Genomic DNA, 57671 nt, shown 5'->3' with positions numbered 1-57671 from the left:
GATTTTGACAAAAAGTCCGCTGATTGCAAATACAAAATTACATTACGCATAATGTGAAGGTTTTCATACCCTGCTGGGATGCTAAGTTTTTTAAAACTCGATTTTTTAGTGCCTGAAGCCCGACCACTTACTATTACCTCTGTCTCTGATACTCTGATCGGAATTACGGTAGCGGGTGCCATTGTTTCAAGGGATATAAATGTTGCATCATTAGACTCACGACTCCCAGTGGCATCGGCTATTTCATCAAAACTCATCATTTATTTCCTTTTTTTGCGTAATGACGTTTGCCATATTGAGTATTTTCAAGACTTAATTCGGCTAGTTTGCCTTCTCGTTTATTAAGCAGTGCGTCAAAGTAGATGTATCCAAAGGTGATTTGTTTGTCTGTGTGCCCCATCCACTGTGGTACGTAGACCCAAGGGTCTTTTCCTAATTCTATACACAAAGCAACAGCATTGGTTGCAAAACATTTTCGTCCTTTGTGATAGGTGCTGTCTTTCCAACGCTGACGCTCTTTAGGCGTGACTTCTGGACGGATACAATAACGGTCTGCACATTTACGAAATAATTTGGTGGCGAAGCTCTCGCCTATAAGGCGCTTGCCATTTTTACGACAAATCAAATTCCCATTTTTAATGTGTTTTGCCCGACCCCATAAAAATTTGTAAATTATATCCACTAAACTAACAGGGAAAATAACAGTGCGGTATACACTGCCCTTGCCGTACACGTCGAATTCTAGTGTAGAAGGCAATCGATTTTCAACCTTAGGTAATTTTTCCCTGAGGTTTTCAACATTCATGTTTTCTTCCTGCGTAACCTCAAAGGTGCGAAAGCCTGCCATGTAACCAAGTGCCAGAATTAGTTCATTCCGTTCACGATTAAAGCCACATTTTTCCTTCACCTGACTAACTAACTTGTCTTTGAATTCTTTTTCGGTAAAGTACACGTCGTGCATTTCTGTTGAAATATTACGAAGGTAAGTTGATTTGTCATTTGCCTCTTGATAAGAAAACGAAAAGTCAGGAATACGAGCAGTAAAACCGTGAGCATACGCATAACGATAGAATCCGGATATGGCAGCGATATGCAATTCTATTGAGCTATCCTTGAGTTTTTTTTTCTGTTGTAAATGGCCATAGAGGTAGCCGGACATTTCATTATCGGTTAATGAGTTCCAATCGCTAAAAGAACCATCAGCTCTTTTAGACCTCTCAATCCCAGTGAAAAATTGCTTGATCAGGTTTTGATAAGTGTCAACAGTTGTAAATTTGTTATTTTTCGCAGTATTAAATAGGAATGCAGTTGGCACTACGAGGGGTAATCCGTCTTGCAATAAAACGTATGATGTTAGTGTGCGTAGTCCAAACTCAATTCCTTCGACTTTCTTGCATTCAATCATCTAATTATCCTAACCTGATTTTTCTTGACGTATATTAATGGTATTGTAATATAAATCTATTCCGTCAAGATATTAAGGTAAATAAAACAAGGTTAGATAAGATATGGACTGCTTTTATGCTGCTATTGAAATGCGAGATTTTCCTGAATATCAAAATATCCCATTGGCTGTTGGTGGTGATGGTCCGCGAAGTGTTTTGTGTACTAGTAATTATCAAGCTCGTCAGTTTGGTGTGCGTGCTGCCATGCCAGCGATTAAAGCGAAACAGCTTTGCCCACACCTTAAAATTGTTCATGGCCGCATGGATGTATATAAAGAAACTTCCAAAAATATTAGAGAAATATTTTCTCGGTATACCGATCTCATTGAACCTTTATCTTTAGATGAAGCCTATCTGGATGTCACTGATGCAACAATGTGTCAGGGCAGTGCTACGCTTATTGCTGAGAAAATTAGAGCTGATATCTTTAATGAATTAAACTTAACGGCATCGGCAGGTATTGCACCGAATAAATTTTTAGCAAAAATTGCCAGTGATGAAAATAAACCTAATGGCCAATGCGTTATTACTCCAGATAAAGTCGCTAACTTTGTCGAACAACTTTCACTAAAGAAAATACCTGGTATTGGTCCAAAAACATTTGAAAAATTAAATAGGCATGGTTATGTAACCTGCGCAGATGTGCGTGAAAGTAATATTCGGGCGCTACAAAATATTGTCGGTAAATTTGCTAATAGCTTGTACTTAAAGTCCCATGGTGTCGATAATCGAGAGTTAGAAGTTAGCCGGCAACGTAAGTCTCTCGCCATCGAAACAACATTGGCACACGATATATCTACCCAAGATGAGTGTAAGCTTGTTATCGATTCCTTATATCAAAAATTACTCACTCGACTTGTCCCCCACAGTAATAGAGAAATCATTAGGCAAGGTGTGAAGCTTAAGTTTGCTGATTTTAATCAAACAACCGTAGAAACACAGAGTAACGAATGTCAGGAAGCCCTTTTTCTCAGTTTATTATCAAAGGCATACAGCCGGTCAAATAAACGAGGTGTACGACTTGTCGGTCTAACACTTGGCTTTGCTGATAGTCCAGGCGAAAGTCAGCAGTTGTCTTTTTCGTTATAGCACTTATTATCACAGCCGAGTGGTATTGAAAAAAAGGCATTTCATTGTGCTATGAGTTTATTAGAGCGACGAGAGCATTCGAAACTAGATCTGCTACAAAAACTATCCCTTCGTGATTTTTCGTCAACAGATATTGATGCGGCTATCGAAACCATAGCTAAAAAAGACTATTTGAGTGATGAGCGCTTTGCTGCCTGTCGCTGTCGATATCAATTGAATCGTGGCTATGATTGGCTTTACATAGCCAATGAACTCTAACAAAAAGGCATCTGCACAACAATTATCCAAAAATTGCGTGAAAGTTGTGAAATTGATTGGTATCTTCAAGCTGAGCTTGCGTATAATAAGCGTTTTAGTGCCAAACACTCTGTTGATAAAAATACAGAATGTCAGCTTGATAAGAAAGCAGCACAAAAAGAACAAGCCAAGAAGATTCGTTTTTATAATACCGTGGTTATTCAAGTAATGAAATTTCTGCGATATTAGAATAAAACCAGAATTAAAATAGACCCGAATTAACATAGACCTAAATCGATTTGTTGAGTATCCCATGATTAAAAGCACAGCCGAAGTCCGTCAGGCATTTTTAGATTTTTTTGCAACCAAACAACACCAAATAGTTAAAAGTAGCTCACTAGTTCCTGGTAATGATGCAACGTTATTGTTTACCAATGCGGGCATGGTTCCTTTTAAAGATGTATTTTTAGGTGCTGAGACACGTAGCTATACCCGAGCAACCTCTGCACAACGTTGTGTACGAGCCGGTGGTAAGCATAACGATTTAGAGAATGTTGGCTATACAGCCCGTCATCATACATTTTTTGAAATGATGGGTAACTTCAGCTTTGGTGATTACTTTAAAGAAGAAGCTATTTTCTTTGCTTGGGATTTTTTGACACAAGTTTTACAAATTCCAAAAGAAAAATTGACTATCACTGTTTTCGATGAAGATGATGAAGCAGAGAAAATTTGGATTGAAAAAGTTGGTGTACCAGCTGAGCGTGTTATTCGTATAGGCGCTCAAGATAACTTTTGGTCTATGGGTGATACGGGTCCATGTGGACCATGTTCTGAAATATTTTATGATCACGGAGAAGATGTTTTTGGTGGACCTCCAGGATCACCAGATGAAGATGGCGATCGTTTTATTGAAATATGGAACATAGTGTTCATGCAATTTAATCGTCAAAATGACGGTACTATGGAGCCATTGCCTAACCCATCGATTGACACAGGCATGGGCTTAGAGCGTATTTCTGCAATCATGCAAAACGTGCACAGTAACTATGAAATAGATATTTTCCAAGCATTAATTAAAGATACTGCGGCCTTACTTGGTTGTAATGATCTTGAACATAAATCACTGCGTGTTATTAGTGATCACATTCGTTCATGTAGTTTTTTAATTGTTGATGGTGTGGTGCCATCAAATGAAGGTCGTGGTTATGTACTTCGTCGTATTATTCGTCGTGCTATCCGTCATGGTCATAAATTAGAAGCTAAAGGGAACTTCTTCCATAAACTTGTTGCTTCGTTAATTGAACAAATGGGTGACGCTTACCCTGAGTTGCTTCAGCAGCAAGCGATTATTGAAAAACTTTTACGTATCGAAGAAGAGCAATTTGGTCGAACACTAGATCGCGGCATGATTCTTCTTGAAGATATATTAGACAACTTGTCAGGCGATACCATCAAAGGTGATGATGTATTTAAGCTCTATGATACTTATGGTTTCCCAGCTGATTTAACGGCAGATATTGCTCGTGAACGTCAATTGAAAATTGACCATAATGGTTTTGATGTAGCCATGGGCCAGCAGCGTGAACGCGCACAACAAGCTAGCCAATTTGGTACTGATTATAATCAGCAACTTAAGTCTGATCATAAAACAGAGTTTAAAGGTTACGACAATGATTCATATTCAGCGACTGTAGTTGAGTTATTCAATAGCGAAGATCATGACCCAGTAAATCAATTAAGCTCGGGTGAGCAAGGTATTGTGATATTAGATCACACGCCATTCTACGCTGAATCAGGTGGTCAAGTAGGTGATAGTGGTTTACTACATCTAGATGGTGGAATATTTGAAGTCTCGGATACGATTAAGTTAGGTAATGCTTTTGCCCATAGAGGTACCGCACATACTGATGTTGGTCTAAATCGTCGAGTAAAAGCTGAAATTAATGTTGATCGCAGAGCTGCAATTGTTAAAAACCATACTGCAACACATTTATTGCATGAAGCATTGCGCAAAGTACTAGGTGACCATGTTACTCAGAAAGGTTCATTATGTGATAGTGATAAATTACGTTTTGATTTCTCTCATTTTGAAGGCGTTACAGCCCAAGAATTGCATGATGTTGAACAAATGGTTAACAATGAAATTCGTCGTAACCACGCAAAACAAACCGAATCAATGTATATCGAAGAAGCTAAAGCAAAAGGTGCTATGGCACTCTTTGGTGAGAAGTATGATGATGAAGTTCGTGTAGTCACACTAGGTGATTTTTCAATAGAGCTTTGTGGTGGTGTGCATGTTAATAGAACCGGTGATATCGGTTTCTTAAAAATCGTGTCTGAATCTGGTATTGCAGCAGGTGTTCGTCGTATTGAAGCTGTTACGGGCACAGGTGCACTTGATTTTATTAATCAACAGACCGCTTCTTTAACTAATATTGCAGCGCTGGTTAAAAGTGATGTAACCAATGTTAGTAGTAAAGTAGAGTTACTTGTTAGTCGCTCTAAGCAGCTTGAAAAGGAAATTGGACAACTTAAACAAGAGCTCGCAGCACAAGCAGGGTCTGATTTAGTTAATAACACCATTGAAATTAATGGCGTTAAGGTTCTTATTGCTGATTTAGGTGGCGTAGAAAGTAAAGCCTTACGCGGCATGGTTGATGAACTTAAAAATAAAATGCAGTCAGGCGTTATTATGTTGGCTACAGCAAATGGTCCTAAAGTTGGCTTAATTGCCGGTGTTACTAAAGATTTAGTAGGGCGAGTTAAAGCGGGTGACCTTGTTAATATGGTTGCGCAACAAGTTGGTGGTAAAGGTGGTGGTCGTCCTGATATGGCTCAAGCGGGTGGTAGTCAGCCTGAAAACATAACTTCAGCACTTGAAAGCGTCTCAGCATGGTTATCAGAAAAACTGGCTTAAAGTGGCATTGAATGAGTAAGTGTTAAGTAATCACTTATTGTAGAGACTAAAAAGGAAGCATAATGCTTCCTTTTTGCTTTGTTAAAGCAATATTTTAAACCTGTTAGTTCCGCTGATAATTAGTACTACTTTGTCAGTTTCTAATTAAAATAAATCAGACATTACAAATGATCACAGATTTGGCTGCAAAATTAAGCTATAAAGCTATTCAAAGATATGCAAATATTGCTAAAATATGATCGTTTAGTAGAGTAATAGTCTCTTTTATTACTCATAATCGAAGTTTCATTGAAAACAACCATCGGATATGGTGTTTTTAGTGAATAATGACTTTTTATAATAAATTGACTATTAGTTATAGTGGATGGATTAAAAAAGTAGCTATTCTAATATATTACTAGCTTATATATATTTATTTAGTGATCTCACTTTAAAGGATAAGGAAGAAAATATGCTTATATTAACAAGGCGCGTTGGCGAAACATTAATGATTGGTGACGAAGTTACCGTGACTGTTTTGGGCGTTAAAGGAAATCAGGTTAGAATAGGTGTTAATGCACCAAAAGAAATCTCAGTACATCGTGAAGAAATTTACATGCGCATTCAAGCCGAAAAAGGCGATAATGAAGCTTCTGGTAATAAAGTCTAATAAATCTCTCATCATTTAAGTAGATTATTAGAGTATCTGAGAAATATTGTTATATATAAAGCTTTATATAACGACTAAGAAACACCGCTCAGGCGGTGTTTTTTTATGCTTTACGTTAAGTTAATGATTAAAAAACAGCATATTTGACTGAATTGTCAGCAAATAGAAATTTATACTAAATAAATACTAAAAATTGTTTGACTTATTTTTAGAATCCCTTATTATTCGCACCCATTGAAGAGGAGGCCAATTGGTCTAAGACGCTCACCTGCTAAGGGAGTATCTGGTTTGCAGCCGGATAGAGGGTTCTTAACTAATGTGTGTTTTAATACGTATTAGTACTCAACAATAAAGAAGTAAAAGAAAATGGAGAGCTGGCCGAGTGGCCGAAGGCGCTCCCCTGCTAAGGGAGTAACGGCTTTAAATCCGTTCGAGAGTTCGAATCTCTCGCTCTCCGCCATTTTCTTCTCATGAAGAATATGGTTGTGTAGAACGCAAGTTCGCTATCTTTAGACTAAGATATAAAAAATAGTTCATGAGGGCGTGTAGCTCAGCTGGATAGAGTACCTGGCTACGAACCAGGCGGTCGCAGGTTCGACTCCTGCCACGCCCACCACTTTCTTCAAGTGGTAAAAAAATGAAGGCAGCTATTGTTAAAGCTGGATAAAATTTTAAACTTTGGGCGTGTAGCTCAGCTGGATAGAGTACCTGGCTACGAACCAGGCGGTCGCAGGTTCGACTCCTGCCACGCCCACCACTTTTCTACTTAGGTAGATATAGAATGACCTAGCTTTTGCTAGGTTTTTTTATGCAGAATATTCTAATGCTCTTTCTTTTATTAGTGGGAGTATTAAAATAAAAAGCAGCTTATGTTAAGGCTGGATAAATAAGTTTTCATACCGTGGGCGCGTAGCTCAGCTGGATAGAGTACCTGGCTACGAACCAGGCGGTCGCAGGTTCGACTCCTGCCGCGCCCACCACTTTTCTACTTAAGTAGATATAAATAAACCTAGCTTTTGCTAGGTTTTTTTATGCCTGAAATATACTGAAAGCCTGATTTATTCGTTTGAGGCTGACAAAAGAAGTATTCATATCGTAGGCGCTTGAGTCTGCGAAATTGACTTATATTAAATAGGTATCTTGCTATGACTGAATCGCCTTTTGGTCGAAGATTCGATTCCTGCCGCGCCCACCACTTGTCTTTTTAAGTAGATATAAACAAACCAAGCTTGTGCTAGGTTTATTTGTGCCTGAAATATACTGGAAGCTGGTTTTATTCGCTCGAGCCTAGCTAACTAACGAAAGACGTTTTCATATCATAGACGTATGACTCAGCTCGCTAGCTTATATTAAATAGAGAGCTTACTATGACTTATTCCATTTTCGTCCGAAGTTTAGTCTCCTGTGGTATCTGATAGTACCTAAAGTCCAAGACATATAAGTGTATATTGTTTTTCTGGGGTAGCTATGATTCTATCCAAGGCTATTGTATAAAACTCACTACCAAAATGGTGTCTACTTTATTTCTTGCTGATTTCTTGGTTGTTTTTATTTACGTCGAGATTATCAAAATAATAACGACGATTATCCTAAATCCACATAGTAAATTATGAGGCATAAAAATCAAGGTGATAGTGCTCTATATGGCTCTTAAGTGACGTTATCAACTATGCTTAAACTATTTAGCTTAGTTAAAATTATTTAAATATACTCTGGCATTCAGTGGTGTTTATTAGATATTTTATGATCTAATGGTTACTGAAATGAAGAAGTGTTTAGGCACGAAAGTAGCTATGAAGCGACCAATTACCAACGTTATTCAATTCAACGTATTTAATTTAGGCATGAGTCACTTATTTTATGAAATAAACAGCCTGGTATCAGTTATTTTTGAGAGTTAATTATCCAAATATTTGGGTGTATATTCAGTGTTAATGAATGCAAATACACTTTAGGTATATTGTATAAAATCAGCACTTATCTTTTTCTGATACCCTATATTCATGCTTTTGATAATGTATACAATATTTAAAGTATGCAAAATGGCATGTATATTTCTGTTGATAAGGTGAATATTCGTTGTTTTGGGGGTTGACGGTAAATTATTTTTATGAAACACCATAAAATTGTTTGCATTGTAGGTATTGGAGTGATTATTCTAATTGCAAGATTTTTGAACGAGAATGAAAAATGGACAATATGCAGCAGCAATTTGTAGAAGCTGGAACACTCATGTTAGCGGGAATGGTATTTGTTTTTGCATTTCTAGGTGTATTAATTATCTTTATTAATACTGTTTTGGCAAGACTAGCGGTAAAGTTTCCAGACGCTATTGTAGTGCCACATTCTCGTACTAATAAAAAGAGTAAGAGTAAGAGCAAAACTACGGGTGAAATCTCACCGGCAGTTGTTGCTGCAATCAGCGGGGCGGTTCAACGATATCGGGCTCAACATAGCCAAGATAAATAAGTTTGACCAATATTGAAACTCTTCTTCACCATTATATTTTAAAAGTTAGATAAAAGGGCATTAACATGAGTAAGCCATTAGGTATCACCGAAGTTGTCTTAAGAGATGGACATCAATCAATTTTAGCCACTAGGCTTCGTTTAGCCGATATGCTGCCTATCGCAGCAACACTTGATGACGTTGGTTATTGGTCAATTGAATCTTGGGGTGGTGCAACGTTTGATTCATGTATTCGTTACTTAGGTGAAGATCCGTGGGAACGAATTCGTGCGCTTAAAAAGGCTATGCCTAAGACCAAACAACAAATGTTGTTCCGTGGTCAAAATATACTAGGTTATCGCCATTATGCTGATGATGTAGTAGAAAAGTTTGTAGAACGCGCTCATATCAATGGTATTGATGTTTTTAGAATTTTCGATGCCATGAATGATGTGAGAAACTTGCAAACTTCTATTAAAGCGGCTGTAAGAGTAGGAGCGCATGCTCAAGGTACGTTGAGTTATACCGAAAGCCCTGTGCATACACTTGATGGCTGGTTAACTATGGCTAAGCAGATTGAAGACATGGGTGCTCATTCTCTTTGTATTAAAGACATGTCGGGGTTATTAAAGCCTTATGATGCAGCAGAGTTAATTAGCCGCCTTAAAGAAACAGTTTCTTTACCTATCGCTTTACATTGTCATGCAACAACAGGGTTGAGTGTGGCTACGCAGATGAAAGCGATTGATAGCGATGTTGATGTTATAGACACCTCAATTTCTTCTATGAGTATGACTTACGGTCATTCACCAACAGAAACTATTGCCGCTATTGTTGAAGGTAGTCCACGAGCGACAGGTCTAAATGTTGAGAAAATGGCAGAAGTTGCTGCATATTTTCGTGATGTTAGAGAAAAGTATGCTGAATTTGAAGGCAGCTTAAAAGGTGTTGATGCCCGAATATTAACGGCACAAGTACCTGGTGGCATGTTAACTAACATGGAAAACCAATTAAAAGAACAAGGTGCTGCTGACAAATTTGACGAAGTGTTAACTGAGATACCTAAAGTTCGTAAAGATTTAGGTTATATCCCTCTGGTAACACCGACGTCGCAAATTGTTGGTACTCAAGCTGTACTGAACATATTAACTGGCGAACGTTACAAATCTATTACAAAAGAAACAGCAGGTGTATTAAAAGGTGAATACGGCGCTACCGCAGCTCCGGTTGATGCTGAGTTACAAGCACGTGTTTTAGATGGCAAAGAAGTTATTACCTGTCGTCCTGCAGATTTACTTGACCCTGAAGTTGATAAACTTTCAGCAGAATTGCAAATATTAGCAAAAGAAAAGAATATCAACCTAGCTGATGAAAGTATCGATGATGTATTAACTTATGCATTATTCCCACAGATAGGGTTGAAGTTTTTAGAAAACCGCAACAACCCAAGTGCTTTTGAGCCTATACCAACCAAAGCAAGTGCACAGCCACAAAGTAGCTCAGCGTCAAATCCAGTGTGTTCTCCTGAAAGTTACGCAGTAAGTGTAGATGGTAAGGTTTATGATGTTGTAGTCGCCGCTGGAGGCTGTATTGAGTCTGTTACGCATCCAGCCGGTGATGATGGCATGAAGCAATCAGCGTCTATCACAGCTGAAGAAACGTTAAATGCACCATTAGCGGGTAACATCTTCAAAGTACTTGTCCATGAAGGTGACCACGTAGAAGCTGGTGATGTAGTTATCATCATGGAAGCTATGAAGATGGAAACAGAAATTCGCGCTGTGTCGGCTGGTGAAATAGTCTCTTTGTTCACCAGAGAGGGTGATTCAGTTGCCGTTGGTGACGCCTTGCTTAGCTTTTCATAGGAGATAGCATGGATTCGTTAATTAAATTATGGTTTTCAACTGGCTTAGCTAACTTTGAGTTAGGTCAAGTTGTCATGATGTTAGTAGGTTGTGGCCTACTATATCTTGCCATTGCTCGAAATTTTGAGCCGTTATTGTTATTGCCTATGGGCTTTGGTGCAATATTAACTAATATACCGGTAGCTGGTTTTTCTGAAGTAGGCGGTTTACTACATTATATTTACTACGCAGGTATTGATACGGGGATTTTTCCGCTCATTATCTTTATGGGCGTTGGTGCTATGACTGATTTTGGCGCCCTTATTGCTAATCCTAAAACTTTGCTTTTAGGTGCTGCGGCACAGTTTGGCATATTTGCTACCTTATTTGGCGCGATTGCTTTGAATTATGTTCCTGGCATAGAGTTTACGCTTAAAGATGCCTCAGCTATTGCTATTATTGGTGGCGCGGATGGTCCAACGGCAATTTTTCTTGCTTCAAAGTTAGCACCTGAATTACTAGGCGCTATTGCTGTTGCAGCTTATTCGTATATGGCATTGGTTCCAATTATTCAACCGCCAATAATGAAAGCATTAACTACTGAAGAAGAACGTAAAATTGAAATGAAACAGTTACGACCGGTAACTAAAATTGAAAAAATCATTTTTCCGCTCGGTGTATTAATTATGACAATCTTCTTTTTACCTTCGGCAACACCTTTAGTAGGTATGTTCTGTTTAGGCAACTTAATGAGAGAGTCTGGTGTTGTTGACCGTTTAAGTTCGACAGCACAAAATGAGCTGATCAATATTACTACGATCTTTTTAGGCTTAGGTGTTGGTTCAAAGTTAAGTGCCGAAGCTTTTTTAAATGTGGAAACCTTAGGTATTTTAGCCTTAGGCGCTGTGGCTTTTTCAATTGGTACCGCTTCTGGGGTAATTATGGCTAAAACCATGAATAAGTTTTCAAAAGACCCTATTAATCCATTAATTGGCGCTGCAGGTGTATCTGCAGTACCTATGGCGGCAAGGGTTGCCAACAAAGTTGGTTTGCAAGCAAATCCGCATAACTTCTTGCTGATGCATGCAATGGGCCCTAACGTAGCTGGTGTGCTCGGTTCAGCCGTAGCCGCAGGTGTCTTATTGGCCTTAGTTGGTGGTTAGCGTTTAATAAAATTAGCATTAATATTTAAAAACCGAGCAATGCTCGGTTTTTTTATGCCTATTTTATTGGCTCTTGGTATTGTTATACCAACGAGAAAATACTTACTGGTATATTGATAGTCATCGTCATAAAATACAGTCAATTACAATTTAAGGATTATATAAGTTAATCATGAAACTTTCCCTCATTATGCTTAGCGCGTTAATAGCGCTTACTGCCTGCACAAGTTCGAGTACTGGTCGAAAACAAGTGATGTTATTTTCAGATGCAGAGCTGGATAAAATGGGTGCTGCTTCATTTGAAGACATGAAAAAGAAAACGCCTATAAGTACAGATAAAGCGACTAATGACTTTGTGCAATGCGTTGCTAAGTCGATAACCAAAAATGTCGCTAAATCAGTTCATCAAGGTGACTGGGAAGTTGTTGTCTTTGATTCCGCTCAAGTGAACGCTTTTGCTTTACCTAGTGGTAAAATTGGCGTTTACACTGGTATTTTAAATGTGACTGAAAATCAAGATCAGTTAGGCGCGATTATTGGTCATGAAGTTGGTCATGTTATTGAGCATCACTCAAATGAACGTTTATCAGCTAACAAGTTGCAAAATATGGGTATGGCTGCTGCAACGGCCGCTGTTGGGCTATCAGACGTGGAAAATAAAGGTTTATGGATGGCAGGACTAGGGTTGGGGCTGCAATATGGCGTTATTATGCCTTATAGTCGTGCTCATGAAAGTGAAGCTGATATCGTCGGTCAAGATCTTATGGCGCGTTCTGGTTTCGAACCAAGTGCTAGTATTAAGCTTTGGCAAAATATGGCGAAATTAAGTAAAGGGGCTCCGGCAGAGTTTATGTCGACTCACCCATCAAATAAAACGCGTATTAACCAACTGACAGAACATTTACCTAGTTCAATGACACTGTATCAAGCTGGTAACAGACCTAACTGTCAAAAACCTAAGGTAATCCCTGCACCTAAGGCATAAGCCTTAATTAATAACTTACAGCATTTACCAAAAGTATAACCTTGCTGGTAAATGCTATTTTAAATGCTTATTGCGTAGATAAAATATTGTTATATATTAAGGATTCAACTTGTGATTAAGCCATGTTTCACCGTCTTTTTCAAAGCACAGGCGATCATGTAAGCGGTTAGCTCGTCCTTGCCAAAATTCAATAGCATGAGGTTTGACACGCCATCCTCCCCAAAACTCAGGATGCGGAACTTCGCCTTCAGAAAACTTATCTTGATAATGGTTCATGCGCTCTTTGAGTTCATCATCATATTTAAGCTTTTGACTTTGCTTTGATGCCCAAGCACCAACTTGACTACCTCTATCTCGACTGTGAAAATAGTCAGCAGATTCCTGTATCGATACTTTTTCTACCGTACCTTCAATACGAATTTGTCGTTGTAAGACATTCCAGTGGAATAATAAGGCTATCTTATTATTTTCAGCAAGTTCATGGCTTTTACGGCTCGCGTAGTTGGTGAAAAAAACAAAGCCCTGTTCATCATAGTCTTTAAGTAACACCATGCGAGAGCTAGGTTGTCCGTCACTATTACAACTACTAACAGACATCGCTTCGGGTAGTAATATTCCTGACTTATTAGCATCATCAAACCATTGCTCAAATAATTGATTAGGTGTTGTGTTAGAAGATAGCTCAGGGAGAGGTAAAGCGACGCCTTGACCAAAAGTTAACAGGCAACGAAGTTTTTCAAATAACGTCATAATATTTAAAGTTAATAGGAAATAATAGTATGCAGTTATTCTATGCTTAAATGACGTTATTGCAAAGTTATATCAAAGTAATACCAAGATGAATACAATTTGAAAGGGCCTACCAATCCTCGCTATCATCAAGTAAATCTTTAAGGTGTTTTTTTTCTTTCAATTCGTCAATACGCTTGCGCGCTAACAGGTTTTTTTGCGCTTGTTCTTGAGCGTTCTTTTCAGCTAAAGACGTACCCTTTAGACTATTGTTGTCAGTACTTTCATCTGAACTGCTATCACTTGATTCATCGGGAAAGTTATCGTCAATATCGATTTCCATTTTCTCTACCTTTTTTACTAATTAATAAAATACTTCAAAGTATATTGTTTAACATAGGTAAGATAATGGCTATTTTCAATGCCTCTTTACAAAAAAAAATTAAAAATATGACAAATAATTACTAACTAGTTTTTTTTTAATCTAAGTTGGTATAAAGCTTATACAAATCGATTGTTACCCCTTTGTAACAGGCTGAAGTATGGGCTTGGTTGTATTAGTAATAATACCAATGGCACTACCTAAGTGAGCATTATAAATGCCTTAAATATCCAATCACGTCATTGCTTTCAATCGTAATAGCTAGCTATTTTTCAATCAGGTATCTTGTTTTTATAGCATTATTCACATTGAATTCTGCAACCTAATGAATGTAATTGCTATGCGTTAAAGGTTTCACTATGTGGCTATTAAAGTTCATCTTGCAATAGAGCAACAGGCAATAAAAAACCAGTGACAAGCACTGGTTTTGGTTTACGTTATTCATGTACTATCTTTGAGGCGATTACCAGCCCTCAACACCTTTCATGTCAGGCAGCTGATGAGCAATACCTTTATGACAATCGATACAGGTTTTTTCACCTGAAGCTAAGGCAGTAGAGTGTTGGTAAGATGCTCGCTCACTTTGCTCTGTAAAGTCCATATAATCGAAGTTATGACAGTTACGACACTCTAAAGAGTCATTGGCTTTCAAACGCTCCCATTCATTTTGTGCTAAACGTTTACGATGCACTAAAAACTTCTCTCGAGTATTTATGGTGCCAAAAATAGCGCCCCAAACCTCTTTAGATGCTTTCATTTTACGCGCAATCTTATCAGTCCAGTTATGTGGAACATGACAATCAGGACAAGTAGCTCGAACGCCTGAACGATTGGAAAAATGTATAGTCGTTTTTAATTCTTCATATACATTGTTTTCCATCTCATGACACGAAATACAAAACTTTTCAGTATTGGTAACTTCTAAAGCGGTGTTGAAACCACCCCAAAATATAATACCAGCGATGAATCCGCCTATAACCAAAACGCCTAAGCTATAGTAGCCACTTGGTTTAGTTAGTGTTCTCCAACCAATCATTAATATATTTTTCATGGCGCCTCCTAATGCTCTTTAGCGCTAGTGGTTTTTTGTTTCATCAAGGTATGCATATCAACAAAAGTATTTTCCACTAGTGGTTCAGCATCAAGTTGAGTGACATGACACTGATTACAAAAATAACGACGAGGGGATACTTCTGCTAAAAAGTTACCATCTCTGTCCATGTAATGTGTAACACTCACCATAGGTGCCTGTGATTTTTCCGTACGATGACGAGAATGACAAGACATACACTTGTTATTGTTTTTATTCACCTCATAACTACGCGTAGTATGTGGAATAACAGGTGGCTGCATAGGGTAATTACGACCCTGTTTGATATCCTTGTTTATCACTTTAGGAATGATGTTAGGCTCTTTTTGCACATCAATAGGCGTTGCATCCCTTAGTGTTGCAACAGAGTTAACTGTTTCTTTATCTGCTGCATTAGCGTTTAGAGAGTACATAATTGGCGATACTGCTAGTACCAATAAACTGGCAATTGCTGCTAGGTTTAAATTTTTCATTGTAGACTCCTAAACTTTAACAATTTTAATAGCACACTTTTTATAATCTGTTTCTTTCGATAACGGATCGGTGGCATCTAAAGTGACTTTGTTAACTAAACGACTGGCATCAAACCAAGGCATATACACTAAACCAATAGGTGGCTTATTGCGGCCTCTTGTTTCAACACGTGTTTGTACTTCACCACGTCGAGAAATAAGCTTCACTAAATCGCCGCGGCGCATGTTACGTTTTTTTGCATCATCAGGGTGCATGTAAACTAATGCATCAGGCATCGCTTTATATAACTCAGGTACACGTTGTGTCATTGACCCTGAATGCCAATGCTCTAGTACACGACCGGTAGATAACCATAAGTCATATTCTTCATCTGGAGACTCAGCTGCAGGCTCATAAGGTAGAGCGAAGATAACAGCTCTGCCATCAGGTTTTCCGTAGAAGTCCCAGCCGCTACCAGGTTTACAATACGGATCAGAACCTTCTTTAAAGCGCCATTTAGTTTCTTTACCATTAACAACAGGCCAGCGTAAACCACGCTCTTTATGGTATCTGTCATATGGTGCTAAATCATGGGCATGACCTCGACCAAAGCTGGCATATTCTTCAAATAAGCCTTTTTGGATATAGAAACCAAAGTCACGAGACTCGTCATTTAAACGATCTTCAGGTATTTCCGACAATGGGAACTTACCAACAGAGGCGTCTTTATAAAGCACATCAAATAACGTTTTACCACGAACTTCAGGCTTTTTAGCAATAAGCTCTTCTGGCCAAACATCTTCTACTTTAAAGCGTTTAGAGAATTCTACTACTTGCCACATATCTGATTTAGCGCCTTCTGGAGCTTCAACCATTTGGTACCAAGATTGTGTACGACGCTCAGCATTACCATACATCCCTTCTTTTTCTACCCACATTGCTGTTGGTAAAATTAAATCAGCTGCCTGTGCGGTAACTGTTGGGTAAGGGTCTGATACTACAATAAAGTTTTTCGGGTTACGGTAACCAGGGTAAACTTCTTCATTGATGTTGGCGGCAGCTTGCATGTTGTTATTACACTGCACCCAGTAGAAGTTTAACTTACCGTCTTTAAGCATACGGTTTTGTAAAACGGCATGGTAACCAGGTTTTGCTGGAATAGTGCCTTCAGGCAAGTCCCAAATTTTCTCAGCAATAGCACGATGTTTAGGGTTTTTAACAACCATATCGGCAGGTAAACGATGTGAGAAAGTACCTACTTCACGAGCAGTACCACACGCGGAAGGTTGACCTGTTAATGAAAACGGGCTGTTACCAGGAGTTGAGATTTTACCTGTTAACAAGTGAATGTTATAAACTAGGTTATTGGCCCAAACACCACGAGTATGTTGGTTAAAGCCCATAGTCCAAAATGATGTTACTTTGATTTTTGGATCCGCATACATCTCAGCTAATTCTTTTAGCTTATGCTCAGGAACACCAGAAAGTTTTGATACGGATTCAACCGTATATGTGCTAACAAATTTTGCGTATTCATCAAAATCAATTGGCGTAGAGCTGCCTTTAGTTTTACCGTTGTTTTTAGCTTTTTGTTCTAGCGGATGCTCAGGACGTAAACCGTAACCTATATCTGTTTCGCCTAATCTAAAGTTTGTATGTTTACTTACAAAGTCTTTGTTTACGCGACCAGTTTGAATAATATAGTTAGCAATGTAGTTTAAAATAGCTAAATCAGTTTGTGGCGTGAAGATCATGCCGTTATCGGCTAAATCGAAACTTCTGTGCTCAAAAGTAGATAATACAGCAACTTTTACATGTGGTGCACTTAAACGACGATCAGTTAAACGCGTCCATAAAATAGGATGCATTTCTGCCATGTTTGAGCCCCATAATACAAAGGCATCAGCAGCTTCTAAATCATCGTAACAGCCCATAGGCTCATCAATACCAAAGGTACGCATAAAGCCACCAACAGCAGACGCCATACAGTGACGAGCATTAGGATCAATATTGTTAGTACGAAAGCCTGCTTTCATCAATTTAACTGCAGCATAACCTTCTTGAACAGTCCATTGACCAGAGCCGAACATACCAAGTGCTTCTGGACCATCTTTCTTCAATGCATCATTAGCTTTTTCAGCCATTACATTGAAAGCTTGATCCCAAGAAATAGGAGTGAATTCACCTTCTTTATCGTATTTACCGTTGGTCATACGTAATAAAGGAGTGGTAAGTCTGTCTTTGCCGTACATGATTTTTGAAAGGAAATAACCTTTCACACAACTAAGACCTTTGTTCACAGGTGATTTAATATCGCCATGGGTAGCAACAACTTTGCCATCCATAACGCCTACATTAACACTACAGCCTGTACCACAAAAACGACAAGCAGCTTTATCCCACTTAAGTTTAGTAATATCGGAGCTGGTAATTAAGTTAGAGGCTACTGCAGGTACAGATACCCCAGCAACAGCAGCGGCTGCTGCAATCGCATTTGCTTTTATAAATTCGCGGCGATTAATTGTCATCGTGTCACCTTCCTTTTGCTTTTTGATTCGGTTTTAAACAGGGTTAATTTTATTCTTTATTCTTTATTCTTTTTGATGGCTACTTCACTGTATTGTTCTTCAGCATTGTCATCACCACTCTCGTCTAAAACTTGGTGATAAACTGGTGATACATTAAGTATGCTTTTATGGACTCTTATAATATCTATTTTTTTGTCAAGATCTTTAAAGCCAGTACCTTCAACAGTGAAAACTATTTTACCTTCATCGCTGACTGCGTGAATTTCTGCACCTTCAACAGCAGTAATAACCGCTTTTACTTCATCGAGTTGTGCCAATATTGGCGAGGCAACTAGACTAGCTACGTGGTATTCAGGTGTTCTATGGTATTTTTGTGTCATATATTTCTTAAATTATTTTTTAAACTGTTGTTTGGTCAAAGTTAAACGCTATTGCATCTTGTGGGCAAGTTTTAATGCATGCACCACATTGATTACAATCAAGGTCATTTAAACTTGGTTGTGGAATGCTTGAATTAAGGTAATTAAACTTGATTACATTGGTTTCACATTCATCACGGCAACTTTGACAATAAATGTTATTTTTAGCTAAACACTTATCACTAATTTCCAAGGTTACAGGCCAAGCTTTCTCATTATTGTTTAAAGTGTTTTCTTCAGTAAATACACCCGAAAAAAGCGGCTGTTCACAGCTCTCTATACACTTATTACAAAAGGTACATTCACCTAAACTAAAATCGATTTTTGGAAAGCCATCTTCATCTTTAACAATAATATTGCTCTCACAACTGCTAATGCAATCTTGGCATTGAGTGCAGCCAGAGGTAAATACAGCTTCATTAATCACCCAAGGTAAGCGCAATTCGTGTTTAGTTTTTACGCGTCCGCGAAAAAAGCGTCTTCTTGATGGATCGGCTAAACGTTCCGCTGTTTTAGTGTTGTTAGTAGGCAAGGTATTAAGCGCTTGGTGGACCTAAGAATATTTGACTGATCCAGACCGCAAAACCAAAACCGGCAACGATAATTACCGATAAAATAGGTGCTAAAAAAACAGCCAGAAAAATAAAGGTATTTCGCTCATGCTTTTTTTGTTGTTCAGGAGATGTTGCTTGGTTCATAATGCTCTCGAAAGTTTATGATTAAGGTAAGCTAAATTTGGGTTAACTTTAATCCCTTGTTAGGTCACATAGTTTGATCTAGATCAGGTTTTACAAATTAACCATAGTTAATTTGTGGCCATAAGCAGTATAGAGTTTAATCGTTCAAAAAAGCTAGGCGAAATCTCATTTTTTTGCTTTAACATACTTGATAACTTGGATTTTATTCACTTATTTCTATTATAGGATTTAAAAAAAATATGGTGCAAGTACAGGATTTCCTATCTTGGTTTAACAATTATTCCAAGGCAGCATCAGCAAAAAATGAGCGTCGGATGGTTATTTTATCTGGCAGTGAGCCTTGGGCAATGTCTTTATTGCACTCCATTGACGGGATTAAGGCGGCTTTAAGCACTGATACTAAACAAGAACTCCTGGCTTCTTCTTCGCTAGCTCAGTGCCTTATTTATGGTGATAGCTCTGTATTTCCTGCAAATGTTCAGAGAAAACGCTACCGAGATAAGTTAGGCAGCGAAAGTGATTTTATTATTTTTGCCGATAGCGATTTTACTATAGATGCTTTTGCCGGATTATCGGGAACACTAAAAGCAGGTGGTATATTATTTCTAGTCATACCATCGAAAAATGACAAATTTGAAAATAGCCTCTTTTTTAAACGCTTCTATTCACTAATATCAGAAATGTCCAGCCATACCGTTATTGGGGAATCGCAAGCTTCATCTTTACCGCTTTGTTCTGATTTAGATAGCCAACTGAAGGTGTTGGCTACTTCGACTTACCCTCATGGTTGTGTTACCCAAGAGCAGTACAATGCGGTTGTTGCCATCAAAAAAGTTCTTTCAGGGCAAAGAAAAAGGCCGCTAGTGTTGACTGCTGATCGCGGTCGAGGAAAGTCATCAGCATTGGCTATTGCCTGTGCTCAACTAATGACAGCGCATAAACACGATGAGTTTAATATTGTTATTACTGCGCCTGATGCTCAAGCGTTATCAGTTTTCTATCGGCAATTAAAGCAAAGCTTAATTAGCGCAGAGCAGCAAGGTAATACTATTACCTTTGGCAAGGTTAAGTTAACGTTTATGGCTGTTGACCAATTAATAAGGACACCGATAAAAGTTAGTCTTCTTCTGGTTGATGAAGCGGCGGCTATTCCTGTTTATCTGCTTGAAAAATTACTTAGAAGTTATCACCGGATGGTTTTTTCTAGTACTGTTCATGGTTATGAAGGGGCAGGGAGAGGCTTTACTTTAAAGTTTCAAAAAGTTCTTGAGAAGTTATGCCCACAATGGGCGAGTTTACATATTAATCAGCCGATCCGTTGGCGAGAAGATGATCCGCTTGAACAATTGGTCTTTGACGCATGTTTGTTAAATGCAGAATTACCTACTTTGAAAACGACATTAGCGCCTCAGTCGCTAATCAATGATAAAAGTAGTTCCGTCAAGAAGACTGATACCTTAAATACAACAGATGAGCCTGTGTTCAAAGTTCTTTCTGCAAAAGAGCTTGTTGCTGATGAGGCATCGTTAAAGCAAGTTTTTGCGGTTTTGGTGACAGCACATTACCAAACTAAGCCGAGTGATTTACAGCTACTATTAGATAACCCTCAGGTGCAATTAACTTGCCTTTATTCTTCAAAAAAGAATGATGCAGAAATCCTTGCAGTTGCTCTATTGATGAATGAAGGAAAGGGGAATGGCGTGAGTGATGCAGATGTTCGTGCAATAAAAAACTCTGAACGTCGTCTACGTAGCCATTTCTTACCACAATCATTATTCAGCCATTGCGGTTTTGAGCAAGCCTTTAATTATAAATACTTACGTATTATGCGCATTGCTGTTCACCCGCAAATTCAGCAGCAAGGTATTGGAGCTCAATTTATTCAACACATCGAGTTACTAGCAATAGATCAAAATGTTGATTTTATTGGTGCTAGTTTTGGTGTTAACCCTGAACTGCTTTCTTTCTGGCTTAGCGCTGGGTTTTCTACTGCAAGGATTGGTTTCACCAAAGACAAAGCTAGTGGAGAGCATTCTGCTTTATTAATTAAGGGACTCGGTGTAAAAAGCAAGCAAAAGCAGCAGAGCTTTAAGCGTAACTTTTATCAAAGTTTTGATTATTTACTCTTAGAAGAATATAAAGCACTTACAACTGAGCTTGTGTTTTTTTTGTTGAGGCAAAGTTCTCAAGGAGACTTAAGCACTTTGTCCGCGCTAGATATTGCCAATGTTCAGGCATTTTCACGTGGTGAGCGTTTATATAGCAGTTGTTGTTATAGTTTGTATTTATGGCTTAAGCAGGATCTGTTGAGTGAAACTAAGAGTCACTCAACAGAAGTTTTACAGCAGTCTTTAGTGCTTGTTGCAAGATTAATACAAAAGCATGATAGTGACTCTGTTTGCCAACAATTTGGCTTAACAGGGAAAAAAATGCTGAACAAACATATTAAAGGCTATGTGCATTTACGGCTTAATACTGAAATTAACTAAGGGCATTAACTATGCCCATTCATTCAGTTAACTGGCTTCTGTATTCCTGCATGCCATTGCCAAAATCGTTGCATAGCAAGATATTCACAGCGTTTGTTACCACTAAAACTTATGTCATCATGGCGCAGCAATTTAGTTAGATAAAAGCTAATCGTTTTTGCTAAACCGCTACTTGGGTTGTTGTTATAGGTGGTAAGTAACATAACTAGCCAGCTTTCCATATGAGTAAATTCATTTGAAGCAGTTAAGCACATAAAACTTCTTCTCCATCGAGAGCGTCACTGCTGGTGCTACTTGCAAGTAAGTTATGCCAAATGACTGTTTTAGCATTGGCATTTAAACATTTGCAATCACCGCAATGTAATAAACCTGAATTGAGTAAATGAGAAAGTAGGTTGCTAGAAATCTCAACTTGTACTTTGTCAATTTTGTTAGTGGTAATAGTGGCCATATTTTCTCCCCTTGTTTTACTAAGCATAAACAAAGAACCCTATAGATGCAAATGATAATTATTATCATTTGTTGTTTTTGGTAAAGTTATTGATAGTAAATGTTATTTAGTATTACTTATCGCTATTAATCAGTACACTGGGTATATACCCGCTATCATTCAAAGTGCAGGGTTTCAGTGGTAGCTGAAAACGATTTAGGTAAGGCATTTATTTTAGACAATGGTTATTCCATTGTTCAAATGAATAACGCAACTTAAATCGTTTTTAGCCCCATCGAAGAAGCGCTTGAGCAGCACCACTACGTCGTTTCACTTTTTGGTAAGGGAATGACCATTACTACAAAAGTGCGCCTTGTATTGAAATTGCTCAAGCACTCTGAAACCTGTATCTTGATTGATAACGGGTATAGATGTTGAAAAAAGGGAATGAATATATGAACGCAGCAGTAAGCGTACAGTCACTTTGTAAGCAATATAAAGATGTCTGTGCAGTTGATAACGTGAGTTTCGACGTTCAACAAGGTCATTGTTTTGGTTTACTCGGGCCTAATGGTGCTGGAAAAACGACGACTATTGAAATAATGGAAGGCATTATAAGTGCCTCTTCAGGACATGTGCTTTATCAAGGCCAGCGTGTTGATAGTCAAATATCTCAGCAAATAGGCATTCAGTTTCAACATACCGCTTTACAAGATTTTTTAACCGTTAAAGAAACTCTCAGTTTATTTGCCTCTTTTTATCAAAACACTTTACCACAAGCGCAATTAATCGAACTGTGTGATTTAAGTGCGTTCTTAGACCGTGATAATCGTTTGTTGTCAGGGGGGCAAAGGCAGCGATTATTACTCGCTTTAGCCTTGATAAATGATCCTCAAATTATCTTTCTTGATGAACCAACAACAGGATTAGATCCTCATGCCCGTCGAAATTTTTGGCAGTTAATTACAAATATTAAAGCGCAAAATAAAACTGTTATTTTGACCACTCACTATATGGATGAAGCAGAGCAGCTTTGTGATGATATTGTCATCATGGATCAAGGGCGAATAATTGAAGCGGGTACCCCACATGAGCTATTAGCTAAACATTTTGAAGATGTTTTTATCTACTTACCTCAGGCACAGGTCTCAAAGGAGCTGGTAAAAGAGCATGGTTGGAATGAATTAGCTAATCTTATTGAAATTACCAGTAAGAATGTTGAACAAACGTTATCGCTGTTGATGAGGCATAATGTTTCTCTTGATGGCTTACATGTCAAGTCAGCTAACCTTGATGACTTGTTTTTGAAGTTAACAGGCCATTCATTACAGGCATAACTTTAGCCGTACCCTTATATTTTAGGAAAAAAAATGAATTTGAAACGTTTTTTTGCAGTTTTTAAAGCACGAAATATTGAGTTTTTCCGTGATAGGTCAGCGCTTGGCTGGAACTTATTTTTTCCCGTTTTATTATTAGTCGGTTTTTCATTTATCTTTTCTGGAGATGGGCGTTCAGCCTATAAAGTGGGATTGATCGTTGCACAAGAGCAAAATGAAAGTGCTGCCAAAACAACACTTACTCAGTTACGTTTTATTGATTTTATTGATTATAGCGATCTTGTTTTAGCGAAAGCAAAGCTTAGCCGGCACAGTCTCGATTTGTTAGTTGACTATGATGCTAAGCGTTATTGGGTAAATGAAGAGTCATCAAAAAGTTACTTAATTGAAAAAATATTCCTCGGTCAACAATCAGGTTTTACGCGTCTACAAAGCAGTGGCAAGAACATCCGGTATGTTGATTGGGTACTGCCGGGAATCTTGGGCATGAATATGATGTTCAGTTGCCTATTTGGCGTGGGTTATGTCATCGTGCGATATAGAAAAAACTCAGTGTTAAAACGTTTAAAAGCAACACCATTATCCTCATTTGAATTTATTTCTGCGCAATTATTATCACGGCTATTTATTGTTATGTTTATGTCAACGGTTGTTTATAGTGGCTGTAATCTATTTTTCGACTTCTTTATGTTAGGGAGTTATATTGATCTATTCATTATCGGAGCATTAGGTGCTGTTTGTTTAATTAGTCTAGGGCTACTTGTAGCAAGTCGTAGTAAAAGCGAAGAGCTTATTGGCGGCCTATTGAATTTAACTTCATGGCCTATGATGATGCTTTCAGGCGTTTGGTTTAGTTTAGAGGGAGCGCCTGATGCGTTAAAAACATTGGCAGACTTTATGCCTCTAACTCACTTAGTTGCTGGCGCAAGGGCTGTTATTACAGAAGGAGCCACGCTTAGTGATATTAGTTTTCATGTTAATATATTACTGCTGATGAGTAGTGTCTTTTTGGTCTTAGGGGCTTATTTATTTAGCTGGAATACTGAGCGTTAAAATTTTAACCTGATAGTCATCACAGAGTAGTGAACGTCACTGTTAAATAAAAATTGTAACGATGGTGTTGTGGTGTAGTATTAGTATTATAAACAGGCAAGTAGAGTCAGGTTTTTGATAGCTTTACGACATTATTTGAGTTTGTGGTAATTGTATGGTCATACCAGTATACTTGCTTTGAGTACGTCGTTGTCACATAAATACAATGACATTTACCCTTTATTTTAAGAGACCTATTATGGCTGTAGTGATTAGTGGAACTGGGTTGTACACGCCAACCCAGAGCATCTCAAATGATGAATTAGTACACTGTTTTAACCAATACGTAGAAAAATTTAATCTTACTCATAGTCAGGAGATTGAAGAAGGTAAGATAGTCGCGTTATCTCCTTCAGACAGTAGTTTTATCGAAAAAGCTTCGGGCATAAAAAGCCGTTATGTCATGGAGAAGGAGAGCATTTTAAATGTCGACATTATGTCGCCACGTTATACTGAACGTGATAATGACCAACTATCTATGCAGGCAGAGATAGGTGTTGCAGCAGCTAAGGAAGCAATGTTAGCTGCCAATAAAACACCAGCTGATATTGACCTTATTATTGTTGCTTGTGCTTACACCCAGCGTTCGTACCCGGCCATGGCGATTGAAATCCAAAATGCCCTTGGCTGTGGCGGTTGGGGATTCGATATGTTGGTCGCTTGTTCGGCGGCCACTTTTGGTATTATCAATGCGGCAAATGCCATTCGTAGCGGCACAGCAAAAACAGTGTTGGTAATTAACCCTGAAATATTATCGCCACAAATTAATTACCGAGATAGGGATAGTCATTTTATTTTTGGCGATGTAGCAACGGCTTCTATCATCGAAGATGAAAGTACAGCTAATGCTTAGCATGTTTTTAAAATCATCAGTGAAAAACCAATGACCAGCTTTTCTAATAATATTCGTAGTAATATTGGTTATATGAATAATTGTAGTCCAGAAAATGTGGATCATGATGATAAGTTCTTTATCCAGCAAGGACGAAAAGTGTTTAAAGAAGTTTTGCCTATGGTATCTACTTTAATTACCAGTGAAATGGCAAAAATGGGTCTAGGTGCTGATGATATTAAGCGATTATATTTACATCAAGCAAATATTAATATGAATAACTTTATCGGTAAAAAAGTACTTGGAAGAGAACCAAGCAGTAGTGAAGCTCCCATTATATTAGATGAGTATGCAAACACTAGTTCAGCAGGCTGTATTATTGCTTTACACAAGAATAAGCAAGACCTATCCACTGGAGATAAGAGTGTATTGTGCTCTTTTGGTGCGGGATACTCAGCATGCTGTTTATTGTTGGAATATGTCTAAAGTAAAACTTATGTAAAGTAGAATTTATATAGGGTAGGAATTATGTCGCAATCTAGCCTTTGGCAACTACACACTGAGACAGGGGATTTTGCAGAGCTTTGCAACGGCCTTTATCAGCGAGAAATTAGTATTATTGCCAAGGGCGATTTTTCAAGTGCGCAGTCGGTACAAGCACGCTTAGAAAGTTTGTCTTATTATATAACTCGTACGGCTCATGCTATGGTAACGGTTATCGCACAAGGGCACTCGCCACTGCTGCTAGATACTCAAAATGCCAGTTGGTCAGCTAAACAAGGTAAACAAATGCCTTTAACTGGACAAGAAACTGAGCAAGAGTGTGCGAATACAATTAACTGGTACTTGCAAAAAGATATTTACGTCGGACTTGCTGTACCTGTGTTGTTAGCTGATCATATTATAATTGATTGCATTGATCGGATCGATCTTGATAAGCAGAGAATACGAACAAATGTTGGGGGTTGGTTTTCATTAGCCGCTGATCAATTAATGAATAAAGATCAGGAGGCAAATAAGCGCCTGCTTAAACCCAATAAAAAAATAATGACTTCAGCTTGTTCTGGGCATTGCTGGCAAGGCAATAATAAACAACTTCCTATTATTCCAACGTTGAGAGAATTGTTACTATCTTGCTCTATTAATTGGAAAAACTTCAAAAAACCGTTAGCTATTTAACTCTGCCCGTAGATAGGTATAATAACGGTAATAATCTCGTATTTTTCTATACACTTTATTTAGGTTGTCATGCGCGTATTCACAGCTATTTTGCTGATATTATTAGTATTACTTCAATACCGACTTTGGTTTGGTAAAAATAGTGTGCCTGATTATCTTGTCCTGAAAGAAAATGTTGTTCGCCAGCAGAGCGCCAATGAAAAATTACAACAACGCAATAAATTACTTTTTGCTGACACTGATGATTTAAAATTAGGACTTGAAGCGATTGAAGAACGTGCTCGAAATGAGTTAGGTATGATAAAAGAAAATGAAACATTCTTTCGACTTATCCCCAAAGAAAATAACACTCGTAACGTAAATAATTAGATGAATAGCAAGGTAGCTTCTTAATGGCGTCAGCACTAAAGTTTATTGCTATTGTTCCCGCTGCAGGTGTGGGTAAACGTATGCAGGCAAATTGTCCAAAACAATACCTTCGCATCAATAATGAAACAATTTTGTCGCATACAGTGATGAGATTGTTAAATCACCCTTTAATTAGCCAAGTTATTGTTGCTTTAGGGACCGATGACCAATACTTTGCGGAATCTCAATTAGCACATCATAAAGACATCATTCGTGTAAACGGGGGTAGTGAACGAGTTGATTCAGTACTCAATGGCTTAAAAGCTGTCGATAGGGATAAATACCCTTGGGTATTAGTACATGATGCGGCGCGCCCTTGTGTTAGCCATGAAGATATCGATAAGTTAATTACTCAATGTTTAAGCAATGATTACGGCGGTATATTAGCCACACCTGTTAGAGATACCATGAAACGTGGCATACCCTCTAAAGAGAATGCTGAAGGTGATAGCAGTATTATCGAGCGTACTGTTGAACGAGAACAATTATGGCATGCCTTGACACCACAGATGTATAAGACAGATGAGTTAACGCTTGCCATAGAGAAAGCGCTGGAAAATAGTTTGAAAATAACAGATGAAGCGTCAGCTATTGAATATGCGAACTTACCCAGTTTGTTAGTTTCAGCAAGTAGTGAAAATATAAAAATAACTCACCCTAATGATTTAGCACTAGCTGAATTTTATTTAAATAAGCAAACGAATAATACCAATTAGACTATTTAAATAGATCACTTAGTTAATTTGATTGGTATAACTAGATAAAAGGACAACAAAATGCGTATAGGTCATGGTTTTGATGTACATAAATTTGGTGGCGAAGGGCCTTTAGTACTCGGTGGGGTGGAAATACCATTTGACCAGGGGTTTATCGCACATTCCGATGGCGACGTTGCAATTCATGCGCTTTGTGATGCTATTTTAGGGGCGTTATGCTTAGCGGATATTGGCAACCACTTTCCTGATACCGATGGGCAGTATGAAAACATCTCTAGCAGAATACTACTACGTCATGTGGTTTCGTTAATGACAAACAAGGGCTTTCAACTAGGTAATGCTGATATTACTATTGTAGCTCAAGCACCCAAAATGGCACCTCACTTGGTAGCGATGCGAACGTGTTTAAGTGAAGACTTAAAAGCAACGATTGAGCAAGTTAATGTTAAAGCCACCACGACAGAGGAACTAGGGTATACCGGACGAAAAGAAGGTATCTCAGTACATGCTGTCGTTTTATTAATAGCGATTGATCACCCTTTACCACTTATCGAAGAAATACAAAATATTTAGTTGGGTTTATCGCCTTTTATCGCTAACACATACAGAATTATAAGAAGATAGATAACATGTTAATTGAACAAGCCTACTTACATGGTAAACCAGAATCGAGTGGTTTATTACGTAGTCAAATAAGTGACTTTCAAGTTTTTGAAGAAATACCCTTTTTACCCTGTGGTGAAGGGGAGCATTTATTTGTTCATATTCGAAAAACAGGTGCTAATACCTTATTTGTCGCCCGAGAACTCGCTAAGTATTTTGAAGTAAAAGAACAGCTTGTTTCTTATGCTGGCTTAAAGGATCGTTTTGCGATAACCGAACAGTGGTTCGGTGTACACGTTCCAGGTAAGCAAGAATACAATTTAGATGACTTAAATATTGAAGGCGTAGAGATCCTTTCTTATAAGCGACACAATAAGAAATTACGCACAGGCGCATTAACGGGTAATAGGTTTGAGCTGATTTTACGTGAAGTGACCGCTATCAAAGCATTTACTAAGCGCTGGCAACAAATTGTTGATCAGGGTGTCCCTAATTATTTTGGTGAGCAGCGTTTTGGTATCGGCGGTGGCAATATAGACCGTGCTTTATCTTTATTCGCAGGGCAGAAAATAAAAGATAAGAAAAAGCGTGGTATGTATCTATCGGCAGCTCGATCGCATATTTTTAATGCTGTGCTTAATGAACGCATTCAACAGCAATGTTTCGATAAAGTAGCTGTTGGCGATGTGTTAATGCTAGCGGGTACACAATCAGTATTTCATCTTGATGAAGTCGATAGCGCTATTGAACAACGCTTTACTGATAAAGATGTTGATATAACCGCACCTATGTGGGGCGCTGGTGAACTGATGACTAGCAATGCACCACTGGCATTAGAACAAGAAGTTGCGACAAAAAATCAGGAGTTTTGTGAAGGGTTACCACGTTTTGGTCTAAAACAAGAGCGCCGTCGCATTCGCTTGACGGTTAGCGATACCGATATTGAATTATTATCAGCGGAAGAAGGTAACAATGCAGTAAAAATTAGTTTCTTTTTACCTTCTGGATGTTATGCCACTACGGTTTTACGTGAGTTATTGAACTACCAAGATATGACAACGCGTATTGATAAAAGAGAAAATATTGCTAACCCAAATCAGCAGGATTCGGCATAAATTATGGATGAACGAAGCTTAACGAGTAAAATGAAAATATTACTAAGCAATGATGACGGCGTGCACGCATTAGGTATTAAAGTGCTATTTGATGAACTCGTTAAACATTTCTCGGTAAACGTAGTCGCCCCAGATCGAAATTGCAGTGGTGCCAGTAACTCTTTAACATTACTCAACCCTTTACGGGCAGAGCCCTTGGATAATGGCTTTATCTCGGTTAACGGTACACCAACAGATTCAGTGCACCTAGGCAGTAGTCAGCTCTTTACTGATTGTGATTTAGTGGTTGCAGGTATAAATAAAGGCGCTAATTTAGGCGATGATACTCTCTATTCAGGCACTGTCGCGGCGGCAACTGAAGGGCGCCACATGGGCATGCCTGCTATTGCAGTATCTTTGGCGGGAAAAAATGAGCAACATTATCAAACGGCAGCAATTGTCACTGCAAAAATAATCAAACGTTTACGTACTCATCCATTACCAGCAGATCAAATTTTAAATATTAATGTCCCTGATATTCCCTTAGCTGAACTAAAAGGGATAAAAGTAACGCGCTTAGGCCACCGTCACCAAGCTGAACGTATGCAAAAAATGCAAGACCCATGGCAGCGTGATATTTATTGGTATGGCGTGTTAGGGCAAGAACTCGATGGGGGAGAAGGAACCGACTTCCATGCGATTGCTAATGGCTATGCGTCAGTAACACCACTAACCGTTGATATGACTGCTCATCGTAGTATAGAAAATATTAAAAGTTGGCTTACAGAGCTTAACTTATCAGATTAAATCGGATGTATTCTTATGATGTCTAGTCGCATAGGCGGAAAATCAAAGCGCAGTGGAGAGCTACTAGCGCAAAAACTACAAAGTGAAGGTATTAGTAATCCTGCTGTTTTACAGGCTATCGCTCATTCTCCTAGGCACATATTTGTGCCTGAAATTTTGGCTCATAAAGCTTATGACAATACTGCCTTACCCATTGGGCAAGGGCAGACTATTTCACAGCCTTATATTGTTGCCAAGATGTCTGAGTTGCTCTTAGCAGATGGCCGACCACAAAATATATTAGAAATAGGCACTGGCTCTGGTTATCAGACCGCTATTTTAGCTCAGCTAACAGATAAAGTTTTTTCGGTTGAGCGAATTAAAGCGTTACAGTGGCAAGCACAACGCTGCTTACGTGCTATGGATTTACACAATGTAGCAATGAAACATGGTGACGGTTGGCAGGGTTGGCGAAGCAAAGGGCCCTTTGACGCCATTATAGTTACTGCGGCTCCTTCGAGTGTACCACCCGCATTATTAGAACAGTTAGCTGACGGTGGGCGTTTAGTTATCCCCGTTGGAGAACAAACTCAAATTTTAAAAATCATCACTCGTGAAGGTGATGTTTTCAACGAACAGCAAGTTGAAGCTGTGCGTTTTGTACCTTTAGTACCCGGAGATTTATTGTAGTGAAAGTTTTTTCAAGTCTTTACCAGTGGACTTTACGCTGGGCAGAACATCAGTTTGCCCCGCGTTTCTTAGTAGCACTTACCTTTGCCGAGTCCATATTTTTCCCTATCCCGCCTGATGTTTTACTTGCACCTATGGTTTTAGCAAAACCACACAAGGCGTGGTATTTTGCTGGGATAACCACCATTGCTTCAATTCTAGGAGGAGCAGTTGGATATTGGCTTGGCTACCTAATGTTTGAACCTTGGATTCAGCCACTTATTTCTAATTTTGGTTATCAAGATCGATTTGATACAGCTATTGGTTGGTTTAATGAGTGGGGTGTGTGGGTGGTGTTTATTGCTGGATTTTCGCCTATCCCTTATAAATTGTTTACGGTCAGTGCGGGATTTTTGCATATGGCTTTCCTACCATTCTTTATTGCTTCTGCTATAGGACGAGGTTTACGTTTTTTCCTTGTGGCGGGCCTAATTAAGTGGGGCGGTAGTGCTATGGAACAAAAGATAAGGCAATGGGTTGATGTTTTAGGTTGGGGAATTGTTGGTGCCATCGTTGTTGGCTATTTCGCTTTACGTTAAGGTGAATTGATATTCAATTTACGTGCATAAGTATTGGTTTTTGTTGTATGAAAAATGCAGTGGGATTTCCTGTAGTGGATTTCCTATGAGTTTTTTTCGACTAGCTAAATACTTATTTACTTACGTTATTTTTGCAATCACTCTTTTCTCATGTAGTAGCCGCAATACCCCCGCTCCAGTGTCAAATATTGTGATAGGAGAGCGTAATAAAGATTCTATTAGGACGTCGCAATATCTTGTTAAAAAAGGAGAAACTCTCTATTCAATTGCTTGGCGGGCGAATTCAGACGTTAGAAAAATTGCTCGGTTAAATAAAATCTCCTCGCCGTATCGAATATATCCAGGACAAAAAATATTTTTAGTTGAACCTAAGGTTAAAAAAACAGCGGAAGTAAGTAAACACAAGGTATCACATAAAAATTCGACTAAAAGCTCTACAGCTAATAAGAAAAACAGCGCAAAAAATACACTTGCATCTACTAAAAAGCAGGCGTATGGTGAAAATGTAAGCACTCGAAAATCATACCAAAACAGCACTTTAGCATCGGAAAAGTTTTCACAAAAAATTAGTCGATGGCAATGGCCGGTTAAGGGCAAAGTTGTAGAGTATTTTTCAAATAGTGCGCAGGGTAATAAAGGGATTGATATTACAGGCCGTCGCGGAACTAAGATTAAAGCTTCTACGACAGGTAAGGTGGTATACGCAGGTAATGCTCTAAGGGGCTACGGTAAACTCATTATTATAAAACATAACGATGACTACTTAAGTGCTTATGCCCATAATGATCGTATTCTTGTTAAAGAACAGCAGATCATAAATATCGGTGATGTTATTGCCACCATGGGTGACACTGATGCCAACAAAGTAATGCTTCATTTTGAGATACGCTTTCGAGGTAAATCAGTAAATCCTTTAAAATATTTACCAAAAAAATAAAATTATAAAAGTAAATAATAAACCATAGAATAAATAATAAAAAATCGGAGTTGTCGTGAATATTTAAAATTAAAATTAAGCTTTGCAAATTTGGGAGAAATAGCATGGTCAAATTAAAAGAACAAAAAAAAACGATTGAATCGAAGGAAGATGCACCGTCAAACCTAGACGCTACACAGATTTATTTGAGTGAAATAGGTTTCTCACCGTTATTAACCGCTGAAGAGGAAGTTTACTTCTCACGTCTAGCCCTTAAAGGCGACGAACCATCAAGAAAACGGATGATTGAGAGTAATCTACGTTTAGTTGTGAAAATAGCTAGACGTTATAATAATCGCGGCTTACCTTTACTCGATTTAATTGAAGAAGGAAACTTAGGTTTAATTAGAGCCGTAGAAAAATTTGACCCTGAGCGAGGCTTTCGCTTTTCAACTTATGCTACTTGGTGGATACGCCAAACCATTGAACGGGCAATAATGAACCAAACCCGTACTATTCGATTACCCATTCATGTTGTTAAAGAACTTAATATTTATTTACGTGCTTCTCGTGAATTAATTCAAAAACTCGATCACGAGCCTACTGCAGAAGATATTGCACAACACCTTGATAGACCAGTCGCCGATGTCAATAAAATGTTGCGATTAAACGAGCGAATTGCCTCTGTAGATACCCCTTTTGCAGGAGATTCAGATAAAGCGTTATTAGATGTTATTGCTGATGAGAAAAGTACCGGACCTGAAAGTGATTTACAGTCAGAAGATATGAGCAATAATATTATTCATTGGTTAAATGAGCTTAATACCAAGCAAAGAGAAGTGTTGGCAAGGCGTTTTGGTTTACTTGGATATGAAGCATCTACGCTAGAAAATGTAGGCCGTGAAATTGGTTTAACACGCGAACGTGTTCGTCAAATTCAAGTTGAAGCATTAAAGCGTTTACGTGATATTTTATCCCAACAAAACTTGTCAATCGAGGCCATTTTTCAAGCTTAAATGACAATAGAGTGATAATTACCTTGCGATGAATAACGTGTAGTTATTTGCATCAATAGATATAAAAAAGCAGCAATTATAAGCTGCTTTTTTAATGTCTAAAATTCAGATTGAAAATTTTTTAAAGATAATGAACCTTTGTATATTTTAGTTAACTGATAATATGTGTAATAAGCTCATATTTATTAACATAACTAATCAATATCGATATATTTTTATTAGGATTCCGTGATGGATTTATTTATGAATCATTTCTATTACACGAACTTCAGCATTAGCCGACTTAAAAATAATAATCAAGGTATTGAGAAATCAGGTGTGATGTTCAACTAATGCCCCCTTTGCTCCACCAAGGTCTTATTTACAAAACGAAATTATCAGCTATAGCTTCGCAAAATAGACATTTGTTGACGTAAATAGTAATGAAAAATTTAAAATGCCCGTAGAATAAAAAGGTCTTTTTGTGGTAATATCGCGCCAGAAAATTTTAACTTAGAGCCAGTGGGTTTTTTTCTTTAGTGGCAACGCTGAAATTAATTCTTCACTGAAATACACTGAAATTGGTGACTTAATTTTTATCTAATTGATATTTAGGCTTTTTATGCCGTGATATTCATTAGATAAGCTAATGAACTGATTTTTATACTCCCATCAAAAGTAGTGCAAGTGTTTATGATTACAATAAAAAAAGGCTTGGATGTTCCTGTAAAAGGCGCTCCTCAGCAGGTAATCCATGATGGTCCGTCCATCAAAACCGTTGCAACACTCGGTGAAGAGTTTGTGGGTATGCGTCCAACCATGTTTGTTAAAGTGGGTGATCGCGTAAAAAAAGGTCAGGTGATTTTTGAAGATAAAAAAAATCCTGGCGTTAAATTCACAGCTCAAGCTGCCGGTGTTGTAAAAGAAATTAACCGCGGTGAAAAACGTGTTTTACAATCAGTTGTTATCGATGTCGATGGCTACGATCAAGAAACGTTTACCGTTTATCCAGCAACTGAATTTGCTTCTCTAGCACGTGAAAACGTTGTTAAGAACCTAGTCGATTCAGGTTTATGGACAGCATTAAGAACGCGTCCATTTAGCAAAGTACCCGCTATTGATAGTGAACCTGCTGCGATTTTTGTTAGTGCGATGGATACTAATCCATTGGCGGCGAATCCAGAAATCATTATTAATGAGCAAAGTGAAGCGTTTAAAAATGGTTTAACCATTTTATCTCGTTTAACTAGTGGTGAAGTATTTGTTAGCAAAGCGCCAGGGGCAAATATCCCGGTAGATAGCAATGCAACAGTAACTGAATTTGCTGGTAAGCATCCTGCAGGACTTGTAGGTACGCATATTCACTTCTTAAAATCAGTAAGCGCTGAAAGATTTGTTTGGCATGTTGGTTACCAAGATGTTATTGCGATCGCTAAATTATTCACTACAGGTGAAATCGATAATACTCGTGTTATTTCACTCGCCGGTCCTGCCGCCACAAACCCACGTTTAGTACGTACGGTTTTAGGTGCTAGCACTGCTGAATTATCAGCAGGCGAAACCGCTGAAGGTGAATTACGTGTTGTTTCTGGCTCATTATTAATGGGTGCAACAGCCAGCGCTGTTCACGGTTATTTAGGTCGTTATAGCGTACAAGTATCATTAATTCTTGAAGGTCGTGAAAAAGAATTGATTGGTTACATGTACCCAGGTCCTAATAAGTTCTCAGTAACTCGTGCTTATATGTCGCACTTCTTCCCGAGTAAGTTATTTAATATGACTACTACGACTAACGGTAGCTCACGTGCCATGGTTCCAATTGGTAACTTTGAACGTGTTATGCCATTAGATATTTTACCTACCTTGTTTTTACGCGATATTTGTTCTGGTGATACCGACGGTGCGCAACAACTAGGTGCCTTAGAGCTAGACGAAGAAGATTTAGCACTGTGTACATTTGTTTGCCCAGGCAAAACAGATTACGGTGTTATTCTTCGTGATTGCCTAACCACAATCGAAAAGGAAGGTTAGTCATGGGCTTGAAAAAGTTTATTGAAGATATTGAACCGCATTTTGAAAAAGGCGGCAAACAAGAGAAGTGGTTTGCACTTTATGAAGCCGTTGCTACGGGGTTATTTACTCCAGGCATGGTCAATAAAGGTAAAACTCACGTTCGTGATAGCATTGATCTAAAGCGTATTATGATCACTGTATGGCTTGCAGTTTTTCCAGCCATGTTCTTTGGTATGTATAACATTGGTTTTCAAGCGGTTGACGCTTTAGCTGCAGGTTATGCTTTACCACAATCTTGGCAGGTTGATTTATTCAGCTTACTTGGCGGATCGTTAACTGCTAGCTCTGGCACATTTGATATGATGTTCTATGGCGCCATGTTCTTCCTACCTATTTATGCTGTTACCTTTATTGTTGGTGGCTTTTGGGAAGTACTATTTGCAGCAGTGCGTGGTCATGAAGTGAATGAAGGTTTCTTCGTTTCTTCAATCTTATTCGCACTTATCTTACCGGCTAGTATTCCTTTATGGCAAGTTGCCATAGGTATTACTTTTGGTATCGTTATCGCGAAAGAAATCTTTGGTGGTACAGGTAAAAACTTCTTAAACCCAGCGTTAGCTGGTCGTGCGTTTTTATTCTTTGCTTACCCAAGCCAAATTTCAGGTGATGCTGTATGGGTTGCTGCTGATGGTTTCTCTGGCGCTACTATGCTTAGCTCTGCTAGCCAAGGTCTTGTTGATTACTCAGTGAATGCTGATTGGTGGAACGCTTTCTGGGGCTTTATTCCTGGTTCTGTAGGTGAAGTGTCTACTTTTGCTATTCTATTGGGTGGTGCTTACATCCTTTATAAAGGTATTGCTTCTTGGCGCATCGTATTAGGTGTGTTTGGCGGTATGGTTGTTACTTCATTATTATTCAATGTTATTGGCAGTGAGACTAATGCTATGTTTGCTATGCCTTGGCATTGGCACTTAGTTATTGGTGGTTTTGCTTTTGGTATGATGTTTATGGCAACTGACCCTGTTTCTGCTTCGTTTACCAATACAGGTAAATACTGGTTTGGCGCTTTAGTTGGCGTTATGGTGGTATTGGTTCGTGTTGTTAACCCAGCATTCCCAGAAGGTATGATGTTAGCTATTTTATTCGCTAACTTGTTCGCACCATTGTTTGACTACTTTGTAGTACAAGGCAATATCAAACGGAGGCTTGCACGTAATGTCTAGTAATAAAGAAACATTTGGCAGAACCCTAGGTTTTGTTTTAGTTATCTGTTTAGTGTGTGCTGCCTTGGTATCTATTGCCGCGGTTGGTCTAAAACCACTACAACAAGCTAACAAATTGCTTGATAAGCAAACTAAGATTCTTGAAGCATCGGGTTTATTAGCTGATGCAGGTAAAGATATTGTTGGTACTTATAACAAACGCGTTATAGCTAAAATGATTGACCTTAAAACAGGTACAATTATTGAAGGTGATGTTAATACGTTTGACGAGCGTTCAGACTCTCGTGATTCAGCAAAAAGTACTAAACCAGCTAATGATATAGCAGGTCTTAGTCGTCGTGCTGACCACGCAGTTGTTTATTTGGTTAAAACTGAACAAGGTCAATTAGATACTATTGTATTACCTATCGTAGGTAGTGGTTTATGGGATCTTATGTATGGTTTTGTTGGTCTAGCACCAGATTTGAACACCGTTAAAAGCGTTGTTTATTCTGATCTTAAGGAAACTCCAGGATTGGGCGCAGAAGTGCTTAACCCTAAATGGAAAGCCTTATGGCCAGGTAAAAAAATGTATAACGAGCAAGGCAATATCGCAATTCAAATCGTTAAAGGTGGCGCTAAGAAAGGTGATGTTCACGGTGTTGATGCGTTATCTGGTGCTACATTAACCAGTAATGGTGTTCAGCGTACCTTGCATTTTTGGTTGGGTGATGAAGGCTATGGTCCTTTTATTGCTAAATTCCGTAATGGAGGATTGAACTAATGTCTTCAGATACTAAAAAAGTCCTCTTCGGACCTGTTGTTGATAACAACCCAATTGCTTTACAAGTACTCGGTGTTTGTTCTGCGCTTGCTGTAACAAGTTCAATGGCCAATGCTTTGGTTATGAGCGTTGCGGTTATGCTAGTAACAGCATTCTCAAACTTGTTTATTTCGATTATTCGTAATCAAATACCATCAAGCGTACGTATTATTGTGCAAATGGCGATTATTGCTTCACTCGTAATTGTTGTTGACCAAGTATTAAAAGCTTTCTCTTACCAATTATCGAAAGAATTATCGGTTTATATTGGTTTGATTATTACTAACTGTATCGTTATGGGTCGTGCTGAAGCTTTTGCTATGAAAGAAAAGCCAGGCGTGAGCTTCTTAGACGGTATCGGTAATGGCTTAGGTTACGGTGCAGTCTTAATGGTTGTTGCTTTCTTCCGTGAATTATTTGGTTTTGGTACCTTATTTGGTGCTGAAGTTCTGCCTTTGATCCAAAATGGTGGTTGGTACCAAGGTAATGGTCTATTAGTCTTACCTTTTAGTTCATTCTTCATAATTGGTTTAATCATCTGGGCTGTACGCCAGTGGAAACCAGAACAAGTTGAGAAGGATTAATCATGGAACATTATTTAAGCATATTTGTTAAAACCATATTTATTGAGAATATGGCATTAAGCTTCTTCTTAGGTATGTGTACTTTCTTAGCGGTATCAAAGAAAGTTAGCACAGCGATTGGTTTAGGTGTTGCGGTTGTTGTAGTACTTGGTTTAGCAGTTCCTGCTAACCAAATTATCTACCAAGCAATTTTAGCGCCGGGTGCACTTGATAGCCTAATGGGAATTACTGATCCGAAAGAATCAATTGACCTTAGCTTCTTGTCATTTATTACCTTTATCGGGGTTATTGCTGCTTTAGTACAAATTTTAGAAATGCTTTTAGATAAGTATTTCCCTGCTTTGTATCAAGCACTTGGCATCTTCTTACCTTTAATCACAGTTAACTGTGCCATTTTTGGTGCAGTATCATTTATGGTTGCGAAAAACCTTACGCTTGGCGAAAGTGTCGTTTACGGCGTTGGCTCAGGTATAGGTTGGATGTTAGCAATTGTATTGATGGCTGGTTTGCGCGAAAAGATGAAATATTCTGATGTGCCAAACGGTTTGAAAGGTTTAGGTATTACATTTATTACTGCTGGATTGATGGCTTTTGGCTTTCTTTCTTTCGGTGGTATTTCGTTATAAATTTGGTCGGTGTAATGCAAATATTCTGTGTTGCACCCTTAGAGAAGTTTAAGGAATAGTCGATGGAAATTATTCTCGGCGTATCGATGTTTACCGCGATAATTATTGCCTTAGTCTTAGTGATTTTATTTGCTAAATCTAAGTTAGTATCAAGTGGTGAAGTAACGATCAGTATAAATGGCGACCCGACAAAAGCTGTGAAAACAGCTGCAGGCGGAAAATTATTAGGTGCACTAGCTGATCAAGGGATTTTTATTCCTTCAGCATGTGGCGGCGGTGGTACTTGTGGCCAATGTCGTGTTGAAGTGCATTCAGGTGGTGGTGATATTCTTCCTACGGAAGAAGGTCACATCAATAAACGTGAAGCTAAAACTGGCTGTCGTTTAGCGTGTCAAGTTGCTGTTAAACAAGACATGGAAATTGAAGTTGAAGATGAAATCTTCGGTGTTCAACAATGGGAATGTGAAGTTATCTCAAACGATAACAAAGCAACGTTCATTAAAGAGCTGAAACTGCAAATTCCAAATGGTGAATCAGTACCGTTTAAAGCGGGTGGTTACATTCAAATTGAAGCACCAGCACATCATGTTAAATATAGTGATTTTGATATTGATGAACAGTACCGTGGCGATTGGAAACATTTTGGTTTCTTCGACGTAGAGTCAAAAGTAGACACAGATACATTACGTGCCTACTCAATGGCTAACTACCCAGAAGAAGCAGGCATTATCATGCTTAATGTGCGTATTGCTACGCCGCCTCCTGGACGTTTACATTTACCAGCAGGTAAAATGTCATCATTTATCTTCAGCCTTAAGGCTGGTGATAAAGTGACTATTTCAGGTCCGTTTGGTGAGTTCTTCGCTAAAGAAACTGATAATGAAATGGTCTTTATTGGTGGTGGTGCTGGTATGGCTCCAATGCGTTCTCATATCTTTGACCAACTTAAGCGTTTAGAGTCTAAACGTAAGATGAGTTTCTGGTATGGTGCCCGCTCTAAGCGCGAAATGTTCTATGAAGATGATTATAATGGCCTAGCGGCTGATAATGATAACTTCCAATGGCATGTTGCTTTATCTGATCCACAACCTGAAGATAACTGGGATGGCTTAACTGGTTTTATCCATAATGTTCTTTTTGAAGAATATTTGAAAGACCATGAAGCACCAGAAGATTGTGAATACTACATGTGTGGTCCACCAATGATGAATGCTGCTGTTATCGGTATGCTTAAAGATCTTGGTGTTGAAGATGAGAATATAATGCTGGATGACTTCGGCGGCTAATATTTTACTTTAAGCTTGCCTAGTGGCACGACTTCAGCGTTGGATGTACTCACCTATAGTCATAGGCTCCGTGCATCCGCCTTGAATTAGCGGCACTATTCGACGCTTAAGCTAAAATATACTGTTGATGAACATTAAAATAAAGACGACTTCGGTCGTCTTTATTATTTATGTGAGCCTATTTTTTAAATAGGCTCACATAAATAATAATTTGGAACCACTTATGAATAAAATGAAACTAACGTTGTTAGCCGCTTTGGTACTGGCATTATCAGCTTGCTTCCCAAGTAATAATACCGGTAAACAAGAAATCTTATTGCAAGGTCGTACGATGGGTACAACTTATAATATTAAAGTTGTTGGCACTAAAGAACAGGTGGAAACGCTTAACTTGCAACAAAAAATTGATGCAGCGCTAGAACAAGTTAATCAAGAAATGTCGACTTATATTCCTGATTCTGAGTTGTCACAATTTAATCAATTAACATCAACTAAAGCTATTGAAATTTCACCAGGGTTTGCTCGTGTTGTTAGAGAATCTATTCGTCTTGGTCAATTAAGTGAAGGAAAGCTTGATGTGACCGTTGGGCCATTAGTTAATCTTTGGGGTTTTGGACCTGAGCAGCGTCCTGAAACCGTTCCAAGTGATGCGATATTAGCGGCGACTAAAAAACGTGTCGGTTTACAAAATTTGGTGCTAGAAGGTAATTTTCTTGCTAAAAAAACACCTGACTTATATATAGATTTATCAACAATTGCTAAAGGCTACGGTGTCGATGTTGTTGCTGAGTTAATTGAAAGTAATGGATTTACCCGCTACTTAGTAGAAATTGGCGGAGAAATGCGATTAAGGGGCTTTAAACACACAGGTGAACTGTGGGCCATTGCAATAGAGAAACCAATTCTTGATCCAAGTGGTGAAGAACGCGCTGTTCATCAAGTCATTATTCCTAAAGACAATGCGGTAGCTACCTCTGGTGACTACCGTAATTACTTTGAAGCAGATGGTCAGCGCTTTTCTCATATTATCGATCCAGATACGGGGAAACCGATTAACCATAATTTAGTGTCTGTAACCGTAATTCATCCTTCGTCTATGACGGCTGATGGCTTATCAACCACCTTGATGGTGATGGGCATGGAAAAAGGAATGGTTTTTGCTACAGAAAATAACCTTGCGGCATTATTTATTTCTAAGACTGAAAATGGCTTTGATGAGCGATTTACGGTAAAATTCAAACAATATTTGAAATAACACCCGTTTGTTTAACACATAGCGACTGCTTCTTATTTTAATAAGAGGGTCGTGGATGATATTTATTACAATGACTCTTGTCCTGAGCATTGGCTGTTTTTAATTGAGAGCATAGCATTATGATGATTTTCCTTATTTCTTTTGGTTTTTTCCTTATTGTAGGTGCTGCCATGGCAGTAGGTTATATTTTCCAAAACAAAACACTAGCAGGTAGTTGTGGTGGTTTAGCGAGCGTTGGCATTGATAAAGAGTGTAACTGTGACAACCCGTGCGAAAAGCGACAAGAGCGTGAGAAAAAAGCAGCGCTTGAACACAATCTTCAAAATAGAATTGATGTAGAGAACTTATAGTAGCTGGCTAAGTTGCCAATGTGAGTGGTGACTTTTAACCCGTCTAATATTAGTAATAGAAGTAGGGCTTTACTGTTAAAACTTTGCTAATAAAAAAGGATAATGAATTTACTTCATTATCCTTTTTTATTGCATGTTATATCCAGTCATAAAATTAGTTAATAAAGCGTTTTATTTTAATCACAATACCTTCGGCATCTAACCCTAATTCATGATGCATTTCTTCCTGAGTACCATGTTTAACAAAATGGTCAGTAACACCAATATTTAGAATAGTCACAGGTTTACCTTGAGCGAGTAAGTATTCGTTCACGCCTGAGCCAGCACCGCCAGCTATAGCATTATCTTCAACCGTTACCAAACAGTCATGTTTGGCATTTAACGCATCAATAAGTGATTCATCAAGCGGTTTAACGAAGCGCATATCTACTAGCGTTGCATTAAGTTCTAATGCTGCTTTTTTTGCTTCACCTAACATAGAGCCAAAACTTAATATGGCTATGCTTTTGTTTGTTGGTTCTTGGTTTTCTATAACTTCGGCTGTAAGGATGGTCACACCTTTACCTAGTTCAATGGTTTCATCAACACTAGGGAGTATTTCGCCAGTACCATTGCCGCGAGGGTAGCGAACAACACTAGGGCCATCTAACTTGTAACCAGTGTTTAACATTAACTGACACTCTCGTTCATTAGAGGGGGCCATGATAACGGTATTAGGAATACAACGTAAAAAGCTTAAGTCGAAAACGCCTTGATGAGTAGCACCATCAGCGCCTACTATGCCTGCACGATCAACAGCAAACATTACGGGTAAGTTTTGTATAGCTACATCGTGAATGAATTGATCATAACCACGTTGTAAAAAACTAGAATAAATTGCTACTACCGGCTTTAGACCGCCAATTGCAAGACCTGCTGCATAAGTTACTGAGTGTTGTTCAGCAATTGCTACATCAAAGTATTGATCTGGAAAACGTTGGCTAAATTCAACCATACCAGAGCCCTCAGCCATGGCAGGAGTAACCGCTACTAACTTTTTATCAATTTCAGCTGTTTTACACAACCAATCGCCAAAGATTTTTGAATAAGTAGGTAAACTTGGTTTGGACTGGGGTAAGTTAGTCTCTTCAGGATTAAACTTTGGTACAGCATGATATTTGATCGGGTCTTGCTCTGCTGCTTGATACCCTTTACCTTTGGTCGTAACAACATGCAAAAATTGTGGCCCTTTCAAGCTGCGCATGTTTTTAATTGTTGTGACTAAGCTTTCGACATCATGGCCGTCAATAGGGCCAATATAATTAAATCCTAACTCTTCAAAAAAAGTACTTGGCACGACCATGCCTTTTAAATGTTCTTCAGCACGGCTAGCGAGTTCTTTTATTGGCGGAATATTGCCTAATAATTTTTTACTGCTTTCTCTAAAGCCAGTAAAAATACTGCCTGATAGTAACTTGGCAAGATGGTTATTTAATGCGCCAACATTTTTTGAAATTGACATGTCATTATCATTTAATATGATTAACATATCTTTTTTGATATCGCCCGCGTGATTTAATGCTTCAAAGGCCATACCTGCGGTCATAGCTCCATCGCCAATGACAGCAACCGTTTTACGGTTTTTTGCTTCTTTTTCAGCGGCTACTGCTAAACCTAAAGCGGCAGAAATTGAGGTGCTTGAATGACCAACACTTAAAGTATCGTACTCGCTCTCTTCACGCCAAGGGAAAGGGTGCAAGCCACCTTTTTGTCTTATAGTGTGTAGCTGATCACGCCTACCGGTTAAAATTTTATGCGGGTATGCTTGATGACCAACATCCCAAATCAAGTGATCAAACGGGGTGTTGTATACATAATGTAAGGCTACAGTAAGCTCAATTGTCCCCAAGCCTGATGCAAAGTGTCCACTACTTTTACTTACTGAATTAAGTAAAAAACTACGCAATTCATTACTAATACGTGTCAGTTGTTCCTGCGGCATATTGCGCAGATCCTCTGGAATATTAATCTGAGAAAGTAATGGGTAGTCAGCAAGGTTTGTAGTCATAGTTTGTCTATTGGTAATTATTATTTTATTTAAAGTTTTGCTCAGTCTTGACGCCTAGTGGCTGCGTTTAACAATAAAAGTGGCAAAATCTGCTAAAGATTGGGTATTGTAAGGTAATCTGCTCAAAGCTTGAAGCGCTTGTTGTAATAAGTTTTCAGCTTTGTCTTGTGCGCCTTGTAAACCAAGCAACGCTGGATAAGTACTTTTGTTAGCTGCTAAATCAGATCCGACTGGTTTACCGAGTTCTTCTTCGGTTGATGTTAAGTCAATAATATCATCTTGTACTTGGTAGGCTAGGCCAATCAGCTGTGCGTACTCACTCAATATTTTTTTATATTCACTGGTGACTTGTCCGCTACACATAGCAGGCATTAATACTGATGCTTCCAATAAAGCGCCAGTTTTAAGAGAATGTAAAACTTCCAATTCACATAGTGAAATGTTTTTACCCGTTGCAGCTAAATCAAGCGCCTGTCCGCCACACATCCCCTGATAACCAGAAGCTCGAACTAATTGTTGAATTAGTTTTACCTGTATAGGCATTTTAGAAGTTGTTTGATTCGTTGAAAACGTATGATTAGCTAAGATATCAAAAGCAAGTGTCTGCAAGGCATCGCCTGCTAATATTGCCGTTGCTTCATCAAATGCTTTATGACAAGTATGTTTGCCGCGTCTTAAATCATCGTCATCCATCGCAGGTAAATCATCATGTAAAAGCGAGTAAGCGTGAATACACTCTAAGGCACCTGCTACTGCATCAATATCATGTAAATCAGCTGATATTGCTTCGCCAGTAATATAGGCTAAGTAAGGACGCATGCGTTTACCACCAATAAGCAAGCCATAACGCATGGCATCAATAAGCTTGGGATCATTGATGGTAAGCCCTTCGAGCTTAGCGGCTAAAAAGTCATTGATGCGTTGTTGATAATGGGCATAAGAAATTAATGTCGTCATTAATTTTCGCCTGCACTACTATCAAAGTCAGTTAGCTTAGCAGTACCATTCTTATCAAGCAGAATTTGTACTTTTTGCTCTGCAGCTTGTAATTTTACCTGACTTAATTGGCTCAGGTTCAGGCCTCGTTCAAAAAGTGCCATCGATTCTTCTAAGCTTAATTCACCTTGCTCTAAACTTTGCACTATTGTGTCAAGTTCACTTAATGATTCTTCAAAAGAGAGGTTTTCTAGTTTCTTCTTAGCCATGATTTTTGCTCTAAGCACATAATGATTAATTAATTCCGCAAACTTACCTTAGCTTGCAACGTGGGTCAATTGACCTACTTGAATAATAGTTTTAAAAATATTTTATCATTAGTGTTAAGTTATTGACACTACGGGCGATAATAAACTTATATAGATACTTTATTATTAGTAAATTATTCGTTAGAGATTAGCGAATAGTTTGCACTTAATGTACTATTCTTTTATTGAAGTACGGTCTAATACCATTCAGCGTAAAGAAGTGAGCACTTTCTTATACTGATTAGTGTTAAAGCGCGATTAGTTAGTTGTTTAGGAGAGTTTTGTGGATTTAGCTACGTTAATTGGTATTTTAGGTGCCATTGGTTTATTAGTCATGGCGATGGTGCTATCAGGCGACATTATGATGTTCGCTGATACCCAGTCGGTATTGATTGTTTTTTGTGGCTCAATTTTTATCGTATTATCTAATTACAACTTGGGGCAGTTCTTTGGTATAGGAAAAATCATTGGCAAAGCCTTTATGTTTAAACTTGAAAAGCCTGAAGAGTTAATTGAGAAAGCCGTTGATATGGCTGATGCTGCGCGTAAAGGTGGTTTTTTAGCGTTAGAAGAAGCAGAGATTACTAACCATTTTATGCAAAAGGGTGTAGATATGCTCGTTGATGGCCATGATGCCGATGTAGTGAGAGCGACTTTACAAAAAGATATTAATTTAACTACAGAGCGTCATGAAACAGGTTCGGATATGATGATGGCCCTTGCTGATGTTGCACCTGCAATGGGTATGATTGGCACGCTTATCGGTCTCGTTGCCATGTTATCTAATATGGATGACCCTAAGTCTATTGGTCCAGCTATGGCGGTTGCCTTATTAACAACACTCTACGGTGCTTTCTTAGCCAATGTTATCGCTATTCCTATTGCTTCAAAGTTGAAACTTCGTATGGCTGAAGAAAAGATGAATCAGGAGTTAGTACTTGATGCTGTACTGGGTATTCAAGACGGTCAAAACCCACGCGTAATCGAAGGTTTATTAAAAAATTATTTAGCCGAAGGTAAAAGAAAAGTTGATACAACTGAAGAGTAGTGGGAGTAAATTTATGTTAATAGATTTTATACTAGGAGTGGCGCATGGCTGAACAAGAATGTAAATGTCCACCTCCTGGGTTACCCGCGTGGATGGGAACTTTTGCCGATCTTATGTCATTGTTAATGTGCTTTTTCGTTTTGCTTTTATCATTCTCAGAAATGGATGTTTTAAAGTTTAAGCAAATTGCTGGCTCAATGAAATTTGCTTTTGGTGTACAAAATAAAATTGAAGTAAAAGATATTCCCAAGGGTACTAGTATTATTGCTCAAGAGTTTCGTCCAGGAAAACCTGAACCAACGCCTATTGAAGTTATTCAGCAACAAACCATGGAAATGACCCAGCAAATGCTCGAGTTTCAAGCGGGTGATGAAACCTCTGCAGGTGGTCGACAAGAGCAACGTGGTACTGAACGTGGAGGCCAATCTCAAAATACCGAAGATGCACTCTCACAGCAGGCATTGGATCAAGCTAAACAAGATATGGAAGAAGCTGCTCAAGAACATGTAAACGAATTAGTGAAGAAAATAGCTGAACAGTTAGAACAACAAATTCAAGATGGTGCGATAGAACTAGAGTCTTTGGGTCAACAAGTCATTATTCGCATAAGGGAGAATGGCTCCTTCCCTTCGGGATCTGCATTTTTACAGCCTAAGTTTTGGCCTGTAATTCGTGAAATTGGTGAGTTATTAAATACCGTGCCGGGTGAAATCATGGTCTCTGGTAATACTGATAATCGAGGTGTTGATTCTGAATTGTTTAGTTCTAACTGGGATCTATCGAGTAAACGTGCTGTTGCAATAGCGCATCAGCTAATTAAAGTACCTAACTTTGACCCTAGTCGTTTGGTGGTTGCAGGTCATGCAGATACTCGACCTTTAGTACCAAATACTAATGCGCTAAATCGTCGCCGAAATCGCCGTGTTGAAATAGCTATCAATCAAGGTAAAGCCAAAGAAACTGAGCGAATTGGTATTACTAAAGAATAGAAAGTTAGCTCGTTGGAAATCGTTAAGTAACGCTACAGGGATGTAGCTTATTAGACAATGCAGACGGTACAGGAAGTACCTTACTATATACTTCAGGAGCAATTATCCTGAGTATATTGTCCTGAGTAACTACATCGCACTCTCTTCTCCTTGTTACCTTTAAAGTTAGCCTAAAGCAGAGACTAAAACGAAAGCTCAACAGACCCTGAAAAATAGTGTATAATGCGCGCCATTATTTTTTTGTCTTTTTTAGGTCATAACCGATGAAATTTATCGTAAAGCTTCAAGCCGAGATTACCATCAAATCTCGCCCCGTCCGTAAACGTTTTACTAAAATATTAGAGTCGAGCGTTAAGAATGTTTTACGTCGTATTGACGAACAAGTCACTACACGTATGAACTGGGATAATATTGAAGTTAATACTAAAGACAATTCACCTGAGAATCGTGAACGCTTAGTAGAAGCCCTTAAGTGCATTCCTGGTATCCCTATGTTCTTAGAAGTACAGCAAAGTGAATTTGTTGATGTTCATGATATTTATGAAAAAACACTCGCTGTCCATGCTAAATTTATTGAGAATAAGACTTTTTGTGTCCGTGCTAAACGAACAGGAAATCATGATTTTAATTCATTAAAAGTTGAGCAGTACGTTGGTGGTGGTTTAAATCAACATGTGGAAAGTGCGAAAGTAAAACTAAAAAACCCAGATGTTACAGTTCATCTAGAGATTAAAAATAAAGATCTTTTTATTGTTACCCAGCGACATAAGGGTTTAGGTGGCTTTCCAATAGCGACTCAAGAAGATGTGTTATCGCTAATGTCTGGTGGTTTTGATTCAGGTGTTTCAAGTTATCAAATGATCAAGAAAGGTGCGCGTACTCACTATTGTTTCTTTAATCTTGGTGGTTCTGCTCACGAAGTGGGTGTTAAACAAATCAGTTATTATTTGTGGAACAAATTTGGTGCTTCACATAAAGTTAAATTTTTTGCGGTAGACTTCGAGCCTGTTGTTGCTGAGATTCTAGATAATGTTGAAAATAGCCAAATGGGTGTGGTACTAAAACGAATGATGATTCGTGCAGCCACAAAAATAGCAGAGCGTGGTAAAATTCAAGCACTTGTTACGGGTGAAAGTTTGGGTCAGGTTTCAAGTCAAACCTTAACTAACTTAAACGTTATCAACCGTGTTACTGATACGCTGATTTTACGCCCATTAGCTGCTTATGATAAGCAAGATATTATTGATATAGCGCGTAAAATAGGTACAGAAGAATTTTCTAAAACCATTCCTGAATACTGTGGTGTTATTTCTAAAAAACCAACGGTTAAAGCGGTTTTATCGAAAGTTGAAGAAGAAGAAGGTAACTTTAATTTTGATGTTTTAGACAAAGTTATTAGCGAGACGCGTGTTTATGATATTCGAGATATAGGTAAAGAGACTGAAGAAGAGATTCGTGCAGTAGATCTTGTTGAAAATATTCCTGATAATGCTGTTGTTGTTGATATTCGTAGTCCTGAAGAAGAAGAAGATAAGCCATTAGAATTAGCGAATGTAGAAGTTAAACACATCCCTTTTTACAAGCTGTCTACTCAGTTTGGTGACTTAGATATGACGAAAGAATACTTGTTATATTGTGATCACGGTGTGATGAGTAAACTTCAAGCTTTGTATTTACTTGATAATGGCTTCAAAAATGTAAAAGTGTATCGTCCTTAACTTCTAGATTTAACTTCTAGAGCTATTTTTAAGGTTCAACACCTGTTGCCACAGACGAGTATTTTCTGGCGTGGCAACATTATTTCTCTCACCTAAGCGGTGAATATAACCGTTAATATAATCAACCTCTGTAGATCTTCCAGCCAAAACATCACTACGCATCGAAGAGCTATTTTTAGCTGTTGCTTGTGCTACTTTACGTACTATTACCTGTAAATCATTTAACACTAAATCTATATTTTCAGTTTTGCTTACGTTGGTTATTTCAGTTAATAATGCATTGATCTGTTCAGTAAACTTAGGCTTATTTACCTCACCATTTTCAATGTTATTTATGGCAGTGATAGGATTTATCACACAATTTATTGCCAACTTTAACCACTGTTTTAACACAATGTCTTGATGAAAGCTTACCTGGGGAAGGGCGGCATTCAATTGACTGGTGAGTTGGGTTTGTTGGGATAAACTTAGTTCTCCAGAAAGTAGTCCTATATCCGTTTGGCCTAACCCGGTATGGGTGATCGCTAATGGTGCATTTCGTAGACAGCCATGAGTCGTTAACATTGCGAGTATAACTTGCTGATAGGGTAGTAAACTCAACACATGTTCAAAGGTGCCCATGCCATTATGAGCAAGAATAATGATGCAATGAGGACTAATACTATTAGTTATTTCCTTTATTGCAGTGGCAATATTAAATGATTTTAGACATAAAATAATTACTTCAGCTAACTCTATATCAACCATTTGGCTATAGCTTAGCGGATAAGCTTTTGTTTGAGTTTGCTGGTAGGCAGTAAATTGATAAGTAGCCGTCTCTAGTTCATTGTTACTCAGCGAATCTTGATTCGAGGCAAGTAGGCTAACCTTTTTATTTTTATCAGCGTTTTGGATGTCGCTCTGTGAAATATTCTGTTGAGATAAGTGATGGTACCAAAGAAGTCCCATTGCTCCTTGTCCAACGACAATAATATTATTTAGCTTATTAATCATGAGTTTATTTTGTACCATTGTATTAAATTAGTAGCAGTGAGTAGCGGTTTTTAATTACTGCTTATTGACCTTAGTTTTACGAAAAAAATTACGGTACAGCCACTTTGCTAACGCGAATAAACTAATGCCAACAACGTCAGCGACAAAGTCACCGAATTGACCATTTCTATAACCCAAAAAGGATTGACCAATTTCTGTCAAAGCGCCATAGAAAATAAGTAAAGGCACTGAAAGAGATAGTGACAATTTTATAATGGAGTGGCTAACCCAGGTTAAAATGAAAAAGCTAGTTAAGTGCCCTATGGTATCAATCTCTGGAAATTGAAATATGCGTTTTCGTAAAGCATCGGGTAAAAATTCATGCGCGAAAAGCAGTAATAGAGTTACGAAAATTACCGTAATAAAAAAGTAATAATGCTGGCGAGCTTTCACAAATAATCTGCAATTAAATAAGGAGGTTATTCGATATTAGCATGATTAATTCAGTATTTCTTGTTGCATGTTCTTGTTTGGCACTGCTGTTAGGCACACCACCTAGCATATTTTCCTGCTTCAATTAGTACTTTAGTTGCGTGCATTAAACGTGAAGGTATAATAGCGGTATTGAATTAATTCAACCTACCATAGAGAAAAATTATGCCATCAATGGATATCGTATCAGAAACTGATTTAGAAGAAGTAAGAAATGCTGTCGACAACGCTAACCGTGAAATTACAACACGATTTGATTTTCGTGGTGTTGAAGCCATTTTTGAATGGAAAAAACCTAATGTTATCCTGAAAGCTGAAGGTGATTTTCAATTAAAACAAATGTGTGACATGTTAAGAAGTCAATTAACTAAGCGTAACGTTGATGCAAAAGCAATGGCAGTTGGTGATGCTAGTGCTACCGGTAAAAACTGGAGTCAACAAGTAACGTTTAAAGAAGGTATAGAGCAAGATATGGCTAATCAATTAGTCAAACTTATTAAAGGCGAAAAGCTGAAAGTACAAGCTGCTATTCAAGGTGAGCAAGTACGAGTTACAGGTAAAAAACGTGATGAATTACAAGCGGTAATGCAATTGGTGCGTACTGCTGAGCTAGAACAGTCGTTTCAGTTTACTAACTTTAAAGATTAGGGTTTTTGACAAATAAATGACAATAACCAATAAAACCATAACCTTAGTTATGGTTTTTTTTGCTAGTTAAAAAATTAGTCATAACTCAAACATCATTCATCCGATTGATATAACACTCTTTACCTATAATAATATAATCCCGCCATAATGCTTAACTTACTACTATATTAATAAAATTTTAAAAATATTATTAATAATTGATCTAAAGTCTTTTATTACAGCGTATTGTAGACTTTGAATAAGGTAATAATTTAAGGAAATACATGAAGTGTCTGGTCTTTTTTTTGATTGTAGTGTTGCTGAGTACTACTGTATTTGCGGACGGAACTCGAGGAGATGTTAGGGAGCGTATCGAGCCAAAAGGATTTTTATATGGACTAGGTTTAGGTATTAACCAAGAAATATATAGTGGTTATGATTATCGAGTTATTCCTTTGCCTATTATAGGTTATCGAGGTGATAACTTTCGCGTTTTAGGTCCCTTCGTTAGTTATGATGCTTTTTCGTTTTCAGAGTTTGAATTGGCTTTACAAGTTGCCCCTCGATTTCAAGGATTTGATGAATCCGACAGTTTTATATTTGAAAATATGCAAGAAAGAAAGTTTTCTATGGATGCTGGATTAGGACTTTCTTATGAGAAGAAGGACTGGAAAGTAGGCCTTTCAAGCATGTTTGATGTACTTGGCAGATCTAATGGTTATGAAGCAAAAGCTAACATCTCGCGTGTGTTTCGCAAAGGCCCATTGTTCTTTGAGCCAAGTTTAAGTGTCAGCTATTTAGACAGTGACCATGTTGATTATTATTATGGTGTAAAGGCCAACGAAACTAATGAATTTACATCAAAATATCTTGGGAAATCGGCACTAAATACTACCTTTTCTTTATCCTTAGCCACACCCATTTTTTTAGGTGGTTTTACTCGTATTGTAGTTGATTACACTTGGTATGACTCTGCAATAACAAATAGCCCATTAGTTGAAGATGAAAGTAATATGAGCGTTCGTTTTCTCTTTAGTAAGTTTTTTTAACTATGTCTCGGTATTTTATACTAGCTAAAATGTCGTAGCTTTATCTTTGAAATACGACTTACCTAAATCAACTTATAGCCACTTTTAAGCCATTAACTACTTTTGGTGATGATGGCATGTATTGTCACTTACCAGTATTGACTCACCTGAAATTGTATCATTACTGATTCAGTGCACTTTGAGCATAAAACCAAATCATGTAATCGACAGAATCTTAAACTTCCTATAAATACCAATTTAAAGTACTTAATATCAATAAGTATTAGTGCGATAAATAACTCATTTAGACGGATGAACAAAGGGATCTTTCCCTAATATATAGCAAGATGATTTATATATATTATCTGCTGATATCAATAGTAATAGGTAAATAGGCTGCATAATTGATATTTATCATTATGGCCTATATGCAGGTTTGAGGTTTATCGATAAAAGTGAAAATATAGCTTTAAGTACTGTGGTATAGGGTTATTAGCTTGATTTATGATTTAGATGATAAAAACAGTATAGACGTCTATACGTTTAGATGTTGACATATCTAGCGATCTAAGTAACAGTATAACTCTTAATTATTATGTGTATTTTTTGTTAGGTAGCGTCATGCCCATTAAAATTCCCGATCAATTACCAGCGTTATCAATTTTAGATAATGAAAATATTTTTGTTATGTCTGAGAACCGAGCAGCATCTCAAGAAATTCGTCCAATGCAAGTCGCTATTCTCAACTTAATGCCGAATAAAATTGAAACTGAAGTACAGATATTGCGCATGCTGTCTAATACACCGTTACAGATAAATATTGAATTTATTCGTATACATAAAAATGTCTCCAAAAATACGCCAGAAGAGCATCTAGAAAATTTTTACCATTTGTTTGACGATATCAAACACAAACAATACGATGGTCTAATTATCACAGGTGCTCCGCTAGCCTTACTTGATTATTCTGAAGTTAAATTTTGGGATAAAATTTGTGAAGTATTTGATTGGGCGGAAAAAAATGTCACATCAACTATGTTCTCATGTTGGGCTGCTCATGCCGCGCTATATCACCACTACGGTCTTAATCGTCATTTGCGTAAAGAAAAACTTTCTGGTGTGTTTAAACATAAACCTCTTGACGATAAAGAGTCATTAACGAGAGGTTTTGATGAAAACTTTAATGTGCCACATTCTCGTTATGGTTACATTGATAAATTAGATTACGAAAGCATTCCCCAAATACAAATATTAGCTGAATCTGCTGATGCAGGTGTATATTTGGCTGCGAGTAAAAACAAACAGCAAGTGTATTTAACGGGTCATCCTGAATACGATGCAAGCACATTGCATGAAGAATATTTACGCGATAGTAGTAAAAGTGCTGATACCACGTTACCCAAAAATTATTATCAAGATGATGATGCCAGTAAATCACCTGTTGGCTCATGGCGTAGTCATGGCAGTTTGCTCTTTACTAATTGGCTTAACTACTATGTTTATCAAATGACGCCATACCAATTAGATGCCTCAAATATGAGAGCTATTCACCCTGATACCGTTATTTAATTTCTTACTGAAATACCAGCTAATATTAGTTAGCTGGTCTATATTATTTACCTTAGTCAGTCATTAAATCACTTTCGAAACTGCGGAAAAAGAACATGAAAAAATCATCATCATTTGCCTTATTTGAGCAACAACTAGCAAAAAATATTTTAATTTTAGATGGTGCAATGGGCACCATGATCCAAGCATATAAGTTCGAAGAACAAGATTTTCGCGGTGAACGCTTTGCTGATTGGCATACGGATGTAAAAGGCAATAACGATATGTTAGTGCTTACTCAACCTGAAATCATTAAAGCGATTCATCTTGAGTATCTTGAAGCCGGCGCTGATATTCTCGAAACCAACACGTTTAACGCAACAACGATTGCCATGGCTGATTATGACATGCAAGAGTACAGTGCTGAAATTAACCGTGTTGCTGCTCAAATAGCACGAGAAGCGGCAGATGAGTACACTAAAAAGAACCCTGATCGTCCTCGTTTTGTTGCCGGTGTTTTAGGGCCAACTAACCGAACTTGTTCGATTTCTCCCGATGTAAACGATCCAGCATATCGTAACGTTACCTTTGATGAGTTAAAAGATGCCTATATTGAATCTACTTTAGCTTTGATTGAAGGGGGTAGTGACATTATTTTAATCGAAACTATTTTCGATACCTTAAATGCTAAAGCGGCAGTATTTGCGGTAGAAACTGTCTTTGATCAATTAGGTGAACGTTTACCTGTAATGATTTCAGGTACTATTACTGATGCCTCAGGACGTACTTTATCAGGACAAACTACTGAAGCTTTTTACAATTCATTACGTCATGCAAAGCCTGTTTCCTTTGGTCTTAACTGTGCGTTAGGGCCTGTTGAATTACGCCAGTATGTTGCAGAATTAAGCCGTATCTGTGATACCGCTGTTTCTGCCCATCCTAATGCGGGTTTACCCAATGCCTTCGGTGAGTATGATTTCACCGTTGAAGACATGAACACCCATGTAGAAGAATGGGCTTCGTCAGGCTTTTTAAATATTATTGGTGGTTGTTGTGGTACCACGCCTGATCACATAAGAGGCATGGCTGACTCGGTTGCAAATATAAAACCGCGTAAAGTTGAAAAACGTGAAATTGCCTGTCGCTTATCTGGTTTAGAAGCATTAACCATTAACAAAGATAGCTTGTTTGTTAACGTGGGTGAACGTACTAACGTTACCGGCTCTGCTATGTTTAAGCGCTTAATTGTCGAAGAAGATTATGATAAAGCTATTTCTGTCGCTTTACAGCAAGTAGAGAACGGCGCGCAGATTATTGATATCAACATGGATGAAGGCATGTTGGACTCAAAAACTGCAATGGTGCGCTTTTTGAACCTGATTGCTGGCGAGCCAGATATTGCTAAAGTGCCAATCATGATTGACTCCTCTAAGTGGGACATCATTGAAGCAGGCTTAAAATGTATTCAAGGTAAAGGTATTGTTAATTCTATCAGCCTAAAAGAAGGTGAAGAGAACTTCCGTCAGCAAGCTGAATTACTTCGTCGTTATGGCGCAGCAGTTATTGTTATGGCTTTTGATGAAGACGGACAAGCTGATACACGTAAGCGTAAGTATGAAATTTGTCATCGTGCTTATCATATGCTTGTTGATGAAATTGGCTACCCGCCAGAAGATATTATTTTTGATCCCAATATTTTCGCTGTCGCCACGGGTATTGAAGAGCACAATAATTACGCAGTCGATTTTATTGAAGCAGTTGATGATATTAAGAAAAACTTACCTTATGCGATGATCTCGGGTGGTGTATCTAACGTTTCTTTCTCCTTTAGAGGAAACAACCCCGTTCGTGAAGCAATTCATGCGGTGTTTTTATACTACGCCATTAAAAATGGCATGGACATGGGTATTGTTAATGCCGGCCAGTTAGCTATTTATTCAGACTTACCTGCAAATCTAAAACAAGCGGTAGAAGACGTTATTAGCAATAGTGATGACGGTGCGACTGAACGTTTACTTGATATTGCCCAAGAATTTCATGGTAAAGCTGGCGGACAAGTCTCAAAGACCGATTTAACTTGGCGAGAATTGCCGATTAACGAGCGTTTATCTCATGCGTTAGTTAAAGGTATTAATGAATTTATCGTTGAAGATACCGAGGAAGCGCGTTTAGCGGCAGAGAAACCATTAGATGTAATTGAAGGGCCATTGATGGATGGCATGAATACTGTTGGTGATTTATTTGGTGCGGGTGAAATGTTTTTACCGCAAGTAGTAAAATCCGCCCGAGTAATGAAACAAGCTGTTGCTTATTTAAACCCTTACATCGAAGAGGGAAAAACTGAAATAAGCACCAACGGTAAAGTATTGCTCGCGACGGTAAAAGGCGATGTACATGATATCGGGAAAAACATTGTTGGCGTAGTGCTGCAATGTAATAACTATGAAATTATAGATCTTGGTGTGATGGTTTCTTGTGACGATATTTTACGCGTCGCCAAAGAAGAAAACGTCGATATCATTGGTTTATCAGGCTTGATCACACCGTCGCTTGATGAAATGGTCTATGTTGCTAAAGAAATGAAACGTACAGGTGTAAAACTACCTTTATTAATTGGCGGTGCAACCACGTCAAAAGCACATACAGCTGTAAAAATTGAACCACAATATGATGAGCCCGTGGTTTATGTATCTAACGCTTCACGTGCCGTATCTGTAGTAAGTAATCTATTATCAAGTGAGCATAAAGCAAAGTTCTTTGCCAGCACCCAAGAAGAATATGAACGCGTACGTGTTCGCCATTATAAAAAAGGTCCGCGCTCAAGTTTAATCAGCCTTGAAGCTGCGCGTGCTAATGCCACTAAAATTAACTTTGAAGATTATACGCCTAAAAAACCTAACAAACTGGGTGTAACTGTCCTTGATAATATCGATTTGAACGAAGTAAGAAAATATATTGATTGGACGCCATTTTTCATGACATGGCAAATGTCTGGCAAGTATCCTCTTATTTTAAAACATGAAGTGATTGGTGTTGAAGCAACGAGTCTATTTAATGATGCTAACGCTATGCTTGATGATGTTATCAACAATAAAAAAATATGTGCTAGAGCGGTATTTGGTTTGTTTCCTGCGAACAGTAATCAAGATGACATACAGCTATACACCGATGAAAGTCGCAACGATAAATTAATGAGACTTCATCAATTACGCCAACAAAGTAAAAAACCAGCAGGGCAGTTTAACCGTTGTTTAGCTGATTATATAGCACCAGAAGACTCAGGTATTGAAGATTATGTTGGTGCTTTTGCTGTATCAGCAGGTTTTGGTGTTGAAGATTTAGTAAAAGTTTTTGATGCAGATCACGATGCCTATAATTCAATATTACTCAAAGCGGTCGCTGATAGATTAGCGGAAGCGAGCGCTGAGTATTTGCATGAAAAAGTTCGTAAAGAATATTGGGGTTTTGCGCCTGAAGAAGATCTCAATAATGACGCGTTAATTCGCGAAAGTTATCAAGGTATTCGACCTGCGCCAGGTTATCCTGCTTGTCCTGAACATACTGAAAAAGGTTTATTGTGGGAGTTACTTAATGTTAAAGAAAACATTGATATGGATCTCACCTCAAGTTATGCCATGTGGCCAGGTGCAGCGGTAAGTGGTTGGTATTTCTCTCATCCAGAATCAAAGTATTTCGCGGTAGCAAAACTAGCTAAAGATCAGGTACTCGATTATGCAGCACGTAAGGGCATGACCGTAGAGCAAGCTGAACGTTGGTTATCTGCAAACTTAGATTACGAACCAGAATAAGCTGAACCAGAGTAAGCTGAGTTGTTTGAATAGATTAATTGATTACCTATTTAAGTAGACAAGTTGAGACTAATAAAAAAGGCTGCACCATGTTTATCATGGTGCAGCCTTTTCGTTTTCTAGTTAATGCTTTTTAGTAAAATAAATTTTTCTTGTAATGTATTACGTTATTACAAGCACTTTACTGGCCTTGGCTTATGCCTTAGCTCATATCTAAATTACGCTGATTGATATAAGTCTGTTTGTGGTACTTCAAACTTATTATTGAATTTGGCGGATAATACACCCTTACGATGTGCTAGTGCTGATTGTAGTTTTTTGGCTACTTTTGCAATGGCAACATAAAGTTGTTTGTCAGAAGCATTTACGGTTACTTTTTCACCTTCATACAGTGTGGTTACTTCAAGTTTTTGTAGATGCGGCTCAACGGTAATGGTCGAGTTCAGCGTCATAATGGATGGATAATGTTTAGAGATTTTCGCAAACTTATTCTCGATAGATTGCTTGATACCTTCAGTTATTTCAACGTGGTGTCCAGAAATTTTAATCTTCATAGTCTTACCTCTTTTGTTATCTTTAACTTTATCTGTGTCGTTATCTTCAATTTCATAATCCTCCTTCAGTCATAAAAATGCAATAGAAAAATGGTAGATAAATGCAATTAAATGTAACCCTCTTTTTTGGGTTTTTTGGGCATGAAATATGCTAATAAAAAACTAATAAGCAATTAAGTTATTATTCAAAGGATTAATGAAATCAAAAAGTGACCAAGTAAAAAAAACGGTA

The 57671-nt window shown here is 38.1% G+C and carries 55 protein-coding genes, 4 tRNA genes and 1 pseudogene (1 of these 60 only partly in view); 42 read left to right on the top strand and 18 right to left on the bottom strand.

Translation table 11 applies throughout. From position 1 onward, the window contains the following. On the bottom strand, window positions 1-260 hold the start of the coding sequence (locus tag ESZ36_RS08180; RefSeq protein WP_146786077.1) for a hypothetical protein. The gene continues 1987 nt to the left of window position 1, outside the view; only the first 260 of its 2247 coding nucleotides appear in the window; the start codon lies at window positions 258-260; its stop codon lies off the left edge, out of view. Further along, window positions 257-1405, bottom strand: coding sequence for a tyrosine-type recombinase/integrase (locus ESZ36_RS08175; RefSeq protein WP_146786074.1), 1149 nt, complete (start codon window positions 1403-1405; stop codon window positions 257-259). Before ESZ36_RS08175 ends, ESZ36_RS08180 begins: the two co-directional genes overlap by 4 nt. Before the next feature lie 103 nt (window positions 1406-1508). Between ESZ36_RS08175 and dinB the strand changes: the two genes are divergently transcribed. The 13 genes from dinB to ESZ36_RS08110 all read left to right on the top strand — a co-directional run bounded on the left by dinB (window position 1509) and on the right by ESZ36_RS08110 (window position 12780). Further along, complete coding sequence (gene dinB / locus ESZ36_RS08170; RefSeq protein WP_146786071.1) at window positions 1509-2534, top strand: DNA polymerase IV; 1026 nt, start codon at window positions 1509-1511, stop codon at window positions 2532-2534. Window positions 2535-2558: 24 nt separating this feature from the next. Then, window positions 2559-2792, top strand: coding sequence for a regulatory protein RecX (locus tag ESZ36_RS08165; RefSeq protein WP_425457376.1), 234 nt, complete (start codon window positions 2559-2561; stop codon window positions 2790-2792). Window positions 2793-2825: 33 nt separating this feature from the next. Further along, window positions 2826-3020 carry a hypothetical protein gene (locus ESZ36_RS08160; protein ID WP_146786066.1) on the top strand — a complete coding sequence of 65 codons (195 nt, stop codon included), beginning with the start codon at window positions 2826-2828 and terminating at the stop codon, window positions 3018-3020. A 64-nt stretch (window positions 3021-3084) separates the two neighbouring features. After that, window positions 3085-5691 (top strand): alanine--tRNA ligase, encoded by a 2607-nt coding sequence (alaS, locus tag ESZ36_RS08155; protein WP_146786063.1) that lies wholly within the window; start codon window positions 3085-3087, stop codon window positions 5689-5691. Between the two features lie 451 nt (window positions 5692-6142). Next, complete coding sequence (gene csrA, locus ESZ36_RS08150) at window positions 6143-6340, top strand: carbon storage regulator CsrA (RefSeq protein WP_011041885.1); 198 nt, start codon at window positions 6143-6145, stop codon at window positions 6338-6340. A 368-nt stretch (window positions 6341-6708) separates the two neighbouring features. Further along, window positions 6709-6800: transfer RNA gene (locus ESZ36_RS08145), tRNA-Ser, on the top strand. 79 nt (window positions 6801-6879) lie between these two features. Then, window positions 6880-6956: transfer RNA gene (locus ESZ36_RS08140), tRNA-Arg, on the top strand. Between the two features lie 64 nt (window positions 6957-7020). Next, a tRNA-Arg gene (locus ESZ36_RS08135) sits at window positions 7021-7097 on the top strand. Between the two features lie 146 nt (window positions 7098-7243). Further along, window positions 7244-7320, top strand: a tRNA-Arg gene (locus ESZ36_RS08130). Between the two features lie 1210 nt (window positions 7321-8530). After that, window positions 8531-8809, top strand: coding sequence for an OadG family protein (locus ESZ36_RS08125; protein WP_146786060.1), 279 nt, complete (start codon window positions 8531-8533; stop codon window positions 8807-8809). A gap of 65 nt (window positions 8810-8874) precedes the next feature. After that, complete coding sequence (gene oadA / locus ESZ36_RS08120; protein ID WP_146786057.1) at window positions 8875-10653, top strand: sodium-extruding oxaloacetate decarboxylase subunit alpha; 1779 nt, start codon at window positions 8875-8877, stop codon at window positions 10651-10653. Between the two features lie 8 nt (window positions 10654-10661). Further along, window positions 10662-11795, top strand: a complete 1134-nt coding sequence (locus ESZ36_RS08115) for a sodium ion-translocating decarboxylase subunit beta (RefSeq protein ID WP_146786054.1) — start codon at window positions 10662-10664, stop codon at window positions 11793-11795. A gap of 172 nt (window positions 11796-11967) precedes the next feature. Continuing rightward, window positions 11968-12780, top strand: a complete 813-nt coding sequence (locus ESZ36_RS08110; RefSeq protein WP_146786051.1) for a M48 family metallopeptidase — start codon at window positions 11968-11970, stop codon at window positions 12778-12780. Between the two features lie 96 nt (window positions 12781-12876). Here ESZ36_RS08110 and pdxH read toward each other — a convergent pair whose 3' ends face one another. From pdxH to napE, 8 genes are all read right to left on the bottom strand, one after another. Next, window positions 12877-13530 (bottom strand): pyridoxamine 5'-phosphate oxidase, encoded by a 654-nt coding sequence (gene pdxH / locus ESZ36_RS08105; RefSeq protein ID WP_146786049.1) that lies wholly within the window; start codon window positions 13528-13530, stop codon window positions 12877-12879. A gap of 109 nt (window positions 13531-13639) precedes the next feature. Continuing rightward, window positions 13640-13852 (bottom strand): hypothetical protein, encoded by a 213-nt coding sequence (locus tag ESZ36_RS08100; RefSeq protein WP_146786046.1) that lies wholly within the window; start codon window positions 13850-13852, stop codon window positions 13640-13642. 502 nt (window positions 13853-14354) lie between these two features. Further along, complete coding sequence (locus ESZ36_RS08095; RefSeq protein ID WP_011041893.1) at window positions 14355-14942, bottom strand: cytochrome c3 family protein; 588 nt, start codon at window positions 14940-14942, stop codon at window positions 14355-14357. Between the two features lie 8 nt (window positions 14943-14950). After that, entirely contained in the window at window positions 14951-15454 is a 504-nt protein-coding gene (locus tag ESZ36_RS08090; protein ID WP_011041894.1) for a nitrate reductase cytochrome c-type subunit, read from the bottom strand. Window positions 15455-15463: 9 nt separating this feature from the next. Then, window positions 15464-17962, bottom strand: a complete 2499-nt coding sequence (napA, locus tag ESZ36_RS08085; protein WP_170235793.1) for a nitrate reductase catalytic subunit NapA — start codon at window positions 17960-17962, stop codon at window positions 15464-15466. Window positions 17963-18018: 56 nt separating this feature from the next. Next, on the bottom strand, window positions 18019-18342 hold the full coding sequence (locus ESZ36_RS08080; RefSeq protein ID WP_146786043.1) for a chaperone NapD: 324 nt from the start codon (window positions 18340-18342) through the stop codon (window positions 18019-18021). Between the two features lie 19 nt (window positions 18343-18361). Continuing rightward, window positions 18362-18913, bottom strand: a complete 552-nt coding sequence (gene napF / locus ESZ36_RS08075) for a ferredoxin-type protein NapF (RefSeq protein ID WP_146786040.1) — start codon at window positions 18911-18913, stop codon at window positions 18362-18364. 4 nt (window positions 18914-18917) lie between these two features. Further along, on the bottom strand, window positions 18918-19079 hold the full coding sequence (gene napE, locus ESZ36_RS08070) for a periplasmic nitrate reductase, NapE protein (protein ID WP_146786036.1): 162 nt from the start codon (window positions 19077-19079) through the stop codon (window positions 18918-18920). A gap of 239 nt (window positions 19080-19318) precedes the next feature. On the opposite strand from napE, the gene ESZ36_RS08065 reads away from it, so the two are divergent. Beyond that, window positions 19319-21568 (top strand): tRNA(Met) cytidine acetyltransferase TmcA domain-containing protein, encoded by a 2250-nt coding sequence (locus tag ESZ36_RS08065; protein ID WP_246129020.1) that lies wholly within the window; start codon window positions 19319-19321, stop codon window positions 21566-21568. 23 nt (window positions 21569-21591) lie between these two features. Here the strand turns inward: ESZ36_RS08065 and ESZ36_RS08060 are convergent, their stop codons facing one another. Continuing rightward, window positions 21592-21822 carry a hypothetical protein gene (locus ESZ36_RS08060; protein WP_146786033.1) on the bottom strand — a complete coding sequence of 77 codons (231 nt, stop codon included), beginning with the start codon at window positions 21820-21822 and terminating at the stop codon, window positions 21592-21594. Further along, window positions 21813-22019, bottom strand: coding sequence for a hypothetical protein (locus ESZ36_RS08055; protein WP_146786030.1), 207 nt, complete (start codon window positions 22017-22019; stop codon window positions 21813-21815). Before ESZ36_RS08055 ends, ESZ36_RS08060 begins: the two co-directional genes overlap by 10 nt. Window positions 22020-22453: 434 nt before the next feature. Between ESZ36_RS08055 and ESZ36_RS08050 the strand changes: the two genes are divergently transcribed. The 21 genes and pseudogenes from ESZ36_RS08050 to nqrM all read left to right on the top strand — a co-directional run bounded on the left by ESZ36_RS08050 (window position 22454) and on the right by nqrM (window position 41363). Then, window positions 22454-23335, top strand: a complete 882-nt coding sequence (locus tag ESZ36_RS08050) for an ABC transporter ATP-binding protein (RefSeq protein WP_146786027.1) — start codon at window positions 22454-22456, stop codon at window positions 23333-23335. 33 nt (window positions 23336-23368) lie between these two features. Further along, complete coding sequence (locus ESZ36_RS08045) at window positions 23369-24388, top strand: ABC transporter permease (protein ID WP_146786022.1); 1020 nt, start codon at window positions 23369-23371, stop codon at window positions 24386-24388. Between the two features lie 238 nt (window positions 24389-24626). Then, window positions 24627-25745 (top strand): annotated as a pseudogene (locus ESZ36_RS08040) (beta-ketoacyl-ACP synthase III). A 42-nt stretch (window positions 25746-25787) separates the two neighbouring features. Further along, window positions 25788-26438, top strand: coding sequence for a hypothetical protein (locus ESZ36_RS08035; protein ID WP_146786020.1), 651 nt, complete (start codon window positions 25788-25790; stop codon window positions 26436-26438). Window positions 26439-26507: 69 nt separating this feature from the next. Next, window positions 26508-26807 carry a cell division protein FtsB gene (ftsB, locus tag ESZ36_RS08030; protein ID WP_146786017.1) on the top strand — a complete coding sequence of 100 codons (300 nt, stop codon included), beginning with the start codon at window positions 26508-26510 and terminating at the stop codon, window positions 26805-26807. Between the two features lie 23 nt (window positions 26808-26830). Further along, window positions 26831-27562 (top strand): 2-C-methyl-D-erythritol 4-phosphate cytidylyltransferase, encoded by a 732-nt coding sequence (ispD, locus tag ESZ36_RS08025; protein WP_146786014.1) that lies wholly within the window; start codon window positions 26831-26833, stop codon window positions 27560-27562. Between the two features lie 60 nt (window positions 27563-27622). After that, window positions 27623-28135, top strand: coding sequence for a 2-C-methyl-D-erythritol 2,4-cyclodiphosphate synthase (gene ispF, locus ESZ36_RS08020; protein WP_146786011.1), 513 nt, complete (start codon window positions 27623-27625; stop codon window positions 28133-28135). A gap of 56 nt (window positions 28136-28191) precedes the next feature. Then, window positions 28192-29280: a tRNA pseudouridine(13) synthase TruD gene (gene truD / locus ESZ36_RS08015; protein WP_146786008.1), complete on the top strand. Its 1089-nt coding sequence runs from the start codon at window positions 28192-28194 to the stop codon at window positions 29278-29280. A gap of 30 nt (window positions 29281-29310) precedes the next feature. Next, window positions 29311-30066, top strand: a complete 756-nt coding sequence (gene surE, locus ESZ36_RS08010; protein WP_146786189.1) for a 5'/3'-nucleotidase SurE — start codon at window positions 29311-29313, stop codon at window positions 30064-30066. A gap of 18 nt (window positions 30067-30084) precedes the next feature. Continuing rightward, on the top strand, window positions 30085-30735 hold the full coding sequence (locus ESZ36_RS08005; protein WP_146786186.1) for a protein-L-isoaspartate(D-aspartate) O-methyltransferase: 651 nt from the start codon (window positions 30085-30087) through the stop codon (window positions 30733-30735). Next, the gene (locus ESZ36_RS08000; RefSeq protein WP_146786005.1) at window positions 30735-31313 is read left to right on the top strand and encodes a YqaA family protein; all 579 of its coding nucleotides are present in this window, start codon (window positions 30735-30737) and stop codon (window positions 31311-31313) included. The genes ESZ36_RS08005 and ESZ36_RS08000 overlap by 1 nt, the downstream gene beginning before the upstream one ends. Window positions 31314-31398: 85 nt before the next feature. Then, window positions 31399-32250 (top strand): peptidoglycan DD-metalloendopeptidase family protein, encoded by an 852-nt coding sequence (locus ESZ36_RS07995; protein WP_146786001.1) that lies wholly within the window; start codon window positions 31399-31401, stop codon window positions 32248-32250. 104 nt (window positions 32251-32354) lie between these two features. After that, window positions 32355-33245: an RNA polymerase sigma factor RpoS gene (gene rpoS, locus ESZ36_RS07990; RefSeq protein WP_146785998.1), complete on the top strand. Its 891-nt coding sequence runs from the start codon at window positions 32355-32357 to the stop codon at window positions 33243-33245. 672 nt (window positions 33246-33917) lie between these two features. Further along, the gene (locus ESZ36_RS07985; RefSeq protein ID WP_146785995.1) at window positions 33918-35255 is read left to right on the top strand and encodes a Na(+)-translocating NADH-quinone reductase subunit A; all 1338 of its coding nucleotides are present in this window, start codon (window positions 33918-33920) and stop codon (window positions 35253-35255) included. A 2-nt stretch (window positions 35256-35257) separates the two neighbouring features. Next, window positions 35258-36460: an NADH:ubiquinone reductase (Na(+)-transporting) subunit B gene (locus ESZ36_RS07980; RefSeq protein WP_146785992.1), complete on the top strand. Its 1203-nt coding sequence runs from the start codon at window positions 35258-35260 to the stop codon at window positions 36458-36460. After that, window positions 36453-37223 carry a Na(+)-translocating NADH-quinone reductase subunit C gene (locus ESZ36_RS07975; protein ID WP_146785989.1) on the top strand — a complete coding sequence of 257 codons (771 nt, stop codon included), beginning with the start codon at window positions 36453-36455 and terminating at the stop codon, window positions 37221-37223. The genes ESZ36_RS07980 and ESZ36_RS07975 overlap by 8 nt, the downstream gene beginning before the upstream one ends. Beyond that, window positions 37223-37846, top strand: coding sequence for an NADH:ubiquinone reductase (Na(+)-transporting) subunit D (locus tag ESZ36_RS07970; protein ID WP_146785986.1), 624 nt, complete (start codon window positions 37223-37225; stop codon window positions 37844-37846). The genes ESZ36_RS07975 and ESZ36_RS07970 overlap by 1 nt, the downstream gene beginning before the upstream one ends. A gap of 2 nt (window positions 37847-37848) precedes the next feature. Next, entirely contained in the window at window positions 37849-38472 is a 624-nt protein-coding gene (nqrE, locus tag ESZ36_RS07965; RefSeq protein WP_101153562.1) for an NADH:ubiquinone reductase (Na(+)-transporting) subunit E, read from the top strand. A gap of 62 nt (window positions 38473-38534) precedes the next feature. Beyond that, window positions 38535-39758, top strand: a complete 1224-nt coding sequence (gene nqrF / locus ESZ36_RS07960; protein ID WP_146785983.1) for an NADH:ubiquinone reductase (Na(+)-transporting) subunit F — start codon at window positions 38535-38537, stop codon at window positions 39756-39758. 223 nt (window positions 39759-39981) lie between these two features. After that, window positions 39982-41013: an FAD:protein FMN transferase gene (locus tag ESZ36_RS07955; RefSeq protein ID WP_146785980.1), complete on the top strand. Its 1032-nt coding sequence runs from the start codon at window positions 39982-39984 to the stop codon at window positions 41011-41013. Between the two features lie 119 nt (window positions 41014-41132). Then, window positions 41133-41363 (top strand): (Na+)-NQR maturation NqrM, encoded by a 231-nt coding sequence (gene nqrM / locus ESZ36_RS07950; RefSeq protein WP_146785977.1) that lies wholly within the window; start codon window positions 41133-41135, stop codon window positions 41361-41363. 154 nt (window positions 41364-41517) lie between these two features. On the opposite strand, the gene dxs is transcribed toward nqrM, so the two are convergent. From dxs to ESZ36_RS07935, 3 genes are read right to left on the bottom strand one after another with little or no spacing between them, the layout of a single operon-like run. Further along, the gene (gene dxs, locus ESZ36_RS07945; protein ID WP_146785974.1) at window positions 41518-43410 is read right to left on the bottom strand and encodes a 1-deoxy-D-xylulose-5-phosphate synthase; all 1893 of its coding nucleotides are present in this window, start codon (window positions 43408-43410) and stop codon (window positions 41518-41520) included. A gap of 54 nt (window positions 43411-43464) precedes the next feature. Next, entirely contained in the window at window positions 43465-44367 is a 903-nt protein-coding gene (gene ispA / locus ESZ36_RS07940; RefSeq protein ID WP_146785972.1) for a (2E,6E)-farnesyl diphosphate synthase, read from the bottom strand. Next, window positions 44367-44615: an exodeoxyribonuclease VII small subunit gene (locus ESZ36_RS07935; RefSeq protein ID WP_146785970.1), complete on the bottom strand. Its 249-nt coding sequence runs from the start codon at window positions 44613-44615 to the stop codon at window positions 44367-44369. Before ESZ36_RS07935 ends, ispA begins: the two co-directional genes overlap by 1 nt. A 322-nt stretch (window positions 44616-44937) precedes the next feature. Here ESZ36_RS07935 and pomA point away from each other — a divergent pair, with 322 nt between their 5' ends. From pomA to thiI, 3 genes are all read left to right on the top strand, one after another. Further along, window positions 44938-45702: a flagellar motor protein PomA gene (gene pomA / locus ESZ36_RS07930; RefSeq protein WP_146785967.1), complete on the top strand. Its 765-nt coding sequence runs from the start codon at window positions 44938-44940 to the stop codon at window positions 45700-45702. Between the two features lie 44 nt (window positions 45703-45746). Continuing rightward, window positions 45747-46691, top strand: a complete 945-nt coding sequence (locus ESZ36_RS07925) for a flagellar motor protein MotB (RefSeq protein ID WP_146785965.1) — start codon at window positions 45747-45749, stop codon at window positions 46689-46691. A 263-nt stretch (window positions 46692-46954) separates the two neighbouring features. Further along, window positions 46955-48409, top strand: a complete 1455-nt coding sequence (gene thiI / locus ESZ36_RS07920; RefSeq protein ID WP_146785961.1) for a tRNA uracil 4-sulfurtransferase ThiI — start codon at window positions 46955-46957, stop codon at window positions 48407-48409. Window positions 48410-48418: 9 nt separating this feature from the next. On the opposite strand, the gene ESZ36_RS07915 is transcribed toward thiI, so the two are convergent. Together ESZ36_RS07915 and ESZ36_RS07910 are read right to left on the bottom strand one after the other, a co-directional pair. Beyond that, window positions 48419-49402, bottom strand: a complete 984-nt coding sequence (locus ESZ36_RS07915) for a ketopantoate reductase family protein (RefSeq protein ID WP_246129019.1) — start codon at window positions 49400-49402, stop codon at window positions 48419-48421. 54 nt (window positions 49403-49456) lie between these two features. After that, the gene (locus tag ESZ36_RS07910) at window positions 49457-49834 is read right to left on the bottom strand and encodes a VanZ family protein (RefSeq protein WP_146785956.1); all 378 of its coding nucleotides are present in this window, start codon (window positions 49832-49834) and stop codon (window positions 49457-49459) included. A gap of 204 nt (window positions 49835-50038) precedes the next feature. On the opposite strand from ESZ36_RS07910, the gene ESZ36_RS07905 reads away from it, so the two are divergent. From ESZ36_RS07905 to metH, 4 genes are all read left to right on the top strand, one after another. Further along, a complete protein-coding gene (locus ESZ36_RS07905; protein WP_146785953.1) occupies window positions 50039-50521 on the top strand; it encodes a YajQ family cyclic di-GMP-binding protein in 483 nt (160 codons plus the stop codon). Window positions 50522-50784: 263 nt separating this feature from the next. After that, a complete protein-coding gene (locus ESZ36_RS07900) occupies window positions 50785-51549 on the top strand; it encodes a MipA/OmpV family protein (RefSeq protein ID WP_146785950.1) in 765 nt (254 codons plus the stop codon). Window positions 51550-52149: 600 nt separating this feature from the next. Continuing rightward, the gene (locus ESZ36_RS07895; RefSeq protein WP_146785947.1) at window positions 52150-53097 is read left to right on the top strand and encodes a homoserine O-succinyltransferase; all 948 of its coding nucleotides are present in this window, start codon (window positions 52150-52152) and stop codon (window positions 53095-53097) included. Window positions 53098-53192: 95 nt separating this feature from the next. Continuing rightward, window positions 53193-56885, top strand: a complete 3693-nt coding sequence (gene metH, locus ESZ36_RS07890) for a methionine synthase (protein ID WP_146785944.1) — start codon at window positions 53193-53195, stop codon at window positions 56883-56885. Window positions 56886-57103: 218 nt separating this feature from the next. On the opposite strand, the gene hpf is transcribed toward metH, so the two are convergent. After that, on the bottom strand, window positions 57104-57439 hold the full coding sequence (gene hpf, locus ESZ36_RS07885; protein ID WP_011041941.1) for a ribosome hibernation-promoting factor, HPF/YfiA family: 336 nt from the start codon (window positions 57437-57439) through the stop codon (window positions 57104-57106). Window positions 57440-57671: the final 232 nt, after the last annotated feature.

It is taken from the genome of Colwellia demingiae (genome assembly GCF_007954275.1).
Taxonomy (GTDB): Bacteria; Pseudomonadota; Gammaproteobacteria; order Enterobacterales; family Alteromonadaceae; genus Colwellia; species Colwellia demingiae.
The sequence above is the reverse complement of the archived record's forward strand: the minus strand, read 5'-3'. Positions and strand labels throughout refer to the sequence as shown.

What these genes read in the sequence shown, in the direction of transcription:
- metH (WP_146785944.1), top strand. Translation starts at nt 53,193, where the DNA reads ATGAAAAAATCATCATCATTTGCCTTATTTGAGCAACAACTAGCAAAA.
- ESZ36_RS07895 (WP_146785947.1), top strand. Translation starts at nt 52,150, where the DNA reads ATGCCCATTAAAATTCCCGATCAATTACCAGCGTTATCAATTTTAGAT.
- ESZ36_RS07935 (WP_146785970.1), bottom strand. Translation starts at nt 44,615, where the DNA reads ATGGCTAAGAAGAAACTAGAAAACCTCTCTTTTGAAGAATCATTAAGT.
- ESZ36_RS07975 (WP_146785989.1), top strand. Translation starts at nt 36,453, where the DNA reads ATGTCTAGTAATAAAGAAACATTTGGCAGAACCCTAGGTTTTGTTTTA.
- truD (WP_146786008.1), top strand. Translation starts at nt 28,192, where the DNA reads ATGTTAATTGAACAAGCCTACTTACATGGTAAACCAGAATCGAGTGGT.
- ESZ36_RS08005 (WP_146786186.1), top strand. Translation starts at nt 30,085, where the DNA reads ATGTCTAGTCGCATAGGCGGAAAATCAAAGCGCAGTGGAGAGCTACTA.
- ESZ36_RS08095 (WP_011041893.1), bottom strand. Translation starts at nt 14,942, where the DNA reads ATGAAAAATATATTAATGATTGGTTGGAGAACACTAACTAAACCAAGT.
- ESZ36_RS08100 (WP_146786046.1), bottom strand. Translation starts at nt 13,852, where the DNA reads ATGGAAATCGATATTGACGATAACTTTCCCGATGAATCAAGTGATAGC.
- ESZ36_RS07925 (WP_146785965.1), top strand. Translation starts at nt 45,747, where the DNA reads ATGGCTGAACAAGAATGTAAATGTCCACCTCCTGGGTTACCCGCGTGG.
- ESZ36_RS07980 (WP_146785992.1), top strand. Translation starts at nt 35,258, where the DNA reads ATGGGCTTGAAAAAGTTTATTGAAGATATTGAACCGCATTTTGAAAAA.
- csrA (WP_011041885.1), top strand. Translation starts at nt 6,143, where the DNA reads ATGCTTATATTAACAAGGCGCGTTGGCGAAACATTAATGATTGGTGAC.
- ESZ36_RS08110 (WP_146786051.1), top strand. Translation starts at nt 11,968, where the DNA reads ATGAAACTTTCCCTCATTATGCTTAGCGCGTTAATAGCGCTTACTGCC.
- ispD (WP_146786014.1), top strand. Translation starts at nt 26,831, where the DNA reads ATGGCGTCAGCACTAAAGTTTATTGCTATTGTTCCCGCTGCAGGTGTG.
- nqrE (WP_101153562.1), top strand. Translation starts at nt 37,849, where the DNA reads ATGGAACATTATTTAAGCATATTTGTTAAAACCATATTTATTGAGAAT.
- ESZ36_RS08060 (WP_146786033.1), bottom strand. Translation starts at nt 21,822, where the DNA reads ATGTGCTTAACTGCTTCAAATGAATTTACTCATATGGAAAGCTGGCTA.
- ESZ36_RS08035 (WP_146786020.1), top strand. Translation starts at nt 25,788, where the DNA reads ATGTCGCAATCTAGCCTTTGGCAACTACACACTGAGACAGGGGATTTT.
- ESZ36_RS07970 (WP_146785986.1), top strand. Translation starts at nt 37,223, where the DNA reads ATGTCTTCAGATACTAAAAAAGTCCTCTTCGGACCTGTTGTTGATAAC.
- ESZ36_RS07915 (WP_246129019.1), bottom strand. Translation starts at nt 49,402, where the DNA reads ATGATTAATAAGCTAAATAATATTATTGTCGTTGGACAAGGAGCAATG.
- ispA (WP_146785972.1), bottom strand. Translation starts at nt 44,367, where the DNA reads ATGACGACATTAATTTCTTATGCCCATTATCAACAACGCATCAATGAC.
- nqrM (WP_146785977.1), top strand. Translation starts at nt 41,133, where the DNA reads ATGATGATTTTCCTTATTTCTTTTGGTTTTTTCCTTATTGTAGGTGCT.
- oadA (WP_146786057.1), top strand. Translation starts at nt 8,875, where the DNA reads ATGAGTAAGCCATTAGGTATCACCGAAGTTGTCTTAAGAGATGGACAT.
- napE (WP_146786036.1), bottom strand. Translation starts at nt 19,079, where the DNA reads ATGAACCAAGCAACATCTCCTGAACAACAAAAAAAGCATGAGCGAAAT.
- ESZ36_RS08055 (WP_146786030.1), bottom strand. Translation starts at nt 22,019, where the DNA reads ATGGCCACTATTACCACTAACAAAATTGACAAAGTACAAGTTGAGATT.
- ispF (WP_146786011.1), top strand. Translation starts at nt 27,623, where the DNA reads ATGCGTATAGGTCATGGTTTTGATGTACATAAATTTGGTGGCGAAGGG.
- ESZ36_RS08080 (WP_146786043.1), bottom strand. Translation starts at nt 18,342, where the DNA reads ATGACACAAAAATACCATAGAACACCTGAATACCACGTAGCTAGTCTA.
- ESZ36_RS07905 (WP_146785953.1), top strand. Translation starts at nt 50,039, where the DNA reads ATGCCATCAATGGATATCGTATCAGAAACTGATTTAGAAGAAGTAAGA.
- ESZ36_RS07955 (WP_146785980.1), top strand. Translation starts at nt 39,982, where the DNA reads ATGAATAAAATGAAACTAACGTTGTTAGCCGCTTTGGTACTGGCATTA.
- surE (WP_146786189.1), top strand. Translation starts at nt 29,311, where the DNA reads ATGAAAATATTACTAAGCAATGATGACGGCGTGCACGCATTAGGTATT.
- alaS (WP_146786063.1), top strand. Translation starts at nt 3,085, where the DNA reads ATGATTAAAAGCACAGCCGAAGTCCGTCAGGCATTTTTAGATTTTTTT.
- ESZ36_RS08090 (WP_011041894.1), bottom strand. Translation starts at nt 15,454, where the DNA reads ATGAAAAATTTAAACCTAGCAGCAATTGCCAGTTTATTGGTACTAGCA.
- ESZ36_RS08115 (WP_146786054.1), top strand. Translation starts at nt 10,662, where the DNA reads ATGGATTCGTTAATTAAATTATGGTTTTCAACTGGCTTAGCTAACTTT.
- ESZ36_RS07995 (WP_146786001.1), top strand. Translation starts at nt 31,399, where the DNA reads ATGAGTTTTTTTCGACTAGCTAAATACTTATTTACTTACGTTATTTTT.
- rpoS (WP_146785998.1), top strand. Translation starts at nt 32,355, where the DNA reads ATGGTCAAATTAAAAGAACAAAAAAAAACGATTGAATCGAAGGAAGAT.
- ESZ36_RS08050 (WP_146786027.1), top strand. Translation starts at nt 22,454, where the DNA reads ATGAACGCAGCAGTAAGCGTACAGTCACTTTGTAAGCAATATAAAGAT.
- dxs (WP_146785974.1), bottom strand. Translation starts at nt 43,410, where the DNA reads ATGACTACAAACCTTGCTGACTACCCATTACTTTCTCAGATTAATATT.
- ESZ36_RS08125 (WP_146786060.1), top strand. Translation starts at nt 8,531, where the DNA reads ATGGACAATATGCAGCAGCAATTTGTAGAAGCTGGAACACTCATGTTA.
- hpf (WP_011041941.1), bottom strand. Translation starts at nt 57,439, where the DNA reads ATGAAGATTAAAATTTCTGGACACCACGTTGAAATAACTGAAGGTATC.
- ESZ36_RS08175 (WP_146786074.1), bottom strand. Translation starts at nt 1,405, where the DNA reads ATGATTGAATGCAAGAAAGTCGAAGGAATTGAGTTTGGACTACGCACA.
- napA (WP_170235793.1), bottom strand. Translation starts at nt 17,962, where the DNA reads ATGACAATTAATCGCCGCGAATTTATAAAAGCAAATGCGATTGCAGCA.
- ftsB (WP_146786017.1), top strand. Translation starts at nt 26,508, where the DNA reads ATGCGCGTATTCACAGCTATTTTGCTGATATTATTAGTATTACTTCAA.
- ESZ36_RS08065 (WP_246129020.1), top strand. Translation starts at nt 19,319, where the DNA reads ATGGTGCAAGTACAGGATTTCCTATCTTGGTTTAACAATTATTCCAAG.
- ESZ36_RS08045 (WP_146786022.1), top strand. Translation starts at nt 23,369, where the DNA reads ATGAATTTGAAACGTTTTTTTGCAGTTTTTAAAGCACGAAATATTGAG.
- dinB (WP_146786071.1), top strand. Translation starts at nt 1,509, where the DNA reads ATGGACTGCTTTTATGCTGCTATTGAAATGCGAGATTTTCCTGAATAT.
- thiI (WP_146785961.1), top strand. Translation starts at nt 46,955, where the DNA reads ATGAAATTTATCGTAAAGCTTCAAGCCGAGATTACCATCAAATCTCGC.
- ESZ36_RS07985 (WP_146785995.1), top strand. Translation starts at nt 33,918, where the DNA reads ATGATTACAATAAAAAAAGGCTTGGATGTTCCTGTAAAAGGCGCTCCT.
- ESZ36_RS07900 (WP_146785950.1), top strand. Translation starts at nt 50,785, where the DNA reads ATGAAGTGTCTGGTCTTTTTTTTGATTGTAGTGTTGCTGAGTACTACT.
- pdxH (WP_146786049.1), bottom strand. Translation starts at nt 13,530, where the DNA reads ATGACGTTATTTGAAAAACTTCGTTGCCTGTTAACTTTTGGTCAAGGC.
- nqrF (WP_146785983.1), top strand. Translation starts at nt 38,535, where the DNA reads ATGGAAATTATTCTCGGCGTATCGATGTTTACCGCGATAATTATTGCC.